The following is a 56,843-nucleotide window of genomic DNA, read 5'->3' on the forward strand; positions in this document are numbered from 1 at the left end:
CACTCCGCGGTCTCTTCCGGATCACGATCAGGCAGCTGGGCAGTCAACCCGCTGAGGATGTGTGAGGTCTCTTCTCCTGCAGCCACGTCCAACCTCTCTTCATTGAATGTCTGGGCGCTTGCTCTGTGGGGGCGCTCAAGGAATTTCGTATTGTGAGAATAAAATTCTGCAATTCGAGATTACGTCTGCTGGTTGGGCAGCGTCAACACGGATTGCGTAACCAAGACAGTCAACTGGGAAAGCTTCGGCCAAGCAACCGAATGTGACCCTGCATACACCGAGAACCTTGACGTTACGTGACCTGAGTCATAGAGTGCTTTCACTATTCAATAACTAGATTCCGAATTGTGGAATCAGTACGAAGTGGAGATCCACGATGCAGACGACTTCATCAGTCGGCGTCACTGGGGCTCCGGGAGACGCAAACGCGGGTGGCCCCAACCATCCGGTCGTGGGAAACACTGACCTCTGCGCTATTGCTTCCGAAGCCGCAGGCCGTACCATCAGTCCCAGCCTTTACAACATCGACCTCGCACCCACTAAGGCCAAGGGCCGGAAGTGGACCAGCTACAGCATCTTTACCCTCTGGGCCAACGACGTCCACAGCCTGGGTAACTATGCCTTCGCCATTGGCCTGTTCTCCCTCGGTCTGGGTGGTTGGCAGATCCTGGTAGCCCTCGGTATCGGCGCCATTCTTCTGTTCGCGCTACTGAACTTCTCTGGATTCATGGGTGAGAAGACCGGTGTTCCTTTCCCTGTCATGAGCCGCATCAGCTTCGGCATCAGGGGAGCTCAGATCGCCAGCCTGATTCGCGGCGCTGTTGCCGTTGCTTGGTTCGGCATCCAGACGTACCTGGCATCCGTGGTCCTCCGCGTCATGCTGGTGGCCATGGCGCCGGGTTTGAAAGACCTGGACAGCAACTCCATCCTTGGCCTTTCAACCCTGGGCTGGTTGTCGTTCGTGGCGCTCTGGATGGTTCAGTTGGTCATCGTCAGCTTCGGCATGGAGATGATCCGCAAGTACGAGGCTTTCGCCGGTCCCATCATTCTGGTGACCATGGCAGCGATCGCCGTGTGGGTCTTCATCGAAGCCGGCGGCGCCATCCAGTGGAGCGGCATCAAGGGCCTCGAGGGTACCGAAATGTGGCTCACCATCTTTGCCGGCGGTGCCCTGTGGGTTTCCATCTACGGAACGTTCGTCCTGAACTTCTGCGACTTCACCCGGTCCTCGGCTTCCAAGACGTCGATCGTCAAGGGCAACTTCTGGGGCATCCCCATCAACATGCTCGTTTTCGGTGCAATCGTGGTGGTCATGGCCGGCGGTCAGTACAAGATCAACGGCACCGTCATTGAGAGCCCCTCGGACATTGTGGAGAGCATCCCCAATACGCTTCTGTTGGTCCTTGCCTGCCTGGCCCTGTTGATCCTGACCATCGCCGTGAACCTGATGGCCAATTTCGTGGCTCCCGTCTACGCGCTGACCAACCTCTTTCCGCGGCACCTGAACTTCCGCAAGGCAGCCTGGGTCAGCGGCACCATCGGCCTGATCATCCTGCCGTGGAACCTTTACAACAACCCGATCGTGATCGTGTACTTCCTGGGTGGCCTTGGTGCCTTGCTCGGGCCCCTGTTCGGTGTGGTCATGGCCGATTACTGGCTGGTCCGCCGCGGCAAGGTCAATGTCCCGGAGCTCTACACGGAGGATCCCAAGGGCGCCTACTTCTACAAGCGCGGCGTGAACCCGAAGGCCATCATCGCGATGCTCCCGGCCGCAGGCCTGGCCATTGCCATCGCTTTTATCCCAGCACTGGCCGCGGCTGCTCCGTTCGCTTGGTTCATCGGAGCCGGCGTCGCAGCGCTGACGTACTTCGCTGTCGCGGACAAGAAGCAGGTCCACCAGGACGTCTCCGGCGAGCCGATCGCCGTCGCCAGCACCCACTGACACTGAGGAAACCCATGCGCATCCTTGTCGCAAACGTCAACACCACCCAGTCCATGACGGACTCCATCGCAGCGCAGGCTCGTGCCGCAGCGGCTTCTGGCACCGAAATCGTCGGCATCACACCTCGCTTCGGCGCCGACTCCTGCGAAGGCAACTTCGAAAGCTACCTCGCCGCGATCGCCGTCATGGATGCAGTGGTGAACTATCCCGAACCGTTCGACGCCGTTATCCAGGCCGGCTACGGCGAGCATGGCCGCGAAGGCCTTCAGGAGCTCCTCGACGTCCCCGTGGTTGATATCACCGAGGCAGCAGCAAGCACCGCGATGTTCCTGGGCCACAAGTATTCAGTGGTCACCACGCTTGACCGCGCCGTACCGCTGATCGAGGACCGGCTCAAGCTCGCCGGTTTGGAGGCGCGTTGTGCCTCGGTCAGGGCCAGCGGCATGGCCGTGCTGGAGCTCGAGGAATACCCGGAGCGTGCTGTTGAAGCCATTGTGAGCCAGGCGGAACAAGCTGTTCACAACGACAAAGCCGAAGTTATTGTTCTCGGTTGCGGCGGCATGGCCGGTCTCGACGAACAAATCCGCCAGCGCACCGGCGTCCCCGTGGTGGACGGAGTGGCTGCGGCGGTGACCATCGCCGAGTCCCTGGTCCGCCTTGGATTGTCTACGTCCAAGGTCAGGACCTATGCCACTCCGCGACCGAAGACTGTCATAGGCTGGCCGATAACAGCCGCCCAGGCGGCACAAGCTGAGGCAGCTCCCGCTCAGGCAGCTGAAGCCGCACGCTGACGCTGCCACAGGCAATTCCCCGAAAGGCAACCACATGACTGACTCCAGCCCTCCCGCAAACCCGAGGGTCGCCGTCGTGACCGGGGCCGGTTCCGGAATTGGGCGGGCCGTCGCCAGGCTCATGCTCGCCGAGGGTTACCGCGTTGCGCTTGCCGGCCGCCGGGAGGCGCAACTCCTGGAAACGGCCGGCGACCATCCGGACGCGCTGGCGGTTCCCTGCGATGTAACAGCGCCCGACGACGTCGCGCGCCTTTTCGCGGAGGTCCGCCAACGCTGGGGTCGGGTTGATGTGCTGTTCAACAATGCCGGTATCTTTGGGCCGGCGGGCGACGTGGGCGACATCAGTGTGGATGAGTGGGAAGCAACGCTTCGCGTGAACGTCACGGGCTCCATGTTGTGCGCCGCGGAGGCTGTGCGAACCATGAAATCCCAAGAGCCGCAAGGTGGCCGCATCATCAACAACGGCTCCATTTCGGCACACTCGCCCAGGCCGAAGTCCGTGGCCTATACAGTCACTAAGCACGCGATGACGGGCCTGACCAAGAGCATCGAGCTCGACGGCAGGGAGTTCGGTATTACGTGCGGGCAGATCGACATCGGCAACACCCGTACCGAAATCATGGACACCATTGGCGTGGGCTCCGGGGCGCTGCAGGCTGACGGCAGCCGCAAAGTGGAGCCTATGTTCCCCGTGGACGATGCAGCCCGTGCCGTGCTGATGATGGCCAACATGCCGGCGTCGGCCAGTGTCGGATCCTTGGTGGTCACCGCTGCCGGCATGCCCTTCGTGGGCCGCGGCTAGCCTCACAGCACCGCCCCAAACCGCGGGCCCGTGCCGCCACCACCCACTTTGATTCCTGAATGCCCGTGACACGCCTGTAGAAGGGTGTGTCACGGGCATTTCTGCGTCAAAGAAGGTGGTGGACGCACCAACATCCAAGCTCCAAACCGAATGTGACTTTCCATAATATGGAAATGTTATTTCCCCTTGCGGAATGGTGTGAGCAGGCTTACATTTGAAAAACCCCCTCAAAATGTGGGGCCGTTCCCAACTGATTGGTTCAGATCAATGAAGATCCCAGACTCCGCGGCGCTGAAGGCGAGTTCGGCCCCGCAGAAGAAAAAGCGGCTGTACCAGTCGCTCTTTTTTCAAATCCTGATCGCCGTCGTCGCAGGTGTACTCATCGGTCATTTTTGGCCGACAATCGGGTCCGCCCTCCGACCACTGGGTGATGGATTCATTCAACTCATCAAGATGATCATCGCCCCGCTGATTTTCCTCGTGATCGTCACAGGCATCTCGGCAGTGGGCGACGTCAAGGCGGTCGGAAGGGTCGGGGTCAAAGCGCTCCTGTACTTCACCGGCGCCACTCTCTTCGCCCTCGTCTTCGGGCTCATCGTCGGAAATATCGTTCAGCCTGGTGCTGGCCTTAATATCGACCCCGCTACACTCTCCCAGGACGCGCTCAACGCCAAGACCGGCAATGCGCCTCCCAAGGACGCTGCAGCCTTCATCCTGGATGTCATTCCCGTCAGCGTGATCGGTGCTTTTGCCAACAACAGCCTGCTTCAGGTGCTGTTCTTCTCCGTGTTCTTCGGCGCAGCCATCGTGGTCATCGGCCGCGAACGCTGCATGCCGGTCATCAGCCTCATGGAAACCGTCCTGGAGCTGATCTTCAAGATCATGTCCTGGATCATGAAAGTGGCTCCCATCGGTGCATTTGGTGCCATGGCCTTCATCATCGGCCAGTACGGACTTGGCACGCTCAGCACTTATGCCCTCTTGATTGCAGCCTGCTACGGAGCGGCGATCATCTTCATCGGCCTGCTGTTCCTGGTGGCTTGGGGGTTCGCCCGGGTTCCCCTGTGGGCGTTCCTGAAGTACACCCGTGAAGAATTCCTGCTGGCACTCGGCACCGCCTCCACTGAAGCAGTCATGCCGCGCATCATGACCAAGCTGACCAACGCCGGCTGCTCCCGTGCCACCACCGGCCTTGTGGTTCCCACGGGTTACTCCTTCAACTTGGACGGCGCCGCGATCTATCTGTCCATTTCACTGCTGTTCCTGGCGCAGGCCTTCGGCCACAACCTTGACCTTGGCCAGCAGTTGGCGGCGTTGGGCGTCCTGCTCCTGACCTCCAAGGGCATGGCCGGCGTGCCGGGTTCGTCCTTCCTGGCACTCTCCGCCACGGCTGCTGCGCTGGGCATCTTCCCGGTAGCCGGCGTCGCACTCCTCCTCGGAGCCGACCGCCTTATGGACTCCATGCGCGTCGTGGTGAACCTGCTGGGCAACTGCGTGGCAACGTTCGTGGTGGCCAAATGGGAAGGCCAATTCGACCGCAACGTCATGCTCCGCGCCTTCAACGGCGAGATCACCAACCACGATTCCGCCATCATGCTCGGCAAGGAAGAAGTCTTCGAGGAGCAGGAACTCGAACGCATCAGTGGCGGCCAGGAGCCTTCGCCCAAGTTCCGTGGCGGTCCCGCCGCGGAGGACATCCCGCAGTTCGAAATGAGCAAACGGGGCCAACCATCCGCCCCGGTCTGCCCGGACTAATACAGCCCACAGCATGAGGCCCCTCAAGAGGATTCTTGAGGGGCCTCAGCTGTGCGAAACCTATTCAAAGAGGCAGCAACTCCGAGAGATCCGCACGCAAACCGGACGCAGTCAGCCTGTGGTCCGATACTGCCTCTGCCCACGAAATCCGGCCCGTCACCAACGAAAGCCAAGTGGCGGCGTCGCACTCGATCACGTTCGGGGGAGTACCGCGCGTGTGGCGGGGCCCCTCAACGCACTGCGTCACACCGAACGGCGGCACACGGACTTCCACCGAGTTGCCGGGCGCGCGGGCGGTGACTTCCTCCAGGGAGTACCGGACCGCCGTCGCAATCAAAGTGCGCGACGGCGGCGGGCCGGCAACGCTGCCTGGCTCACCTGTACTGCCGGAAGGCTCGACGGCGGCCTGCCAGGCTGCCAGCGCGGCGCGGCCTTCCTCGATGTTGACGCGGCGTCGTGCAACGGCCATTTGTTCCTCTCCTCAGAAGTTTTAGTCCAGCAGGGCGGAGACAGCGTGTCCCAGCCGGATCTTGCCCACCTCGTGGCCGCCGCCGAGCACGGGCTCCACCACGCGTTCCAGAACGCTGGAAACTGCCGGGATGTCCACGGCACCGCTCACGGCCAGCAGAGTCAGTCCTACCAAGGACGTGGCGCGAAGGTTGCCGTCCAGCATCTTCACGGCCACGGTTGCGCCGGTGGGAGTCGCCAGGACCATGACGCCCTCGGCCCCGATCTTGGCCAGGACCTCCAGTTCCTCCATCACGATCGTGTTGGACTCACCCTTGCCCTGAACTGCCCAGGGGTAGTCCAGCATGGACGTGGCGATGGTGGCGGCACGTGCGTTGGACGACTTATCGCCCGGGGATTTGGCCAAGCGGGAGTAGGCGCGGGCCAGGCCGGTCAGCGAGATGGCGGCAACGGGTGCTCCGCAGCCGTCAATGCCCAGGTGGGAGATCGTCTCGCCGCTGTATTCCTCGATCACCGAGCGAACGCGCTGCTGGAGCGGGTGGTTTGGTTCGAGGTAGCTGCGCAGGTCCCAGCCGTTTTCGGTGCACGCCCACAGGAATGCTGCGTGCTTCCCGGAGCAATTGAAGGCAAGCTTGGATTGTCCGCGTTCGGAGCGGACCAGCCAGTTGCGGGCCGTTTCATCCTGGGGCCAGGCGGCGGGGCACTGGAGGTTTTCTTCTTTAACACCAGCTGCCTTGAGCATCCCTTCCACAACGTCCATATGATCCAGGGAACCAGTGTGGCTGCCGCAGGCGACAGCAACTTGCGCGCCACGGAGAGGCACGCCGGATTGCATGGAAGCCAGGGCCTGGAAGGGTTTGAGGGTGGAACGGGCGAGGACGGGAGCGTCGATGTCACCAAGACGGGTGACCACCGAGCCATCGCCGGCCAGGACCACGGCCGCGCCGATGTGCCGGGACTCAATAAAGCCACTTCGTTCGATCACTGCCAGTTCCACCGCGGACTCAACGTTGAACGTTTCATGCGAACTCATGGGCATGAATCAAGTCTAGGGCGCGACGGGTCAGTTCCCGGGTCATCCGCGTGCCCGCGCGCGTGATCCGTGCACGCCGGGCCTCACGCCGGGCCTCACGCCAGGCCCGTGTCCACAGGTCCGGTGAATGACACAGCTTAGGCCCCGCGCCCTTCACAAAGTACCCTTGAGGACTGTGAAGGTACTCGTCATTGGCCCAGGCGGCCGCGAACACGCCATTGTCCGCTCTCTGCTTGAAGATCCCAACGTTTCCGAGGTCCACGCGGCCCCTGGCAACGCGGGCATCAGCAAACTCGTTCCCACCCATGCGATTGACGGGAACAACCCGGAAGCCGTGTCCGCCCTCGCCACCAAGCTGGGCGTGGACTTGGTTGTCGTAGGACCCGAGGCGCCTTTGGCTGCCGGTGTGTCCGACGCCGTCCGAGAAGCCGGCATCCCGGTTTTCGGTCCCAGCAAGGAAGCAGCCCAGCTGGAGGCTTCCAAGGCCTTCGCCAAGCAGATCATGGCTGAAGCCAACGTTCCCACGGCTATGGCTCGCGTTGCCACCAACGCTGACGAAGCTGCCGACGCCTTGGACACCTTTGGCGCCCCGTATGTAGTTAAGGACGACGGCCTGGCCGCCGGTAAGGGCGTGGTGGTCACCAAGGACCGCGCAGAGGCCCTGGCACATGCCCAGGCGTGCTTCGACGCCGGTGGAACAGTGGTCATCGAGGAATTTCTCGACGGCCCCGAGGTTTCCCTGTTCGTCCTCTGCGACGGCCGCAACACCGTCCCGTTGTCCCCGGCTCAGGATTTCAAGCGCATCTTCGATAACGACGAAGGTCCCAACACCGGCGGCATGGGCGCGTACACCCCGCTTGAGTGGGCTCCTGAGGGCCTGGTCCAGGAAGTCATCGACCGCGTAGCCCAGCCCACCGTGGACGAGATGGCCCGCCGCGGCACGCCCTTCGTTGGTGTGCTGTACTGCGGCCTCGCCCTGACTTCCCGCGGCATGCGCGTCATCGAGTTCAACGTTCGCTTCGGCGACCCCGAGACGCAGGCTGTCCTCGCTCGCCTCAAGACCCCTCTTGGTGCGCTGCTGCTGGCAGCTGCCAAGGGCGAACTGGACACGGCAGAAGAGCTGCGCTGGTCCAAGGACACGGCAGTCGCCGTCGTCGTTGCTGCCGAAAACTACCCGGACGCACCCCGCACGGGCGATCGCATCCGTGGACTGAAGAAGGTGGACGAACTGGACGGTGTCCACGTAGTCCACGCCGGCACCAAGCTGGATGACGAAGGCAAAGTGGTCTCTGCCGGCGGCCGTGTCCTTGCTGTTGTCGCGCTCGGTTCGGATCTGGTTGAGGCCCGTGAAAAGGCGTACGACGGCGTTGAGCTGGTTCAGCTTGAAGGCTCACAGTTCCGTACGGACATCGGAGGCAAAGCCGCCCGCGGCGAAATCCGCGTTCCGTACACGGCTACAGGAACCATCCCGAAAGTGCAGGCCTGAGCATGACTGAAGGCATCCCTACGGGCGGCTTCGAAACCGAAACGCTGGAACTTCCGGGCTGGACGCACGTCTATTCCGGCAAGGTCCGCGATCTCTACGTCCCGGCTGACGAAGCCATCACGGAAAAGATCGGCCAGGAATGCGTGCTGGTTGTCGCCAGCGACCGCATCAGCGCCTACGATCACGTGCTGAGCAGCGAAATCCCGGACAAGGGCCGCGTCCTGACGCAGCTGAGCCTGTGGTGGTTCGATCAGTTGGATGTTGAGCACCACGTGTTGGCGTCCACGGTTGAGGGCGGCGTTCCTGCCGCCGTCGAGGGCCGTGCCATGATCTGCAAGAAGCTGGACATGTTCCCTGTGGAGTGCATCGCGCGCGGCTACCTCACCGGCTCCGGCCTGGCTGAGTACAGGGAATCCCGCACGGTGTGCGACATTCCGCTGCCCGAGGGCCTGGTTGATGGTTCGCGCTTGGAGAAGGCCCTCTTTACGCCCTCTGCCAAGGCCGAAGTGGGCGAGCACGACGTCAACATCACCTATGACGACGTCGTAGCCATGGTGGGCGACGACATTGCTGCCCGCCTGAGTGAACTGACCCTGAAGATCTACACCCGCGCTGAGGAGATCGCCCGCGAACGCGGCATCATCCTGGCTGATACCAAGGTGGAGTTCGGGATTGACGCAGCCACCGGCATCATCACCCTGGGTGACGAGGTCCTCACCCCGGACTCTTCACGGTTCTGGGATGCGTCCACGTACGCGCCGGGTCAGTCGCAGCCTTCGTATGACAAGCAGTACGTCCGCGACTGGCTGACTTCCGCCGAGTCCGGCTGGGACAAGTCCTCGGACACTCCGCCGCCGGCACTGCCCGCCGACGTCGTGGAGCGCACCCGTGCCCGCTACGTGGAGGCTTACGAGAAGCTCACGGGCCGCACCTTCGCCTAGAAGCACCCAACTGAGTAACAGCACATGCTCCACTGAACGCTCAGTGGAGCATGTGCTGTTACCCGGTTTTTGGGTTAATCAGGCTTCCGAGTGTTCCTTCGCGGCACGACGCTCGGCCAGCCGGATCTCCAGCACTGCGTCCATGGCCTGTTGAACCCGGTCCGACGCTCCTGCCGCACTGAAGTCGTGCTGCGCCTCTTCCAGGAACTGGAGCGCCTCCGCGGCTTCCCCGGCTGCTTTCAAGGACTTGCCCAGCAGCAGCGACACTTCGCCTGCGGTGTGCCGGGCCAACACCTTACGGTCTGCGTAGATTTCGCGGAGCTTCTCGACGGCGGCAGGGATGTCCCCGGTCAGGTACAGCCAGCGGGCGCGGATGAAGGCGACCTCAAGCTGGTCTGTCTTGTTTCCGCCCACAATGGACAGCGCGAGTTCTGCACGCTCAATGGCGGACAACGTTTCCGGTTCCACAATCCCCGAGGACAGTCGAACTGCTGCGGACGCCTTGTTGAAACGGGCCCACAGCTCAATATCGTTGGCGGGGGAGAGGAGTTTGGCTGCACGCTCGTGGTGCTTGATGCCCTCTACATAGTCGTGGCGCATGAAGGCGACGTTGCCGACCACCCACGCGACTTCGCCGGCCAGTTGCGACATGGAGTGTTCGTCCATGTGCTCGATCATCGCCAGGCAGTACTGCCAGGCTTCGTCCAGCTTGCCGCTCTCGGCCAGGGCACCAATCAGCGCGCGGTGCGCACCGATGATGAGCGTGGACCCCTTGGGCAGCTGCTCGCTGAGCTTTACGGCTTGCTTGGCATGCTCGACGGCGGTGGCCAGCTGACCTTGTCCGTGACACACCGCGGCAAGCATCTGCCAGGCGCGCACCCCGAGGCCAGCGGATTCGGTGGCCATGGGGTGTTCCAGTAGGTGCTCAACGATTTGCTGGCATTCCTTCAGCTGGCCTTGCTTCATCACGCACTCGGCTTGCATGTACGTCATGTTCCACCAGGCGCTGTTGTTCTTGGCCTCGAGGGCAATCTGCGCAGCTGTGGCAGCGTGGCTGGCGGCGAGCTGGTAGTCGCGGAGATCCCAGGCCTGTCGGGCGTAGAGACCGGCGAGGACATACTCGGCATCACTAACGGTGACCGGCTGGCTCCACGCTTCCAAGGCCTTCGGTGCAAGTTCGAGCCTGCGGGCCAGCTCCTCGATGACTTCGGCCGTGGGCTCACGACGGCCTGTCTCAAGCAGCGAAATGTAGCTCGGTGAATACAGGTTTTTGCCGAGCTCTGCCTGCGTCAACCCACGTTCGAGCCGTTCGGCACGTAGCTTCTCGCCGAATCCGTTTCCCACGGGTCCCTCCTACAGGTGTCTTTTGACCAAAACCTTGACAGTCTCTGTGGAAAACATTTTACAATGTATGTCAACAGGGACCGTGCAATTTCCGTAACGAATCCGACTCGCATTGGGGTACTACATCATGTTCAAGAAAATCATCGCTTCAGTGGCCGTGGCGGGCGCACTGACGTTCGCGGTTGCGGCTCCCGGGGTTGTCTCCGCTGCTCCTGCAGCAGGTACCAGCACAGTAAGCGCCATTGGTAACTGGCCGGACCCTATGCGGTCCACCACCACAACACCCAAGAAGGACAAGACCGAAACGACAGTCACCACGATGTCCATTGGTAACTGGCCCGACCCTATGTAAAACAATTGTAGTAAAGAAACCCCCGGAGCGTGACGAGCGATGCTTCGGGGGTTTCTTTTTTGCCTTCCCGTGGATGTGGGCGGCAAGGGGTAGTTCCGGGCAAACAAAAATGGCGCCGATTTCTCGACGCCATTCTCGTGTTTGGTCGGGATGACAGGATTTGAACCTGCGACCTCTTCGTCCCGAACGAAGCGCGCTACCAAGCTGCGCTACATCCCGATCCGCTGCGAAAGCAACTGTTCAAGGATAGCTGAATAGGTGCGTGATGCGAAATCGAGGAGCGGGTGTCGCTCCTCACAGCGGCAGGAGGGGAAAGGCTAGACCAATGAGTCGCGCCAGGCCCCATGAAGCTGGGCAAACCGTCCGCCACCGCTGATCAACTCGCCCGGCGTCCCGTCCTCCACAATGCGGCCGTCGTGGACCACCAGAACCCTGTCAGCCGTCTCCACCGTTGAGAGGCGGTGGGCGATGATGATGGCCGTGCGGGCCCCCCTGCCACCAGCCACTCCCTCCAACAAGTTGGACAATCCCTGTTGGACCATACGCTCAGAAGGAATGTCCAAGGAGGATGTTGCCTCATCCAGGATCAGCACGGCCGGCGCGGCCAGGAACGCTCGGGCAAAGCCGATGAGCTGGCGTTGACCGGACGACACCCGACCACCACGCTTGTTGACGTCCGTGTCGTATCCCTCGGGGAGGCTCATGATGAACTCGTGAGCACCCACCGCTGCAGCTGCGGCCTCGATTTCAAGCCGGGAAGCCTCGGGACGACCAAGAGCTATGTTGTCCGCCACGGAGCCACTGAACAGGAACGCTTCCTGGGTCACCATCACCACGGCGCGGCGGAGGTCTGTGGTGGACAGGTCACGAAGATCTACGCCATCCAGCGTGATGGCCCCGGACGTGACGTCGTAGAAGCGTGCCACAAGCTTGGCCAACGTCGACTTTCCCGCACCCGTCTGGCCTACCAGGGCAATCGTCTGGCCGGCAGGGATGTGCAGGTCAAGCTTTGGAACCACAACTTTGCCGTCGCTGTAGCCGAACTCCACACCCTTGAAGTCGATCTCGCCGCGTGAGCTCTTGAGCGGTACCGGGTCTTTTGGCGGACGGACGGTGGGCACTTCTTCGAGGAGCCCGGACACCTTTTCCAAGGCAGCTTGAGCACTTTGGAACGAGTTGTAGAACATTGCCATCTGGTCCACCGGCTGGAAGAAGCGCTTTGTGGACAGGATCAGTGCCAGCAGGACGCCAACAGCCAGGTCACCACCCAGAACCCGGAAACCGCCAAACAGCAGGACCACGGCCACACAAACATTGCCGATCAGCACCAAACCAGGCTGGAAGATGCCGTTCAAGTTGATGGAGCGGACGGTGTTCTTGCGGTAGTCCTCAGCCAGCTCGCCGTATCGGGAGGCATTCTCGCGCTCCTTGCGGAACGCCTTCACGGCACGGATCCCGGTCATCGTTTCCACGAAGTGGACGATCAGCCGGGCAGACACCACGCGCGACTCACGGAACGCGATCTGTGAATGCTTTTGGTACCACCGGGCAAGGAAGAACATGGGCACGCCGGCCGCGAGGACGATCAATCCACTCTGCCAATCCAGGGCAAAAACGGTCACGGCAGTGAACACCATGAACAGCATGCCCGACGCCAAGGAGCTCACCCCGGAGTCCAGGAGTTCGCGCAGGGCTTCGAGGTCTGAGGTCTGCCGGGCGATAATGCGGCCGGAGGTGTATTTCTCATGGAACTCAAGGCTCAACCGCTGCGTGTGCCGGAAGACCCGAAGGCGCAGATCCAACAGCATGGCCTGGCTCAACCGGGCAGTGGAGGTCACGTACAGCGCCGTCATTCCTGCCGTCGCAATCGCAGCCGCCAAGTACAGGGAACCAGCCAGTACCAAGGGCCCGTTGTCGCCCGACTGCAGTGCAGGAAGGGCGTTGTCGATACCGAACGCGATCAACGCCGGTCCCGCAACACGGGTGAGCTGCGAGACCACCACCATCAAGATCGTCAGCCAGAAACGCAGCCGCACGGGGCGGATGAGGGAGGCAAGCAAGGTGAGCGACCGGCGTCGTACGGCCTTGCTGTCTGCTTTGGTGAGGAGTGTGTTTTCCTCGTTGGCGGTTCCAAACGTGGCGGCAGTCACCGGCGGGCCTCCTCAGCTTCTTCGAGCTCGTCCAGTTCGGTGTCCAGGTCCTTCGGGCCGGCGTCCAGGCTGGCGATGACGTAGCGGTAGTGATCATTCTCGGCAAGCAGTTCCGTATGGGTCCCGACGGCGGTGATGGTTCCGTTCTCGAGCAGGGCAACCCGGTCCGCCAAGGCCACGGTGGAGGGACGGTGCGCGACGATCAGGGTGGTGGTCTCGCGCAGGACCTCGCGCAAACGGGCCTCCACGCGCTCTTCAGTGTTCACGTCGAGTGCGGACAGGGGATCGTCAAGGACCAGAACCTTGGGTTTGGCGGCGATGGCTCGGGCCAGGGCGATGCGCTGCCGTTGGCCGCCGGATAGGCTCAGCCCTTCCTCGCCGATCAACGTGTCCACGCCGTCTGGCAACGAGTAGGCGAACTGGGCCTGTGCCACATCCAGGGCCTCGTCCAAGGCGGCGTCGCTGGGATCGGGGGCTCCGAGGAGTACGTTGTCCCGGACCGAACTGGAGAACAGCGTGGTGTCCTCGAACGCCACGGCAACGATCTTTCGTAGATCGTCGATGTCGTAGTCGCGAACGTCCACGCCGTCGATGGTCACGGCGCCCTCGGTGACGTCATAGAGGCGGGGGACCAGCTGGAGCAGGGCGCTCTTGCCGCTGCCCGTGATGCCGACAAGGGCCATTGTTTCCCCGGGGCGTATATCCAGGGTGACGTCGTGCAGGAGGGTGCCGCCGTCGTCGAACCCGAAACCTGCGTGCTCAAAGCGCAGGGCGCCCTTCACGCTTTCCGGAACAGCGGGTTGATCCGGCGAGGTGATGGTGTTCTCCGTATCCATGACCTCGAAGTGGCGATCCAACGCGGTCTTGGCAGTGAGCGCCATGGCCAGGAGCATGCCGGAAAATTCCACCGGAGTGGCTACCACGGCCGCCGTTGCGAAGAACGCCACCAACGCGCCGATGCTGAGTTCCCCACTCGCGGCAAGCATAATGCCCACCACCAGCCCGACGCCCAGCGCCAACTCCGGCAGCAGCGTCACTACCAGCGTGAAGCCAGCCTGCTGCTTCGCCTTGGCGATCTCGGTCTGGCGCAGTTCTTCCGCCTGGCCGTTGAAGTTCTCCAGCGCTTCACGGCTACGCCCGAAGGCCTTCAGGACACGGATGCCGTGGACTGATTCCTCCACAGTTGTGGCGAGGTCGCCGGCTTGGTCCTGACTGAGGCGGGTGACCAAGCTGAAGCGGCGGCGGAAGCGGAACGAATTGATCATGATCGGCACGGCCGCTGCGAGGAAGATCAGTGCCAGCTGCCAGCTCATGGAAAACATGACGCCGACGCCGATGATCACAGTAAGGGTGGTGACCACCAGCATGATGGCGCCAAACGCCATCCAGCGACGCAGGAAACTCAGGTCCGTCATGGCCCGTGAGAGCAGCTGGCCCGAACCCCAGCGATCGTGGAAGGCAACGGTCAGTTGTTGCAGGTGGCCGTACAAGGTCACCCGCATCCGGGTCTCAACCGTGGTGGCCGGGTTGATGACGAACTGCCTGCGCAAGGCCACCAGCCCGGCTTCGGCGATACCTAAAGCAAGAATCACGACGGCGGCAATCCAGACGGCATCCGTGGAACCGCCGGGCTGCAAAGAGTTGTTGACAAGAACCCGCAGCACTTGGGGGATGGTCAGCGCGACGATGCTGGCCAAGAGGGCGCAGATCAAGCCCATGAATAGTCGGGGGAGGATGGGCCGCACATGAGGGTACAGGCGGCCGACGGAGGTGAAGAATGACGTTTGCTTGGACATGCCCGCTTCTCAACAGCTGGATCTTCAGATGGTGCGGAGGTAGTTTCCCGTAGCAACTACCCTATGCCATGGCGTGATTCGTTTCACAGGACCACGCAATGAAGGTGAAATGTTTGACCCAGTTATTGAGGATCGTAATGCTCGCCCGGACTTCAGCTGCGTGACGTGAGCGTCAGCAATACGGCTTCGGGGCGGCAGGCGATACTTGCGGGGCTATCGCTTCCCACGCTGTGATGTCCTATCGCCTAAGTTGTCCTTCTGGGGGGTTATCCACAGGCGGCTTGGATACGACTTAAACCAGCGAGGCGGCTCTGTTACCTTGGCCCAGCAATATCAAATTCTGAAAATCACTACGTTAGGTTGGGGAATGCGTAAGATAACTAAGTTTGCCGCTGCTGGAGTCATCGCAGCTACTGCCATGCTCGTGGCACCTGCGGCCCATGCATCCGAGTACCACCATGGGCGCGACCCTATAGCGACCGGGTGTACATCAGGGGCTTACGCGGTCTCGTCCTGGCCGTTGGTCAACACTCGTTACAACGAGGTGCAAGGCAGCATCCAGTTGATGTATTCGCCAAGTTGCCAAACGAACTGGATCAACCTGTACGGCACGGTGAATGGCAATGACTATCGGGCTGTGGTGCGCATTGGGACCGTACCAGGCGGTGGCATGAACGCAGGTTTCTTCAACGCTGGTTCAGATTATTCGAACATGGTTTATGCACCAGGAAGCACATGCGTAACTGTTGGCTACAGCATTTCTGACATGGCGAGCGGTGTCGTCGAGCTGAATGACTCTCGATACTTCTGCTAAACGCTGGTCCTCACGCCTTCGGCGCTCCGCGAGTCGGACGCCTTGGGCGTGAGTGTCAGCAGCACAGCCTCAGGGCGGCACGCGATGCGGACCGGTGCGAAGCGCGACGTGCCGACGCCGCCGGAGACGTTCACCGGCGTCGTGAAGCTGTCGCTTTCCCAGTCGTGGAGGCCCTTGGCGCGCCAATTGGGGAGATCGCAGTTGGCGACGAGTGCGCCGTAACCAGGGATGCAGATTTGGCCGCCGTGCGTGTGGCCGGCGAGGATCAGGTCCGCTCCGGCTTCGGTGAAGTGGTCCAGCACGCGCTGGTACGGAGCGTGGATGACTGCCACCTTCAGGTGCGGGCGGGCATCCTGGTTGACCGTTCCACGGGGCCAGCCGGCATAGCGTTCGCGGTTCAGGTGGGGATCGTCCACGCCAGAGAAGTCGAACCGCAGGCCGTTCAGCACCACTGACTGGGCGCGGTTGGTGAGGTCGATCCAGCCTCCCATCCCGAACGCTGAGCGGAGCTTCGGCCAGTCCAAGGCAATGGGGTCGGTCCGCATCCGGGAAGGACCACGGAAGTAGCCCACCGGGTTCTTGATCCGCGGGGCGTAGTAATCGTTGGAACCCGGAACGAAGACGCCCGGGAACTCCAGCAGCGGGCGCAGTGCCTGGAGTAGGGGATCGACGGCCTTGGTGTGGCTGAGATTGTCGCCCGTGTTGACCACGAGGTCAGGCTTGAGGTCCGCCAGCGATTGCAGCCACTGCGTCTTCTTGTCCTGGCCCGGTACGAAGTGGATGTCGCTTAGGTGCAGGACGCGGAGCGGGGCTGAACCGGCAGGGAGAATGGGCAAGGTTTCGTGGCGGACCTCGAACTGGTCCTTTTCCCACCACCCGTATGCGGCGGCCGCTGCGCCTGCTGCTGCCCCGACGGCAGCAGTGACGGCGAAACCGCGCCCGATAGTGCGGACGCGGTTTGCCAATGAATCACTAAACGACATGGTCAGTTCTTATTGCCGTTGCCGTTGTTACCGTTCCCGTTGTTGCCGTTCCCAGTGGACGGGGCCGGGTTGGGCGCGGTGGACGGCGTGTTGTTGGACGGGGTGTTGTTCCGCTGCGGGGCCGCAGTACCGAGCAGGTTCGACGGCGGCTGCTGGAACGGGTTGGTGCCGTAGGCAGGTGCAACAGCCAACATGTAATTGGTGAACTGCGGGCCGGCGATCATGTAACCGTCGATGCTCTTATAGAACTTGCCGTTTACGGTGAGGTCCCGTCCGTAGCGTGACTGGTCATCCAGAGGATCACCAAACCATGAAGCAGTCGCGAGGCCAGAGGTGTACCCGACTACCCACGTGGAGCCGTTGGTGTCGTTGGTTCCGGTCTTGGCGGCCACCGGGAAGTTCTTGGAGTTCAGGGCCGGGCGGATCAACGAGCCTGAGCCTTCATCCAGCACCTTGCCCATCGCGTAAGCGACGCCGCGGGCTACTTCAGGCTTTACCGCATCCTTGCAACTGGAAGACTGCGCGGGAAGTTGGGCGCCGGACTGGTCCTTCACCGAGGTGATGGCAATCGGCTCGCAGTACTTGCCGTCGGCCGCGAAGGTGGCAAAGGCTGCAGCCATGGTGAGCGGAGCTGTTTGTGTTGCGCCAATGAGGTTGGACAAACGTGTCATGGGAACCTGGGGGTTCGGATCCGTGACCTTACCAGTTTCATCGCGCGTGGGAAGACCGCCGTGAATGCCGGTGGCGTCTACGATCCCCTGGATGCCACAGAGGTCAACCTGCGCAGCTGAGGCGAACGTCGCCGTGTTAATGGAGTTCATGAGGCCATACAGGACAGTCATGTTCCGGTAGTAGCCCAAGTCGGAGTTCTGAAGGTCGAAGCTTCCTTGGACGTTACCGTCGTAGAACCCGTCGGTCGGCGTGGGACAGGTATTCCTCCAGGGGAAGTTCACCCCGTATTTACGCTGGGCGGCGTTTACGTTTTGGTTCATCGACTTGCCCTCGTTCAGCCACTGGGCGAACGTAAAGGGCTTCATCGTTGAACCGGGCTGGAATCCGCCGATGCCGTTGAGGTCGTTGCCGTTGGCGTCCAGGACATCCACGTTGAAGTTTTGCGTCTGATCGAACTTGCCCTCTTGAGGCAGCCAAACAGTGTTCTGGGCCATGCTCACGATCTGGCCGGTGCCCGGCTGGACGGAGACGATCGACGCGCCCCACTTGTCCGGGTTAGCGCCAGCCGTTGCGTCGACCTGCTGCTGTGCGACGTTCTGGGCGGTGGGATCGAGGGTGGTCTGGATGGTGAGGCCACCACGCTGGATGCGCTTGACGCGCTCTTCCGTGGTGTCACCGTACGCCGGGTTGTTGAAGAGCAGGTGGAGCACGTAGTCACAGAAGTACGGAGCCATGGTGGCATACGCGCAGCCCTGGCGAGCCGGGGTGACCTGCGTGGTGACCGGAGTGGCGACAGCTTCTTCGTACTGTGCCTGAGTGATCTTCCCCTGGTTAACCATGGAGGCGAGCACCAGGTCACGGCGAACCTTGGAGCTGTCAGGGTTGGCGATGGGATCGAAGGCCGACGGGCTGTTCACCAGGCCGGCCAGGAGGGCAGCCTGCGGAAGCGTCAGGTCCTTGGCAGAGGTGCTGAAGAAGAACTTCGAGGCAGCCTCAATGCCGTAGGCGTCACGGTTGAAGAAGACGATGTTGAGGTAACCCTCAAGGATCTGCTCCTTGGAGAACTTCTTCTCCAGGGCGATCGCAAGCTTCATTTCGCGAAGCTTGTCGCCCACGCCCTTACCGCCACCGTTGAGCTTGACGTCTTCTTCGCGGTCGGACGCCACCAGGGACTCATTGATGACGTTGTTCACGTACTGCTGCGTGATGGTGGACGCGCCCTGCTTGTTGCCGCGGGCGGTGCTGACGATGGCTCGCATAATGCCGGTGGTGTCAATGCCGCCGTGCTCATAAAAACGGCTGTCCTCGATAGCGATGACAGCGTCCTTGATGAACGGGCTCATTTGATCCAGCGGAACCTTGGTCCGGTTCTCTGCGTAGATCGAGGCGATCGGCGAACCGTCCTTCGCCAGGATCGTGGTGTTCTGGCTGGGCGGATCCACCTGGAGTTCCGCCGGCAGAGTGTCAAAGAACTGAATTGAACCACTTGCGGCACTGCCCGAAACGGCGGCTGCGGGGACCAAAAGGCCCGCCACCAGGACGCCACAAATCGCGCTCACACCAAGGAAGCCTAGAATCTTACCGAGGGTGGTGGCAGTGTCGAATAGTGGGTTCTTGCGAGTCACCATGTTTTCCACTTTACCGGCAAGGGCTAGGCTTTCTGTCATGACCAAATGGGAGTACGCCACGATTCCGCTCATTATTCACGCTACGAAGCAGATCCTGGACCAGTGGGGCGAGGACGGCTGGGAGCTCGTCCAGGTCGTCGGTGGACCCGATGGCAAAGGCCTTGTTGCATACCTGAAGAGGGAGAAGCAGTAATCATGACCACCCCCGCAGAAACCACGTCTGCCGCGGAATCCGGCGCCCCCACGTCTGCTGTTGAGCAGCGTCTGGCCGAGCTCGGATTGACCCTCCCCGAGGTCGCCGCGCCCGTCGCCGATTACGTACCTGCCATCGTCTCCGGCAACTACGTTTACACCTCCGGACAGCTGCCGTTTATTAACGGCAAACTCGAAGCTACGGGCAAGGTTTCCCTCGGCGAGTTGGGCGCGTCCGACGAACCCACCGTTGATCCGGAAGACGCCAAGCGTTACGCAGCCCTGTGTGCCATCAACGCCCTCGCTGCAGTCAAGAGCGTCATCGGCGACCTCGACCGTGTTACCCGCATCGTCAAGGTAGTGGGTTTCGTATCCTCCGAACCCACTTTCACCGGTCAGCCCGGCGTGATCAACGGTGCGTCCGAACTCCTCGGACAGGTATTCGGCGACGCCGGCAAGCACGCACGCTCCGCCGTCGGCGTCTCTGTCTTGCCGCTCGACTCTCCCGTTGAAGTCGAGCTCATCGCTGAATTCAGCTAAGGAACCGGTTCCCCCAATTGCCGCAGCTTGCCCGCCGTCTGTTTGTACTGCCCCCGGAACTTGAGGGGGCAGCACGAAACTGGCTTGAGCTTGGCGAACGGACCCCCAGGGCCGCCCGCTACGCCTCCTCAGTTGTGCTGTTGCGCGACTCGCCCACCGGTTTGGAAACCTGGCTTGGATACAGGCCAGGTTCCTCGCCGTTGGGCGTTGTCGCGTTCCCGGGCGGCTCCCTGGACACGTCCGACGACGACCCCGTGGGTTGGTTGGGCCCCTCACCCCAGCATTGGGCTGAGCAGATGGGAACGGACGACGTCGGACTCGCCCGCCGTCACGTTGTGGGCGCCATCCGCGAACTCTTCGAAGAAACCGGGGTCCTGCTCGCAGGCCCTGATGCTTCCTCTACGGTCGAGGCGAACTCCACCGTCGACTGGATGCGCGCCCGCGAAGCCGTGGCCGCCCAAGAGAAGTCCTTCACAGAGATGCTCTCCAAACGCGGACTCTCCCTTCGCACCGACCTCCTGAAGCCACTGGTGAACTGGCTCAGCCCGGACTTCGCCCACGCGCGTTTCAACACCCGATACTTCGCCGCCACCGTCCCCGTGAACCAGCAACCCAGCATCCTGGGCAGTAAGGGGGTTTGGGGCCGCTGGGTCACCGCCGCCGAAGCCATTGCCCTGCGGGACACTTCAGCACTCGGTGACGAAGTCGGCCAGGAAAATACCGTCGGCCTCAAGCTTGGTCAGCTCCTGGTGCCAGGCTCCGAGATCATGCTCGAGAAGATGGCCAACGCCAACGGCTGCATCGCCTACCTGAGCTACAAACGCAAGGCCCACGTGTACCAGGCGAAACTGGTGGACGAGGGCGGAATTCTGATGCTCGAGGTCGAAGCCGCCCGCACCGTGGCAGGGGAGCCCCAGCGCGAGCGCTGAGACGCTCTCTCACGTCCCGCGGGCTTGATGCGGTCGCTCTCTCACGTCCCGCGGGCTTGATGCGGTCGCTCTCTCACGTCCCGCGGGCTTGATGCGGTCGCTCTCTCACGTCCTGCGGGTTTGGGGCGGTCGCTCGCTCACGTCCCGCGTGCGTTAGACCGTGTCTGCCAGATACTCGATGGCCAGCTTGTAGCCCAGCACACCCGCTCCTACGATGATCGCGTTGCACACGCCCGACAGGTACGAGTGGTGGCGGAACTCTTCCCGCTGGTGCACGTTGGTGATGTGGACCTCGACGGCGGGCAGCTGCACAGCCGCCAGGGCGTCACGAAGGGCCACCGAGGTGTGCGTGTATGCGCCGGCGTTGATCACAATTCCGACGGCGGTGCCCCGGGCAGCGTGGATGGCGTCCAGGAGGTCGCCCTCATGGTTCGACTGAACGCAGTCAACAGTGAAGCCATGGGCAGCGGCCGCAGTCATGGCCAGTTGCTCCACATCGGCCAGGGTGGACGTGCCGTACTTCTCCGGTTCGCGGGTTCCCAGAAGGTTCAGGTTGGGTCCGTTGATCACAAGGATGGTGCCGCGACCGGTTTCGGTGGCAGGAGTGGCTTCAGTCATGGCTCCCAATCTATAGCGGTCCGGAGGAGTCCGGGAATCGTTACTTACGGGTGCACTGACCTGCCGAGACGGGGTCGCTGAGGCCGGGAGCCTGCGCGGCCACCGGTTCCAGGTCCTGCATGGTGAGGGCGAAGCCGAGGGCGGCATCTGTGGTGGTCTTGGCGAAGATCAGCCCGGCCACCTGCCCCTGCATAGTCAGCAGGGGACCACCTGAGTTACCCGGCTGGACGTCGCCCGCCAGCCTGTAGACCAGCTCCGGCGAAGGATTGTTGCCGTAAATATCGGGAACCAAAATGGTTGAAATGCCTTGTACCGTGGCCGGCTTGGATTGGAACGGACCGCCGTGCGGGTACCCCGCAAAGGCTGCGGGACTGCCCGCCGCCAAGTCGGCGCTCAGGGGAAGCGGATTGGACTGTAGCCCATCAACGGCCAGGACGGCGATATCCCGCTGGGAGTCGAAGTACACTACCCGACCCGGCAACGCGCCGCCGTCGGGAACTTCCACAACCGGCTGCGACACGCCCGCCACAACGTGCGCATTGGTGACGACGCGCCCGGGCGAGACAACGAATCCGGAACCGGTCTGGTTCTGCCCGCATTCGAATGCGGTGCCAGCGATCTTGAGGACGGAATCGGCGGCCTGGTTGAGGGCTGGAGTGTCTGTGGACTCGTTGGGAACGGGCACCGGCGTGACGGGGCCGACGCCCTCAATGAGCTTGGGAATTCCGTCGCCGATCACGGTGGACCGCAGCTGTGCCATGGTGCTCTTGACGGGCGTGGGAGTCACATTGTCGATGTAACGAATGACGCGTGACTCGGCCAATTGCTGCGAAACGAACGGCACGCCGAGAGAACTGATGCTGAACGCGAGCATGGACATCACCAGCGCCGCCACCACCACGCTCACCACGCCACCGATCAGCCGGTCCACGGCATGCAACGGCTTGATCCGCACGGCGTGGCGGACTTTACGCCCGATCATGGTGCCCAGCCCGTGCCCCAAAGCGATAAGCACGACGGCGGCACCCACCGTGGCGGTCAGCCTCCAACCACTGTCGGTCACCCAGCCGCTGACGAGTGGAACTGCCATGAAGGCCGCAATGGCGCCGACGACGAATCCTGCGATTCCACCCAGCGTGACCATAAAGCCGTTGCGCAGGCCATAGATCAGGTAGGACAGCAGCATCAAGATCAATGCCAAATCCAATATCGTCAAGCCAAACACCAGTGCTCCTCATAGCCGGGGTAGCGCCAATTCTAGGTGGCCACCCTGACAACCAACCGTTAGTCCGGTCACGATATGGGCCGCTTCCACCGCCGTTAAGGGCGTCAGGAGGGGTTGGATGCCCCGAAACCCGCGCCATTTCAGCGTTTCACGTGCCAAGTACGTCACAGAAGCTTAAAAATTCTGAAACAATGGCCTGAGCGCCACGACCGAAACTTATATTCAGGAGATTTCATGGACATCGAGGTATTGCGCCGCGCACCCCTCTTCGCCACCCTTGACGACGACGCATTCCGCTTGCTGACGGACGAACTCACCGAGGTGGACCTTTCACGTGGAGCTTCGGTGTTCCGCGAAGGCGACCAGGGTGACCAGCTCTACTTCATCGTTTCCGGCAAGGTAAAGCTCGGCCGCACGTCCCCCGATGGCCGCGAGTCGCTCCTGGCCATCCTCGGCCCGGGTGAGCTCTTCGGCGAAATGGCGTTGTTCGACCCCAGCCCGCGTACCGCAACGGCCACTGCCGTCTCGGAAACCCGCCTGGCTGGCCTCAAGAACGAGAGCCTCAACGCCCTGCTCCGCACGCGCCCCGAGGTTTCCGCGCAGCTGCTGCAGGCTCTGGCCCGCCGTCTCCGCCGGACCAACGACTCTCTGTCCGACCTCGTTTTCTCCGACGTCCCGGGCCGTGTAGCCAAGGCACTCCTCGATCTGGCAGACCGTTTCGGCCGCCCCGCCACTGACGGCGTCCTGGTAGCGCACGAGCTCACCCAGGAAGAGCTTGCCCAGCTGGTAGGCGCTTCCCGCGAAACCGTGAACAAGGCACTTGCCGAGTTCGTTCAGCGCGGCTGGCTCCGCTTGGAAGCCCGCGCCGTGGTGATCCTGGACATGCAGCGCCTCCGCCAGCGCTCACGCTAAACAGCAACAAAGAAGCCGCCTTGGTTGCGAACCAGGGCGGCTTCTTTTGTGTCAACCGTGAGAGAGCGTGCGGCTCAGGTCGGTGGGATGTGAGCGAGCGTGCGGCTCAAACCCGTGGGACGTGAGCGAGCGTTCGTCTCAAGCCGGTGGGATGTGAGTGAGCGTCAGAGGGTCGTGAAGCGCAGCAGGATGGCGTGTTCCGGGTTCAGGACCGGCATGGGAAGGCCCACCTCGCCAAGGAACCGCCCCGAAGCGTCAGCCCCGGACGCCAGCCACGGCGCCGGCTTTGCCTCCGTGAACGTGTGCCCGTAGTCGGCATCCCCGGGTGCCGGGAAGATGGCTTCCACCCGGTATGAACGGGAGGCATCCAACCCCGGGAAGGTTACCCGTCCGGGTTGTTCGTCAAAGCCTGTCCGGGTCTTCACCACGGCGAAAAGAGCAGCCGTGGCACCAACTGGCGTGCCGCCGTCGAGCCCTTCAGTGTCAGCCACCACGCCGTGCACCATCAGCGATTCGTCCGGCACATCGGCCCGCACCATTCGGCCACTGTGGATGAGACCGCGGTGTTCCTTGTAGAGGCCGATGAAGCGCTTGAGTTCTGCGCGCTCTTCTCCGGCGATGGAGCGGACGTCCCACTCCATGCCGAAGTGTCCGAACAACGCCGTGATAGCGCGGAACGAGAGGTCGTGCGTCCGCCCGGTGGTGTGCGACGTGGTGGGTCCAATGTGCCCGCCCACCAGTTCCGGCGGGACCACCATGCCGGTCCATCGTTGGATGGTTTGCCGTTCCAAGGCGTCGTTGCAGTCCGAAGCCCAGATCCGGTCAGTCCGCTCCAGGATCCCAAGGTCCACGCGGGCGCCGCCGGAGGAGCAGCTTTCAATTTCAACCCCGGGATGGGCTGCATGGAGCGCATCGAACAGCCGGTACGCGGCCAGGGTTTGCTCGTGCACCGAAGCCCGGCCCGCATGCCCGTGTTCCAGAAGGTCGCGGTTCTGGTCCCACTTGAGGTAGCTGATGTTGTTCTCGCGCAGCAAGCTGTCCATGCGCTCGTAAATGTACTGCCACGCATCCGGGTTCACGAGGTCGATCACGTGCTGCTGCCGCCACCCAAGGGGCAGTCGGCCGCCGTCCTTATGGGAAACTGCTGAGGGGCCCACAACCCATTCCGGATGAGCTCTGGCGACGTCGGAGTCCAGGTTGACCATTTCCGGCTCAACCCACAGACCAAACTCCATGCCGCGGCTGTTCACGGCATCAATCAACGGCGTCAGTCCGCCAGGCCAAACGGTCTCGTCCACATACCAGTCGCCCAACCCGGCGTGGTCGTCGCGGCGCCCGCGGAACCAGCCGTCGTCGAGCACGAAACGCTCAACCCCGAGGTCCGCAGCTGACTCGGCCAGCTCGATCAAGGTGTCCAGGTTGTGGTCGAAATACACCGCTTCCCAGGTGTTGAGGACTACTGGGCGAGCCTTTCCGGAAGCTGCGCCCACATGGTGCGGCCGCGAACGGAACCATGCGTAGAAGGCCTCGGAGATCCCGTCCAGCCCACGGTCTGAGTAAGCCGCAAACAGGGCAGGGGTTGTGTAGCTTTCGCCCGACTGCAGGACTACTTCGGCTGGTCCCAGCAACTCGGAGCCACCCACCATGGTGCGGCCATCGGCAACATTGTCCGCAAACTGCTCATGGTTGCCGCTCCACGCCAGGTGGGTGGCCCACACTTTGCCGTGTCGGTTGCCGAAGCCGGCGGTTCCGGCCGCAAGCAGGAGCGAGGAGTCATGTCCGGTCCGTCCGTGGCGACCCGTGCGGACCCAGGTTCCCTGCTGGATGGCCCTGCGCTGGGGGTGGCGCTCACGGCACCAGCGGCCGGTCAGGTCCAGGAGTTCGACGGCGTCAGGCGCCACCGGGAGCATCGTCGCCAACTCATCCACCTGGAAAGGCGACGTGCCGTCGTTCGTCACCGAGTGCCGCAGTTCGAGAAGCCCGCCCGGGTGCAAGGTGAGGTTACTGGTCACTGTGATGCCGGCGTCGGGGTCCGTTTGAACAATCACCGCGGAGTTGCCATCTGAAGTCGCGCTCACCAGCCGAAGGCGGACGGAGAAATCGAAACCGGGAACGCCATCAGTGAAACGGTGCCCGCGAAGTCCCGGCCGTCCTTGCCACGACGACGACGCCTGGGGGAGGAGCCCTGCTGGGACGTTGGCATCGATGGACGAGGGCGGAATGGGCTCGCTGAGGATGGACAGGTCCGGCAAGGTATCGCCCAGGTCGGCTCCCCAGTGGATGATCTCAGCCTCTCCACGGTGGGTGGCGATCACCAGGCTGGTACCTGCGGAACGGAGATGGAGCGGGTGCATGTGTTGAGTCACTTTCACATCGGGTCGGCTCTGGGCCTGTACGGGGTGTTGTGAGGCCCGCTCTGCGCGCTATTTCGATACGAAAACGCGCAGAGCGGGCCCCGCAACGGGTGGGTTGTTACTTCGCGAAGAGGGCGTTGACCTGGTCGTTGGCCTCAGTCAGTGAACTGGCGGGGGATTTGCCCGCGATCACTGCGTCCACTGCCGGCTTCATGATTCCCGCAACCTTGGAAGCGTTGTCAGTGATCGGGAGCATGAAGGTGGTCTTGTCCTTCACGTGCTGGGTGAAGGCACTGACGTCCACGTTCTTGGCCTTGAAGGCGTTTGCGGCTTTCTCGGAGGAGGTGGTGATGGCCGGGAACACGACGGCCTTGGAAGCCACGACATCCTGGCAGGCGGCGGAGCCGAGGTATTCGACCCACTTAATGGCGGCGTCCTTCTTCTTGGTGCCGGCCCACACGGAATCGGCCAAGCCATTGAACATGGAGGCGCGCTTGCCTTCGGGGCCCTGAGGTGTGGGGGCGATGCCGACGTCGATGCCCTTGTAGCCGGTGTACTGGCCGATCATCCAGGAACCATTGCTGTTAATGGCGGCCTTGCCTGCGCCGAAGCTGTCGGCAGCGTTGGCGCCAACCGTGGTTTCAAGTTTGGGCATGTAGCCCTTCACTGCGAGCGAGGCCCACCAGTCGATGGTGTCCTGGAGCTTTTTGTCGTCGTAGTTGAAGTGGGTGCCCCAGGGGTTCTTGTCTGTGGTGGTCCAGCCAGTGGTGGCGGACAGGTAGCTCCACTGTGTCTGGCCGGCGTTCTCCGCATCGGAGCCTGGCAGGCCCAATCCGTAGACGGCAACATTGTTCTTGTCGAAGCCTGCCTCGTCGCCGCGTTTGCCGTTCTTGTCCACAGTGAGTCGGGCGATTGCCTTCTCGTAGGTTCCGCCGTCCTCGGGGTTCCAAGTAAGGGAGCCCATTTGTTCAGGGGTGATGCCCGCGTCGGTGGCCATCTTCTGGTTGTAGAACAGTGCGACGGTGTCCCAGTCTTTGGGCAGGCCGTAGCGCTTGCCATCCTGACCCACCCAGAGGTCCGCGAGGCCTTCGTTGTACTGGGAAAGGTCTACCTTGTCCTGCGTGATGCTGTCGTCAAGGGCCACCAACTGCTTGGTCTTGAGGAAGTCGGGGTACTTGGACAGGTGGTCCGTAAAGACGTCCGGTGCGGTGCCGGAGGCCATGCCGTTGGTGAGCTTGGACCAGTAGTCGTCCCAACCAGTCTGGGTGATCTTGACGGTGATGTCCGGGTTGGCCTTGGTGAAGTCAGTGGCGCACTGCTGGTAGGCAGGGAGCTGATTGGCGTCCCAGAGCCAGTAGCTGATCTCGCCCTGGGCAGCGTCTCCTCCGGAACTCCCTCCGGAGCTTCCGCCTGAGCAGGCCGACAGTGCGAGGACAGCAGCTGCTGCGACGGCGACGGTGCCTAATGCCTTCTTGTTCATCATGGTTGGTCCTTTCAGGACGGGATGGGGTGCGTTCCGGCACATGCCGGTTTCCGCGTGCGGGAGGTAGAGAAAGCTATTTGGTGCCGTTGAAGCCGATGGAGTTGACGATCCGTTTGCCGAAGATGGCGAAGAGGATCAGCACGGGCGTGGCGGACACGAGCGTTGCGGCCATGAGCCCGGACCAGTCCGGCGCCCCTTGCGGGGACTGGGATTTGAAGACTCCCAGTCCCACGGTGAGCACCCTGGATTCCTCGGAGGTGCCTACGAGCAGGGGCCAGAAGTATTCGTTCCATTGACCCATGAAGGTCAGCAGGGCCAGGGTCGCGATCGGGGCAGCGGCGTTGGGCATGATGATTTGGAAGAAGATCCGCCAGTGCTTGGCGCCGTCGAGCATTGCAGCCTCTTCAACTTCCCTGGACATGTTCAGGAAGAACTGGCGCATGAAGAAGATCGCGAACGGGGTCATGAACAGGTAAGGCAGCACGAGTCCGAGCATGGAATTCAGCAGGCCCAGGTTCTTGATGAGCAGGAAATTGGGCAGGGCGGTGAAGATCGGCGGAACCAGCATGGTGGCAAGGAACAGGGAGAAGACCGCGTCACGGCCTTTCCACCGCAGCCGGGAGAAAGCGTAGGCGGCCATTGAGCTGAAGAACACCGCGCAGGCTGTAGTGATGCCGGAGAAGAGCAGTGAGTTCCAAAGGTACTGCCAGAAGTTGATCGAAGCGCCCGAGCCGCCTTCTGCGATGGCTTCGGAGGCACTCTGGAGGCCGAAGACACGCTTGAATGCGCCCAGGTTGAAGTCGGCCGGCAGCAGGTTGGCGGAGTTTGCGGCGAGGGAGCCGTTGGAGGACAGGGCTGTGCGCAGCACCCAGTAGAAGGGCAGGATGCTCACGGCGACGGCCAGGGCAAGGAGGGTCAGGGCGATGGCTCGGCGCCAGTTGAAGGGACGGCTGAGCGGGCGACGGCGGCCGCCGTTCTTGGGCGATGCAAGAGTGGTCATGGCGTGTCCTTAATCCAGGTCCGACTGGTTGCCGCGGAGGAATTTCATCTGGATGAAAGCGACGATGGCGAGGATGAGGAAGAGGATGACAGCCAGGGCGGATCCATAGCCGAAATCCTGTTCATTGAAGGCGCGCTGGTAGATGTAGAACTGCAGCACGCGGGTCGCGTTGACAGGCCCACCGGCCGTGGTGACGGCAACGGTGTCAAAGACCTGGAAGGAACCGATCACGGTCACTACGAGGACGAGTACCAGGACCGGTCGCAGCAGCGGTAGGGTGATCCGCCAGAAAGTGCTCACGGCCTTGGAACCGTCGATGCTGGCGGCCTCGTACACGCTGTTCGGGATGGCTTGGAGCCCGGCGAAGATCAGGAGCGCTGTGTAGCCCATGTGCCGCCAAGTGTTGATGAGCGCCTGGGTGGGGATGGCCCATTGCTCGCTGCCGAAGAAGGCCACCCTGGGCAGCCCGGTCCATTCGATGATCTGGTTGATGACGCCGATCTGGTAGTCAAGCATCCAGAACCACAGCAGGGCCGCAATGACGTTCGCCATCAGATAGGGCATCAGGAGCGCACCGCGGATGAGGGTCGACTTTGCCACCCGGTGCATCAGGATTGCAAGGCCCAGGGCCAACGCCGTCTGAAGGACAATGTTGATTACCACGTATTCCGCCGTGACGCCCAAGGCGTTCCAGAACAGCGGATCCTTGGCTATGCGTTCGTAGTTCCGTGCACCAATCCATTCCGGGTCGCCCAGAATGCTGTACTCGGTAAAGCTGAGGTAAATGCCCCGGATGGTCGGGACGAGGTAGAAGAGGATCAATCCGACCATCGCCGGAGCGATGAAGAAGAGTGCGACCTTCAGGTCCCCGATGCCGCGGAACCCGTCGGATGGCTTTCCCCGCTTCCGTGACTTCCGTGGCACCCTGGCGGAGAGCCCTGGATCTGGTTGCTTGGTTAGCGTGGTCATCGTCGACCCTTTCCTGACTGTGATGTGCCTAACAACTGGATGCGAATCTACACGAGTAGATAGACGCTTAGCAAGAGATTGCGCAAACTTTTGGTGATAAATGTTCCAATATGTTGTTTCTGTTGACTCGAGTAGATCGCGGTGCAAGACTCGACGGGAAATCACATGAGGGACGTAGCGGAGGCTGCTTCGGCAGCCCCAGGGAAGGTAAACAATGACGTTTTCGATCGGTGTTGTGGGTGCCGGGCAGTTCGGCAGCCAATTCGCCCACTTGTTCAAGCTCCACCCCGGCGTCAGTGCGGTCTACGCCATCGACGAACTTCCCGAGCGGGCTACTGCTGCGCAGGAACGCTGGGGGCTGGACGGCGTGATGGGCAGCTTCGAGGAGCTGTTGGAGTCCGACGTCGATGCTGTCGCCATCTTCACGCAGCGGTGGACGCACGGGCCGCTCGTCGAGCGTGCCCTGCGGGCCGGAAAGCACGTCTATTCAGCGGTACCCATGGCCATCTCCGAAGAGGAAATCGAACGGATTATCGAAGCCGTGCGTGAGACCGGGTTGGTCTACGCGATGGGCGAGACCAGCTACTACAACCCAGCCACCGTCTTCGCCCGGCAGCAACATGCGGCCGGCAAGTTTGGCCGGATTTTCTACACCGAAGGCGACTACGTCCACGACATGGATCTCGGATTCTATGAGGCATACCAGTACAGCGGCGGAGAGCGGTGGAAGGAAACCGCCAGCTACCCGCCCATGCTCTACCCCACTCACGCAATCGGCGGCGTCCTCGGAGCCGTCCCCGGACATGCGGTCAGCGTCAGCTGCATCGGCGTGAAGGACCAGCGTGGCGATGGCGTCTTCGACAAGGACGTCAGCATGTTCGCCAACGACTTCTCGAACGCCACGGCGCTGTTTGAAATGAACGACGGCGGCGCGATGCGCACCAACGAGATGCGCCGCGTAGGGTACCCGTCGCATATCCGCGAGTCCCGCTTCCGTTTCTTTGGCACCGATGCCAGCTTTGAGCAACTTGCCACCACCACCGTGTGGCAGGACAAGTCCACCGTGGAAGACGTGTCCCAGCAGGTGGAAACCAAGCCAACCATGTCCTTGGATGACCCCTCGCTGGCAGACGTGGCCCCTGAGCTGCGGGACGCCTTCATCTCGGGGCTCGCTCCAGTACATGACCAGTCCAGGCTTCCCCAAGAGTTCCTGGGAGCGCCCAACGGGCATGAAGGAAGCCATCAGTTCCTGGTGGACGACTTTGTCACGGCCGTGAATAACCGCAGCCTTCCTCCGGTAAACGCCTGGGTGGCGGCCCGGTTCACGTTGCCGGGAATCGTAGCCCACGAGTCTGCGCTTCGTGGCGGGGAGCGCCTTCCCATCCGCGACTTCGGTGATGCTCCCGTGGAGTAGCTAGCATTTACCTCATGACAACTTCGGCGGTACAAACCTCGCGCGGCCCGGTTACACGCAAAGACGTGGCCCGGTACGCCGGGGTGAGTACCGCCGTCGTGAGTTATGTGGTGAACGGTGGACCCAAGAACGTTGCCCCGGCGACGGAAGCCAAGGTTCGCGACGCCATCCGCGTTCTCGGTTACCGGCCCAACGCCGCCGCCCGGGCCCTGAAGCTGGGATCCAGCGAGACCATTGGCGTGGTGGTTCCGGATAACACCAACCCGTTTTTCACGCAGCTGGCCCACGCTGTGGAAGACGCCGCAGCGGAACTTGGCTTCGGCATGGTGCTCACCAACTCGGACGGAAGCCTGACGCGCGAACGCAAGAACATCCGCACGTTGGCCGCCCGCCAGGTGGACGGTGTATTTTTGGCCAGCTGTGTGTTCGATCCCGATGTCACCGAACTGGAAGCTTCGGAGATTCCGTCGGTGCTCCTGAACAATGCAGGGTCGCCCCCGGGACTTAGCAGCGTGGGTGTCGATCTCCAAGCAGGAGCGCGTGCTGCCGTGGAACATCTCATTGGTCACGGGCACACGAATATTGGCTTGGCAATCGGAACCAATACCGGCAACCAACTGGATGGGCGCGAGGTGGGCTGGCTGGCCACCTTGCGCGACGCCGGGCTGCCGGACGGGCCCATGCTGCACGGTCCCTTTAGCCGTCCGGGCGGCTACGAGGTAGGCAAACGCTTCCTCGCCATGGCCAATCGCCCTACCGCGATCTTCGCGAGCAACGATATGCAAGCCATCGGCATCCTCCGGGCGCTGCATGAGGCGGGCGTTCGTGTGCCCGAGGACCTTGCGCTGGTGTCCTTCGACGGCTCGCTGGATGCCGAATACTGCTGGCCCGCGCTGACTACTGTTGCCCAGCCCGTCAAAGCGATGGCCGAAGCCGCAGTGCAGGCATTGGTGGGCAAGGGCCGCGGCGATGAACTGCAACACCAGATCCTGCCCACCGAGTTGATCATCCGACAGTCCTGCGGCTGCAAATAGCCCGCCGAGATGGCATTTAATGCCAATGTTTGTGGGAAACACCGTCATTAACTGCCACCTCGCGGGGGATTACGACGGCGGCTGGCCGGGTTACGAGTCCATGCTGGCGTAACGCTCGGGGCGGGCCAGCACCTGGCCGATCTGCGCCGTGCCCGCGGCCACGGCCAGCCGGACCAGCAGGAAGCCAGCCGCGAACACCCCGCCGATGGTCAGGATCACCACAGGCTGGGTCAGCAGCGCAGCACCCGTGAGCGGCAGGACCAGGACGGCAGCTGCGGCAGCTGAAATGCCCGCCACCAGGAACAGCGGCGACATCACGGCTTTGACCCGCGCCGCCACCATGAGCTTCCGTGGCATCCCAACCCGGTCCAGTGCCACCAAGGTGGAAGCCCGGTCCAGCACGGCAGCGGCCTGGTTCACACCCGCGGAACACGCAACCATCAGGAACGAGCCCAGCAGGGTGATCATCACTCCGGTGTTGATGTCCCGGACCAGCAGCGTTGCTTCAGCGTCAGCGCCGGTGCCCATGGTGTCGGCCACAGCCATGCCGACACCCACGAATACCCCCACAAAACTGGTCATCGCGACGCCCCCGACTTGTCGCCACGATTCCTTGGGGCTCTCCAACACGGTCCGCGCGGCCAGCAGTTGCTCGGGTCGTTTGGCGCGCTTGAGCTGGGACGACGCCCTCAATCGCAGGATCCACGGTCCCATGAGGTTCAATGCCAGCAGCGCCAGCCCGAAGCAACCGCCCATCACGGCAATGATCACTATGAACGCACCGAAGCTGCTGAGCATCCCCATCGCCACCACTCCAACAACCACCACCACAGCCGCGATGAGTCCGCGAACCCAGTGCGCGCCGTCGGCCGTTTGCCGGGTCCGGACACCCAGCGGTGTCACCACAACTTTCCGGAGCCCCAATGCGGCGCTCGCCGCGGCAAGGACACAGACGGCCAGAACGCAGCCGAGGATGGACGGCACTGATAGCCACGCGTGGCTTCCGATTGCCTGGCCCCGGAACTGGATCAGCCCCAGGAACGGCGCCATGCAGGCATACAGCCCCGCACCTGCCAACGCTCCCACGGCGGCGAGGACGGTGGACTCAATGACGGTCATCCAGACCACCGTCGCGCTGTTGGCGCCAAGTAACCGCAGGGAAGCCAAGCGGTCATCACGACGACGGGCGGCGAGTCGGGCGGCCGAGGCACCGAGCGTCAACAACGGGATGATGAGCAAGACCATGGCGACGACGGCCAATGCCTGGTAGGTGCCTGCGATGTCGTCGGACCAGGACCAGAAGACCTGTGAACCTCCGGCCACGGTGAGCAGCAGGGCGGTGACCGTCCCAAAGGCCAAGATCGGGAGTCCGGCATCACGGAGACCGGTTTCCCGGAAGCTGCTCCCGTTGCTTCGGGCGAGATATGGCGTGAGGCGCAGGGCCATGGAGAGACTAGACATTAAAGGCACCCTTGAAGTTGGCGGTGGCGGCCTGCGTGGGAGCCGGAACGGGGCTGCCGCTATCTGCCACGATCCTGCCGTCGCGCAACTCCACAACGCGCTGGCAACGGGCAGCAACGTTGGGATCGTGGGTGACCACCAGGAGCGTCCGGCCGTTGGCAGCTACGGAGTGGAGGAGCACGTCCAGGACTTCCTTGGAGGTCGCCGAGTCCAAAGCGCCGGTGGGCTCGTCTGCGAACACAACCCGGGCGCCCGTGACCTGGGCACGGGCGATAGCCACACGCTGCACCTGTCCACCCGAAAGCTCGCCCAATCGGCGTTGTTCCATCCCGGCCAGCCCCAACGCGCCAAGCCATTCGGCGGCCCTCGCCTCTGAAGTGTTGCGATCCGTGCCGTTGAGCATGAGCGCCAGCGCCACGTTTTCCAAGGCAGTGAGCTCCGGAAGCAGCATGCCTTGTTGGAAGACGAAGCCGAACTCCTCGCGCCTCAGGCGGGACAGCGCTGCATCTCCCAACGTGTCCAGCCGCAAAGGTGAGGACGGTGTGTTCAAGGTGATGGCACCGGCGTCGGGCCTCAAAATCCCGGCGAGGCAGTGCAAAAGGGTGGTCTTACCGGAACCTGAGGGTCCAATAATCGCAATGGACTCGCCGGAGTTTGCTGTGAAGTCGACGTGGTCCAAAGCGATGCTGCCGGGGTAGTGCTTGGTGAGCTGCTGGGCGTGGAGGATGGCGTTCATATATCCAGCATCCCTGCGGCCCCTATGCTGGGGCGTCAGCCCCGCGGCTGAACTCTGCGGGCAGGCCTCCACCCGGGGTATGAGACCCAACTGAGTCGCAGATAACGTCGTTTTGAGCTCTCAGAACGACGTTATCTGTCACCTACTTGGGTTAGGCCTCGGCGATCCTAAGTTTTGCAACGTTCTCGGCCAGTACGCGCCGGGCGTCTTCACCCAGCAGTGAGTCCGTGATCAGTTCGTCAGCCTCTTCCAGTTGGGCGATCGAGGCTATGCCCACCACGCCCCATTTACTGTGGTCGGCCAGGACAACGGTGCTCCGGGCAGATGCCATGAAGGCGCGGTTGGTTTCCGCTTCCAGGAGGTTGGGGGTGGTGAAACCGGCGTGGCCATCCATGCCGTGGACACCCAGGAACAGGACGTCCAGGTGGAGCTGCCTAAGCGAGGATGTGGCTATCGGGCCCACCAGGGCGTCGGACGGTGTTCGCTCGCCGCCGATGAGGATCACTGTGGATCCGAAGCGTGCGGGGCCGGATGAGGAGCCGTGGTGGAAGAGGTCGGCGATGCGCACCGAGTTGGTGACCACGGTGATGCGGGGCCCGTTGACGAGTTCCTTCGCCAAGGCCCACGTGGTGGTGCCGGCGCCGAGGCCGATTGCCATGCCTTCCTGGACAAGGGACGCGGCCTCAACGGCGATTGCGTGTTTCTCCGCAGTCAGCTGCGTGGACTTGAGTTCGAAGCCGGGTTCGTGGGTGCTCGCATCACCGGGCAGTTTGGCTCCGCCGTGGATGCGCTCAACGCGGCCGGCTTCCTCAAGGGCTTCGATGTCGCGGCGCACGGTCATGGGGGACACGCCCAGCAATTGCGCGAGGTCCGAGACCCGCACCACGCGTTCCCGCTGGACGGCGTCGATGATGGCGGAGTGGCGTGCTGCCTGAAGCATCAGGGCCTTTCTGGGAACCTCGTCAAACATGGGGCTGAATCTGGCTCCAGTCTAGGGCGGGAGGCTTCCGGAGCCGGGCAGGCCCGGCGCGGCGGCGTCACCGCTGCGTCACGCAAGGCATTTAACGCACGACGGCGCCGCTCGCCTCAAGAGGTGAGCGGCGCCGTCGTGAACTACTTACTTGCGGAGGGACTCCGCGATCTGGGTCATGATGCCGGGGTCTGCCAGGGTGGTGGCGTCGCCGGTGTCGCGGCCTTCTGCGATGTCCTTAAGGAGGCGGCGGACGATCTTTCCGGAGCGCGTCTTGGGCAGTTCCGGAACGATGAGCAGCTGCTTGGGCTTGGCGATCGGGCCGATTTCCTTGCCCACATGGTTGCGCAGTTCCAGGATGGTTTCGTCGCCGTTGTTCACGGCGTCACCGCGGAGGATGACGAACGCGACCACTGCCTGGCCGGTGGTCTCGTCTGCGGCGCCAACCACGGCTGCTTCGGCGACGGACGGGTGGCTGACGAGGGCGGACTCGATCTCCGTGGTGGAGAGGCGGTGGCCGGAGACGTTCATGACGTCGTCCACGCGGCCCAAGAGCCAGACATCGCCGTCTTCATCCTTCTTGGCGCCGTCTCCGGCAAAGTACATTGCCTCGAACCGGGACCAGTAAGTGTCCTTGAAACGCTCAGGGTCGCCCCAAATACCACGGAGCATGGAGGGCCACGGTTCGCGGACCACCAGGTAGCCTCCCTCACCGTTCGCCACGGATTGACCGTTCTCGTCCACGACGTCCACGGCGATACCGGGCAGCGGAACCTGCGCGGAGCCGGGCTTGGTGGCGGTTACGCCGGGCAACGGCGCGATCATCTGCGCACCGGTTTCGGTCTGCCACCAAGTGTCCACGATCGGGGCGGGGTGTTCCTTCTTTTCGCCGTTCTTACCGGCGTTGGCACCGATGACGTCGCGGTACCACATCCACGCTTCAGGGTTGATGGATTCGCCCACGGATCCCAGGACGCGGATGGAGGAGAGGTCGTACTTGTCCGGGATGTCCCGGCCCCACTTCATGAACGTCCGGATGGCAGTCGGCGCGGTGTAGAGGATGGAGACTTTGTACTTCTCCACGATCTCCCACCAGCGGCCCTGGTGGGGGGAGTCCGGGGTGCCTTCGTACATGACCTGCGTGGCGCCGTTGATCAGCGGAGCGTAGGTGACGTATGAGTGGCCGGTGACCCATCCGACGTCGGCGGTGCACCAGTACACGTCCGTTTCCGGGTGGAGGTCGAACACTGCCTTGTGCGTGTACGCGGCCTGCGTAAGGTAGCCGCCGGTGGTGTGCAGGATGCCCTTGGGCTTGCCCGTGGTGCCGGAGGTGTAGAGGATGAACAGCGGGTGTTCGGAGTCATGCCCGACGGCGGTCTGCTCCTTCTCTGCGAGGTCTACCGTCTCGCTCCACCAGAGGTCGCGTCCTTCTACCCAGTTGACGTCCTCGCCGTTGCGCTTGACCACAACCACGTTCTGGACGGTGTGGCCCTCTTTGCTCAGGGCTTCGTCCACTGCGGGCTTCAGGGCACTGGGCTTGCCGCGGCGGTAGGTGCCATCGGCGGTGACAACGAGCTTGGCTTCGGCGTCCTCGATCCGGGAGCGCAGGGCGTCAGCGGAGAAACCGCCAAAGACCACCGAGTGCACCGCCCCGATCCTGGCGCAGGCAAGGAGCGTAATGACGGCCTCGGGGATCATGGGCAAGTACACAGCCACGCGGTCACCCTTGGCAACACCGAGGGACTCGAAGGCGTTGGCAGCCTTCTTCACCTCTTCGGTCAGTTCCGCGTACGTGTAGGTGCGGGTGTCGCCGGGCTCGCCTTCGAAGTAGATGGCAACGCGGTCACCCAGGCCGTTTTCCACGTGACGGTCAAGCGCGTTGTAAGCCGCATTGACTTCGCCGCCGACGAACCACTTGGCAAACGGCGGGTTGGACCAGTCCAGCGCCTCGGTGAAGTCCTTGTCCCAGCTCAACAGCTCGCGGGCCTGCTTGGCCCAGAACGCAGGACGGTCCGCCTCTGCCTCTTTGTAGGCGTCAGCACTTGTGACGGCGTTTGCGGCGAACTCTGCCGACGGCGCGAACTTGCGGTTCTCGTGGAGGAGGTTTTCAAGTGCCTCAACGTGTGCGGCGGGACCGTTCTGAGCCGTTGAAGCTGCAGCGGTGGCCGTGGATCCGGTGGTGTCCTGGGACATGGTGAACCTCATCATTCATCGATCTTTGCTGCGCGGATCCTGCCGTGAGGTCCCCGCCCGGGCCGTCGTCGGCGTCGAGCGCGTCCCTTAAGGGTCCGCAGAGTGCTGTCCGGCATCAACACTATCGCTTAGCGAAGTGCTACGTGTGCGTCGTCACAAATGCGGCCGTGAGCGGCGCGGATTTAGCGACGAATGGCGGCTTCGGCGGTGGGGAACCGTTTACATGACGCACGACGGCGGACCCGGGCCGCCGCTGCCAGCGGGGGATCGGTGGGCTGCAATCCGTAAGGAACCTTGGAGTTTGCTGTGGGCGAAGCTGTATGGCCGTTTTCAGCTAGAACCCTGTCAGTGGGGTGACATAGGCTGAAGAAGTCTTGGGACGCACTTCTGGCGTGTCCGGTTCTCGGCGGAATCCCGCGGAGGTCGCCGGGCCGGACTGTCCAAGACGCCGCCGTACGAAGGAGAAATAGATGAACCAGCTGAGCCCAGGCCCGCACGACTCACAGCCGACGGGACCGGACACCACGGCTGGAACGGCCACCTCTGCAGGTGGCAACGCTGCTGCTAAAAACGACGCTGCCGGCAAGAACGACGCTGCCAAGTATGACGCCGTCGCCGGGCCATTCACCATCCGCGATCTTACTGTTTTCGGCTCCACACTCCTGATATTCGTCGCGTCGCTCCTGCCGATGTTCGGGGACCTTTACAACCTCTGGAACCTCGGAAACCTGTTCTTCCTGCTGCTGGGCATCATCCTGCCGCTGGTGGTGGTGGCGCTCTTCGTGGCACGCAGGCTGCAGCCGGGAACAGTCGTCCGTGTTGGCTCGCTGTCCGTCGATCAGTTCGCGTCCGTGGTTGCCTCGTTCGCGTTCCCCTTGTTCTTCCTCACTATTGCCAACTCGTTCAATGGCAGCGTCCTGCTGGGTTTGGTCGGTTCTGTAGGCCTGCTGGCTGCAACGGTTCTGGCTCCTCACCTTCCGTGGCTTTCCGCTGATTTCAAGGGCCGTGCTGAGACGCCGGCTCACGTTATTGCCCGCGAAGCAGCTGTGCCCAGCCGCAAACCGGCTGCCCCCAAAGCGCCGAAGGCCCCTAAAGCGGCCAAGCCTGCCGCCACAACCGGTTCAACGCCGGGATTCCAGGGATCGACGCCCGGATACGAAGCACCCGTCGCCCATGTTTCAGGTACAGCGGCAGCCGCAGCTTCCACCGGCGCTCCCGGCGCGGGCGCTCCTGGCGCAGGTGCCGCCACAGGCTCCAGCCCCATCGCTCCGCCGGCCAGCTACGGAACTACGCCGTCGCCGGCTACCGATGCGTCCGCCGTTGTGCATTCAGCCGACGATAAGCCGGCGGACGGTACCGGCTCCGGAACATCCGGACCGGCAACCGCTGGCTCCGCATCTCTTCCCGCGCCGTCCGGCGCAGGCGCTTCTCCCGCCGTTCCTTCGCCGGAGCGCACGGAGTCCGGGAAAGAGTCTGGTGCAAAGGACGCCGAGGTAAAGGCCTCCGGTACAGCGTCCGAGCCAGCCACCACCCAGCATGCGGCTCAGCCCGCTACCACTCAGCCAGCGCCTCAGCAGCCTTGGGCTGCAACCATGGCCACGCCCATAGTCTCCGGTGACACACGCAGGGTCAGTGACTCGATTGGCGCCACCGTGGATCCGGCCAGCCGTCCGGAAGAATCAGATTCCCCACAGTACGAGGCCTTCTGGTTCGCCGTCGCCCAGCCCCGGACCGCGTACGACGAACACTCCGGCGCTCCCGCTTTCACCATCGAACCCGGCGGATGGGTCCTGGCGTTGGAGGACCGCGGTCATGAATTCCTGGTCCAGGACACCGACGGCAAGGTTGGGGTTCTCCGGGAGCTCAGCAACATCGAACGCGGCTAAGCAGGACCCCGTGGCCATCGCTGAAGCTGGTTCGCTGCTCGCACTCAAACGCCGGGCACGCAAGATCAACAGGGTTCTCGCTGACAAGTATCCCTACGCGCATGCGGAGTTGGATTTCAGGAACCCCTTTGAGCTGGTGGTGGCCACGGTCCTCTCGGCCCAAACCACTGATGTGCTGGTCAACCAGGTCACCAAGATCCTGTTTGCCCGCTACCCGGATGCCCGCGCCATGGCTGAGGCGGATCCCCTGGAGCTGGAGACCATACTTCAGCCGACGGGCTTCTTCAGGGCCAAAGCGAGGAACGTCCTGGCACTCAGTACACGGCTTGTGGATGAGTACGACGGCGTGGTCCCGGGACGTCTTGAAGATTTGGTGACGCTCCCGGGCGTCGGGCGCAAGACCGCGAACGTGGTTTTGGGTAATGCGTTCGGCGTTCCCGGGATCACGGTGGATACGCACTTTGGCCGGCTGGCCCGCCGGTTCGGGTGGACGGCCTCGGACGATCCTGTGAAGATCGAGTTCGACGTCGCCGACTTGTTTGAACCCCGGGACTGGACCATGCTCTCGCATCGAGTGGTGTTCCACGGTCGCAGGGTCTGCCATTCCAGGAAGCCGGCCTGTGGTGCCTGCCCGGTCGCGAGCCTCTGTCCGAGCTATGGCGAGGGCGAAACGGATCCCGTCAAGGCAGCCAAGCTGCTGAAGTATGAGCTTGCGCCTGGAAACGAAGAGTTGCTGGAAAAGCTCCTGGCCGAGACGCACAGGGCTGCGGAGATCCGCATGGAATCGCAAAGGAGGCCCGGGTGACCGCGCTTGAGGAACTTTCAGCGCTGGTCGCCCGCTTTGAAGACGGCCAGCAACAGCACACGGCCCTCTGGGAGAAGCTTCCCGTCACCCCCGAAACCAACCGGGCCGCGGCAGTCTTGATGCTTTTCGGCGTACTGGACAACATTCCTGCCGAATCGGGGCGGCCTATCGCGCCGGCCGACCTCGATGTCCTCTTGCTGGAACGGGCGCACACCCTTGACGACCATCCGGGCCAAGTGGCGTTCCCGGGCGGCAGTGTGGATCCGGAAGATGAGTCGGTAGTGGCGGCCGCCCTTCGTGAAGCTGTGGAAGAAACGGGCCTGGATGCGGGTGGCGTCCGGGTTCTCGGAGTCATCCCGGAACTTGGCCTCATTCGCAGCAACTTCCGGGTGACGCCGGTGCTGGCGTGGTGGGATGCACCATCGCCCATTCGGGTAGTGGACTACGCCGAGTCTGCGCAGGTCTTCAGAGTGCCCGTGCGTGACCTCCTGGACCCGGTTAACCGCGTCACGGCCACCATCTCCCGGTTCGGCCGCACGTACACCAGCCCTGGTTTCACCGTAAATGGCGTGCTGGTATGGGGCTTCACGGGACTGGTCCTCAGCGGCCTCTTCGACGAACTGGGCTGGACCGTTCCCTGGGACAAGGACAAGCTGCGGGATATCGACCTCTGACGAGTCCTCAGCAGACTGGCCCTGCGCGCTGGTGACTTTTTAGGCAGCCTTGCGGGCCGTCGTCGAACGGTCCACGATCAGTCCGGTCGCGGCGTTTTCCCGCACGGCGTTAATGCCGGCGACCACGCCTTCCAGGTGCGTGAAAGTTGGTGATACGGCCACGACGGTTCCGTCAGCCGCAGTAAGGCGGAACCGGTAACCTTCGTCGTTGTCCTTGAGAATTTCAAACCTGCCAGCCATCGAAATGCTTCCCCCTTTTGATGCTTCCTTGCACACAGATGTGGACCAGCAAAACTATCCACATAGTGAGACTAGCCAGAACCAAGGGCGAACTAAAGTTACTTGGCAGTACCCGTACCCGGCGGGTCATCCCGGCTCATACGGGGAGATATGACTGGATAGTCCAGCGGCTTCGGGCTATGGTCCGGCTACTTCGCTTTGTCGTAGGAATCGACGACGGCGACACTCACCGGAAATTCCACAGGGATCCGCCCGAACATCAGTTCTTTCGCCGCTGTTGCCGCTTCTTCGATGGCCCTGATACAGGCGTCTACTGCGTGGTCGGGTGCGTGAACCATCACTTCGTCGTGCAGGAAGAAGACGAGTTCCCCGATGGGTGAGCCTTCGGCGCGCGAAGCCCTCAACCGCCGTCGTAATTCCGCCAGCCAGCACGCCGCCCATTCAGCAGCCGAGCCCTGGACTACGAAGTTGCGGGTGAAACGGCCCCTGGACCGGGCCAGGTTGTCAGCGCGGCGCTGTTCCTCGGCAGTGGTGGATTGTTGGCTCCGCAACCAACCAGCCGACGGTGGCGGGCTGCTCCTGCCCAGCCGGGTGGTGACTGTCCGGCCTGCTTCGCCCTCACGAGCAGCCTGCTCCACGAACCCGACGGCGCGTGGATAGGTACGCGTGAGCTGCGGCATGAGCCTGCCCGACTCACCCGTAGTAGCGCCGTAGATGGCTCCCAAAAGCGCAATCTTTGCTTTGGCACGGTCACCGCCAAAACCTTGGGCAGCGATGCCGGCATAGAGGTCCTTGTCGCGAGCCGCCTCCGCCATTTTCGTGTCTTGCGCCAGTGCCACGAGGACCCTCGGCTCCAATTGCGAGGCGTCGGCGACGATGAGTTTGTGACCCGGGTCCGCATGGACCGCGGCCCGGATGTTACGCGGGATCTGGAGCGCACCACCACCGCGTGATGCCCAGCGGCCGGACACTACCCCACCCACCACGTACTCCGGGTGGAACCGCCCGTCACGTACCCACGCGTCCAACCAGGACCAGCCGTTGGCGGTGTGCAGGCGGGAAAGTTTCTTGTAGGCGAGCAGGGGCTGGATGGCAGGGTGCTTCGATTCCTGGAGCTCCCATTGACGGGTGCTTTTCACCTCGATTCCGGTCCGGTGCAAGGCACGCATGAGGTCCTGCGGGGAGTCCGGATTCAGGCTGGGGGAGTTAAGGATGCTCCGAAGCTCGGCGCAGAGAGCCTCAAGTGCCGGCGGCCGGTGCCCGAGCGGCGGCCTGGGACCCAGGACATCGGCGAGGATCTGCTGATGCAGCTCTTCGCGCCAAGGGACGCCGGCGTGCTGCATCTCGATGGCGATGATGGCGCACGCCGACTCCGCGGCAAGGAGTAGCTGTAGGCGTTGTTTCTGCTGGTGAGCCTCGGAGACCTGGGAGATGGCGCGCTGCTGGGCAGCGAATTCTTCCCTGACTTCGGCCAGCCCCGCTTTGGAGCTGGACGGTGCAATGTCCTCGAAGAGCGCGCCTTGGTCCACCGGCGGTGGCGGCGGCTGAAGAGCCCGTGGCGGTGTCGAGTCGTCGTCCTGCGTGAGCTTGACCGCATGCCTGGCGTAGTCCGTATGCGCAGTGAATTCAGAGTGGGCCAGAATGGCTCCGCAGAGCGCCAGATCGTGGCAGCGCTCCAGTTCCATGCCATGGGTCAGCAGTTCCGGGTACCAATCCTGGGCGCGATGCCAGACCCAGCGGGGCCGTTGCGCTTCGAATTCACGCACGACGCCGGGCAGCTCGCCACGGGTGACGACGCGCGCGTCAGCAGTGGCCTTTCCGGTGGGGGAGATCCTTTGTATGGCTGCGCCTTCCTGGTGGGCGGCGAGCAGCAGATACATGATTCCATTCTGCCCTGTGCGGAGGGGTGCTGTGGTGGTTCTGGTCCTGGTGCGGGTCCCGGTCCCGGTGCGGGGCGCGACTGTTCCTCCACAGCTGCGGCCGTCCCGGGTTGTGCACATAAGGGCATGCAGACCTTATGCAGTCCCGGCCGCGTCAATCAGTGTGAATGCCATGAGCATGCGAAATCGTCGGCAAGGGCAAACCAGCAAGCACCACGGGCAAAGCAGCCGCACACCGCAGGGGGACGCAGACGGATCCTGGGTGCCCCGCGACGCCGTCGGGATACTGCTTGTTTCCGGCGACCCCTACCTTCAGGAAGAAGCCAAACGGATAATCGCAGCGGCAGGCGGAAGCCTCAGAATGGCCATTGACGTGGCGGAGGCCGTCCGTGGTTGGGATAACGCCGACGTCGTTTTAGTGGGCAGTGATATCCGCGAACTGCCCCCGCGGCGAAGGGCTCCCACGGTTTTGCTCGGCAAAGCCTCTGAAGGTGACGGGCTATGGCGTTTGGCTGCTGCGCTGGGAGCTGAACGGGTAGCCGTCCTTCCCGAGGCCGCCGCCTGGCTGGCTGAACACCTCAGCATGTCCGGATCTCCAGACCCCGGGGGCACGGTCATCGGAGTCATCGGCGGCAGTGGTGGGGCGGGAGCTACAACCACCGCGATTTGGCTGGCCCAGGCTGCGGCAGGGCATGGCGTCAGCACCGTGCTCATCGATGGTGACCGTTGGGGCGGAGGACTTGAACTGGCGGTGACGGCCGACGAGATTCCGGGCCTACGTTGGCCGGATTTCGCCGAAACCCGCGGCAGCCTTGATCCCTCGCAGTTCCGGGACTCCCTGCCCGTCGCAGGCGGGTTCGCCTTCCTGTCATGGCCCGGGACCAGGGAACCGGCCCATATCCCCGCGGCCGGTGCTGTAGCTGCCGTAGTTGATGCCGCACGCCGAAGCTTCGAACTCGTCCTGGTGGATATCGGGCGCAGCGCGGAAGGACTGGGGACGCTCGCGTGGGACTGCGACAGGATCTTGCTGCTGAGCAAGGCCCACCTCAAATGCGCGGTGGCGGCCGCGCGCGTCCTCAACGAGCTCCCACCCGTCGACGTCGGACTTCTGGTCCGCGGAACCGGCGCTACGTCCGTGGACGCTCCGCTGATCTCCGAGTCTTTGGGATTGCCCTTGTTGGGCGTCATTCCCGAGATGCGTGGCGTGGCGTCAGGCACCGAACGTGGACGGTTGCTGGAACTCGGACGGCGAAAACCGATCAGCCGCTTAGCCGGTTCTGTGCTGGAGTTGAACTCTGTGCTGGAGTTGAACGGCGCCATCCAATGAGCCGCTTCGCCGAGGGAACCCGCCGTCGGCAGGGCCGCAGGCTGGACACCGTCCTTCTTGAGACGGTGCGGGAGTCAGTGCTCGCAGGGGATGGACCCGTAACGCCGTCTACGGTCGCAGCAGCTGTGCAGGCCAGCGGCAGGCTACTGGGTACTGCCGGCGCGTTGGAAGCGGCGGAATCCATCAATGCGGAACTGAACGGGCTGGGACCCCTCCAACACCTTGCCCAGGATCCTTCGGTCACTGACATCTTCGTTAACGGTCCCGATTCAGTCTGGTTGGACCGCGGTAAGGGCTTGGAACGTTCAGCGGTTCACTTCGATACTGAACAACAGATCAGGTCGCTGGCCACCCGCTTGGTTTCAGCCGGGGGCAGGAGACTGGACGACGGCTCCCCCTGCGTGGACGTCCGGCTCAAGGGAGGCTACCGGGTGCATGCAGTCCTCGCACCGATATCAACGGCAGGCACCCTGTTGTCCATCCGCATCCGCCGGGAAGAGGTGTTCACCCTGGCCGAGTTGAGGGAACGCGGGATGTTTTCTGAGCACGTCGAGTCGGTTCTGCGTGCCATCATGGCGCACAAATTGAGCTTCCTTATTAGCGGTGCCACAGGCTCAGGAAAGACAACCTTGCTCTCCACCATGCTCGGGTTGAGCCATCCGGCGGAGCGATTGGTGCTCATCGAGGACGCCGCCGAGCTCAACCCCGTCCACCCGCACGTAGTGACGCTGGAATCGCGCCACGGAAACCTTGAGGGAGGAGGGGCCTTGGACTTGGGAGACCTGGTCCGCCAAGCACTACGCATGCGGCCGGACAGGCTGATTGTAGGCGAGTGCCGAGGCGCCGAAGTCCGTGAATTGCTGACCGCACTCAACACCGGTCACACCGGTGGCGGTGGGACTATTCACGCCAACACCGCCGAGGCTGTGCCAGCACGATTGGTGGCCCTCGGCGCCCTGGCTGGCTTGAACGCCGAAGCCGTCCGGTTGCAAGTCTCCAGTGCCTTGGACGTGGTGATTCACGTAGACCGATCCTCGTCGGGGCGGAAAGTGGCATCCATTGGCGTAGTCGTCGATACACGGGCGGGCCAGAAAGTAGTGCCGGCCCTCAGCTGGAGCCGGTCAGGAATGACATACGGCCCAGCATGGCCCGGACTCGCCGCCCGGCTCTCCCTGGCGCCGCTTGAAGTGGACGGCTATCCGCAACACGATGATTTGTTGCCACAAGCCGTGGACGGCCCATGATCGGGGCGATTGTCCTCATGGCCGCACTGGCGGCGTGGCTGCAGTTCAGCGGCCATGGTGCCGGGAGGCGACGAATTCGGACGAGCCTGCGGGAGCCGAGAGGCCGGAGTGGTAGCACCAAGGCTCGCGTGGGGGTGTGGCACGGCCGCTCACGACGAAAGCGGACTGAGCCTTTGTCACTTGTGGTGCTGGTGCAACAGCTCGCAGCCCTCCTGCGCGGCGGGCGGGGAACCACCAGGCTGTGGGAAGAACTATGGATTGTCCATGGTTCACGGCAAATCACGGACGGTTGCCCGGCCGTAGTAGCGCAGAAGGGGAATGCCGGGCTGTCGCACGAGTCGCTACAGGTACTTGCAGCAGCACGGGCAGCGTCAACCGTTGGAAATTCTGCTGCCGAAGCCATCCGTGGAACGGCAGAAAAGGTGTTTCCGCGACGCGGACGTTCCGAACGACGTGTGTGGATGGAACTGGCAGCATGCCTGGACATCGCCGAAACCAGCGGCTGTCCTTTAGCTGACCTCCTCACCCGGTTCGCAGCTCAACTGGAAGCCGAAGAAGACTCCGAAGCAGCACGCCAGACGGCGCTCGCAGGGCCCAAGGCTACCGTTCGCCTTTTGTCGTGGCTCCCGGTGTTCGGGCTTGGCCTGGGGATGGCATTGGGCGTGGATCCGTTGGGGATCTTGCTGAACAACTTCCTGGGGGTTGCCACGTTCGCGGCTGGACTCTTCCTGACGGTGGCAGGCCGGGTTTGGTCCTCACGGCTGGTCGCCTCTGCGGCTGGAGGCCGCTGATGCCCGGCGCTCCGGTGTTGTTGATGATCACAGTCATGGCACTCGCCGCCTTCATCAGCTTCGCGGCACCCACGCGGCTGAGGGCGCGGCTACGTCTTCGTGACTGGGATTCTGAAGCGCCGCAGGAGTCATTGATGGCAGCCCACGTTGACCCGGCTGCGGACGGGCTCCGCGATACTGCAATGATGCTGGAGCTGGTGGCCTCGATGCTCGACGCGGGCGCTGGAATACGGCGGGCACTGGAACTTATCGCAAGGTGTGCGTCACCTCCAATCAGGCAATCACTCCGGCCGGTTGTTGCCGCACTTGCCCTTGGCGCCGACTGGGAGACTGCCTGGCGGTCTCCTACCAGACCTCCGGCTGAAGTAGTCCGGCTCAAGGACGCACTGGCTTTTGCAGCCCTGACCGGTGCGCCGTCTGCTTCCATCCTCTATGCACAGGCCGCGAGGGAACGGCGCGAGCAGTTCCGGGCCGCGGAGAAGCGGGCAGCTGCCTTGGGGGTAAAGCTGGTGGTTCCTTTGGGTCTCTGCTCGTTGCCGGCCTTTATCTGCCTTGGAATCGCCCCCGTCCTGATCGCCATGCTTCCCTCTGGCTGAGATGCAGGGGCAAAGCCTGCTCGATGAGGAACTCCGACCTTTCCTCCACAACCAGCCAGTCAGGAGTGTTTATCCACTTGTACGAATCGACTTCTTCCGGGTTACTCCACGCCACGGAAGAGTCGATTCTGTCGGCAGACCCGCTGGCACTTCTTGAAAGGAACCCACCGTGAAAACTACCCTTCCTGACATTCTCCGTGATTTGCCCCGGGATCGACCGGCGCCTGTTGAAGACCCGGAGGATCCTTCCGGAGAACCGGCGACAACCCAGCAGTATGAGCTCTCCGAGTACGAGCTTGAACATAACGACCTCGAGCGATTCGATCTCGAGGACGAACTCGGGCAGTTCGAACTGGGATTCGACGATCTTGAGGAGTTCGGGGACAGGCAACTTGCTGACGATGGCTTCTGGGCAAGGACAAGGCTGATGGGTTCGGAAGTGGGCATGGCCACCGCCGAGTACGCCATAGCCACCCTCGCTGCTGTTGGGCTCGCGGGCCTCCTTGTAGTCATCCTTCGGAGCGAGGAGGTCCGCGGCTTCCTGCTCAACCTGATCCGTACGGCATTGTCCTTGCCATGACGGATGTGCTGCCTGCCCGCGGGAGAGTGTTCCGGGGAGAGACGGAACGTGGCGCTGTCACTGCGGAGTTTGCCGTCGCCTTGCCGGCCGTTGTGTTGCTCCTGGCATTCCTGCTGGCAGGCGGCGCAGCGGGTATCACCCAACTCCGGCTGGAGGAAGCGGTGAGGGCGGGAGCGCGCGCCTCCGCCCGGGGCGAGACGACCGGGTCGGTGGAAGGGATCGTCAAGCGGCTTGCAGGGGACGGCGTAAGCGCGACGCTGACCGACGACGGCGAGTGGCTGACCGTGACAGCTTCGTCGCCAGTAGGCGGAGCATTAGGACCGCTTGTCCCGTGGACGTTGAAAGCCTCCGCGTCAGCACGGGCAGAAGCGGGCACCCCGTGAAGAGGGTGTTGGTGAATATCCAGCCTGAGCGCGGGGCCGGAACCGTGCTCGCCCTGGGACTTGGGGCGGTGGTCATGGCGATGCTTCTTGGATTGCTTTTCCTCGCACAGGCAGGGGTGATGGCGTCCCGGGCCGCATCGGCAGCCGATCTGGCGGCTCTCGCAGCAGCAGATGCTGCCAGGGGTCTTGCTTCCGGGGAACCTTGTGCCGTCGCAGCAGACGTGGCCGAAAAGCACGATACGCAGCTCACGTCCTGCACGGTAGCCGGCGGGAACGTGGTGGAGGTCGCCACTGAGGTGGCAAACCCCTTCCGGTGGGGCGTTGCCACTGGCCGGGCACGGGCCGGACCCCCTGCGTAGGCGGCACAAACCGGCCGGTTCCTGCAGGACGGGCTTGGTGTCGGCGCTGTTTGGCTTGCGCCCTGGTGGTTGGCTGGCGCCCTTGCCTAGCTGGCGTCCTTCAACAACACGTCCAGGAGTGTGATGGCGGCTGCCTTGTCCAACGGGTTGTTCTTGTTTCCGCATTTAGGTGACTGAACACAGGACGGACAGCCGGCATCACACTCGCAGGCCTTGATTGCCTCCCGGGTGGCCGTCAACCAAATCTTGGCCTTTTCAAAGCCCCGCTCAGCGAATCCGGCGCCGCCGGGGTGGCCGTCGTACACGAAGATCGTTGGCACGCCGGTGTCGGCATGCAGGGCGGTGGAGACGCCGCCGATGTCCCAGCGGTCACTGGATGCCACCAGGGGGAGGAGCCCAATGGCGGCATGTTCAGCCGCATGCAGGGCACCGGGGAACTCCGCTTCCACTAGACCGGCTCCGTGCAGCGAACGGTTGTCCACCACGAACCAGACAGCTTTGGTAAACAGGTCGCGGGCTCCCAGATCGAGGGGTTCTTCACCGAGGATCTCGTTCGAAATCAAGGCCTTGCGCTGAAAGGAGACCACTTGTGTGGTTACTTTGACGTCGCCAAAGTGCACGGTGATGTCACCCCATTGGACCGATCGCGAGGTTTCAAGGACTTCGATCTGGGTTACATCCCGAGCCGTAGTGTAGAAGTCCGGATTGACCCGGCGGACCATCACGCAGTGATCGGTCTCGTTGAGGTCCTCCACCAGGTAGCTGTCACCTTGATGGACATAGATGGCACCCGTGTGGGCCTGATAGTGGGTCTGTGGCGAGTCCATGGTTCCCAGCAGGGACCCGGTCTCGGCGTCGACGATACTGACAGGGCCGCCGCCGTCGGCCCGGAGATTTACCATCCCGGCAGCGCTCTCGGGGTGGGTCCAGAACCAACCCGCGGGACGCTTGCGAAGGTAGCCCTGCACCACCAAGCGATCAAGGAGACCCTCGGCAGTGGGACCGAAGAGATCCAGCTCCGCCGGGCCGATAGGCAACTCGGCCGCCGCAGCGCACAAGTGTGGGCCAAGGACGTAGGGATTGCCGGGATCGAAGACTGTCGCCTCCACAGAGACATCAAAGATCGCTTCCGGGTGGTTCACCAAATAGGTATCCAGGGGATCATCGCTGGCCACAAAAGCCGCAATAGCGTCCTGCCCCGCGCGGCCTGCACGGCCGATCTGCTGAAAGAGCGAGGCCCTGGTGCCCGGCCAGCCGGCCACCAGTACGGCATCAAGTCCCGAGATGTCGATGCCAAGTTCCAGGGCGGACGTGCTGGAGACACCCAGCAACTGGCCGGACCTCAAAGCCTGCTCCAAAGCCCGCCGCTCCTCGGGCAAGTACCCGGACCGGTAGGCCGCCACCCGCCCGGGGAGACTGGGATCCACCTCATCGAGCAGTCTCTTGGTAATGGACGCAATGGACTCAGCGCCGCGACGCGACTTGATGAACGCGATGGTCCTGACGCGTGACGAGACGAGGTTGGCCAGTATATCCGCGGTCTCAGCTACGGCTGTCCTCCGCTGTTTTGCACCGTTCTCGCCTTTGACATCGGTCAGGGCTGGCTCCCAGAAGGCCACAGTAGTGGAACCGTGCGGAGAGCAGTCTTCGGAAACTTCACGGACGGGGGCGCCTATGAGCCGTCCAAAGGACACCCCGGGATCGGAAGCGGTGGCGGAAGCCGCTATGAAGACAGGCTCAGGGAAGGAGGTCCCCGCACCGTAATAAGCGCAGATCCGGCGCAGGCGACGCATCAAATTGGCCACGTGCGAGCCGAACACGCCTCGGTAACTATGCGCTTCATCCACGATGACGTAGCGCAAGCGTCTGAAGAACCGGGCCCACCATGTGTGGTTGGGAAGGATGCCGAAGTGCAGCATGTCAGGGTTGGCAAGGATGAAATTGGCGTGGTCACGGATCCAGCGCCGGGACGAGACATCGGTGTCGCCGTCGTAAGTTTCTGCCCGGACCGTTGGCAGCTTCAGCGAGCGGATCGCTGAGAGCTGGTCTGCTGCCAGGGCCTTGGTGGGGGACAGGTAGAGCGTGACCGCGCCGTCGTCGTGGATCTTTCCGGGATCCGACAGGACTCGCAGCTCCGAACGGTGTATCGCGTCCAACGCGGGCAGCTGATAGGCGAGCGACTTTCCGGAGGCAGTTCCGGTGGCGATGACGACGTGCTGCCCGGAATGGGCGAGATCTGCCGCCTGGATCTGGTGCCGGTACGGTTCGTGGATGCCCAGAGTGCCGTAGGCTGCCACCACATCCGGGTGGACCCAGCCGGGCCAGGGCTCGTTGACAGCTTTCCGGGCAGGGATGGTGTGGACATGGCGCAGCTGCTCAGGGTCCGGCGTCCGGCCCAGCAAGGAGATCAGTGAATTTGGTGCAGCCACCGAATCATTCTGTCACTGTGCGGGGCACGCCGACGGCGGCATCTTCGCGGCGCCGCCGTCGGGCTTGGCTGTTAAGCGGGGAGTTTCTACGCTCCTGACAGGTCCGAGCCTTCGCTACCACTGGACATCATCAGGACGTGGCACACCACGTCCCACCCCAGATGGGAGTAGAGCTTCTGGCCGTCCAAGGATGCCAACAAAAGGCCGTTCTCAACGTCATGCGAGAACGCTTGGGCGGCGAGGGCCTTCATGATGAAGGTGCCCAGACCACGGCGCTGAAAGTCAGGTTCTGTGACGATCTTGTCGAAAACGGCGGTGCCGTTGACCACGTAGACCCGGCCGCTGGCAGCCACCTGTTCGCCGGAGTGGACCACCGCGTGGTGGACGCCGTTGGATTCGGAAGTAGCGAGCTCCAAATCGTCGTCAGGGAGCCACGGATCCTCGGAATCCTGGGTTTCCATATCCACGATCATCATGGTCTGGGATGCGGACGTCACGCTGAGTCCGCGTTGTTCAGCGAGGTATTTATACCGTTGGACGTCGTTGGTGAGTACCGTCAGGATCCGGTTTGGGGATTCTGCGGTCTTGTCCGCAAGGGCGGCGAACTCTTCGTCTGCCGGATCATGGGCAAAATACTCCCAATCACCGGTTTTGTCGGCGCGAAGTGCGGCAGGGAAGCGGCCCTCTTGGCGTAACTCATAGCCGCGGCAGCCGGACCAGCCGGCTACCCAGACTTCCAAGAGGTGCGCAATGTCTTCAACCAAGGCGTCTGGACTCATGTAGAGAGAGTATGCCAGCGCACTATGAAGCAACAGAGCCACGTCAGCCCGGTGATGGTTGCTTATGGAATTGTGACTTCCGGCCGCGGGCACCACACGGAACGAACGGATTTTACTGCACCAAGTACCCTTTAATAGTGGCTTTGAACCGAATTGTGCTCTTCTATGGCTTTACCCCGATCGCCGACCCTGACGCCGTGCGTTTGTGGCAGCGTGCCCTGTGCGAAAAACTGGGCCTCACCGGCAGGATCCTCATATCCAAGGACGGCATCAACGCCACGGTGGGCGGCGAGCTCAACAACATGAAGCAGTACGTGAAAACCACTCGTGAGTACAAGGGTTTTCACGCCATCGACTTCAAATGGTCGGAGGGTAGCGCCGCAGACTTCCCGCGCCTCAGCGTCAAGGTACGCGATGAGATCGTGTCGTTCGGCGCGCCGGGTGAACTGAAGGTGGACGCCAACGGCGTGGTGGGAGGCGGGAAGCACCTCCAACCCGAGGAACTTCACGCGCTGGTGGCTGCCAGGAAGTCCAGTGGCGAAGACGTAGTGTTCTTCGACGGCCGGAACGCGTTCGAAGCGCAGATCGGCAAGTTTAAGGACGCAATTGTTCCGGACGTGGACACCACCCACGACTTCATCAAGGAACTCGACTCGGGCAAGTACGACGACCTTAAGGACAAGCCGGTTGTCACCTATTGCACTGGGGGCATCCGCTGCGAAGTACTCTCCAGCCTGATGGTCAACAGGGGCTTCAAAGAGGTCTACCAGTTGGATGGCGGGATCGTCCGCTACGGCGAGACGTTCAAGGACAAAGGCCTCTGGGAGGGCTCGCTGTACGTCTTCGACAAGCGCATGCACGTCGAGTTCAGCGAGGAAGCCAAGACCATCGGCGAGTGCGTCCGCTGCTCAGCTCCCACCAACAAGTTCGAGAACTGCTCCAACCTCAGTTGCCGTACTTTGACCCTGTACTGCGAGGAATGTGCCTCCAGCCCGGAAACGCTCCGCTGCCCCGGGGGCTGCGAAGCGGCCTGACCGCTGAATCAGAGCCGGCTCACCCGATAAGTGAAGTTGGCATCGGATCTGGTCCCCACCGTGATGGACAGTATGGCGTCCTTTTCCAGTTGGACCACGCTCACGCGTGCATTGGCGCATCCCAGCGTCAGGTTCACCAGTTCAACTTCGCTCACCTTGACGGAGAAAGTCACCCTGCGAGTGCCACGGCAGGCCAGCGTCACCGCGTACGTCCCTCCAGGCAGTTGAACTGTTTGCTCAGACTTGGACTCGCCGGCATTGAGGTAGCCACTGCTTGAGTAGAACGACTGCCCTTGGGACTCAGGCAGGGCCAACTTTGCCCACTCTTCGAGCGCCTCACCGGTGACGGTTTCCTCCAATGCCGGATCGGGCGGAAGAACTACATTGCCGGCTGGGGAAGTAGGGCTGGCATCCGGCCGTCCGCCCTCGTCATAGGTGTATTCGCAGGCCGTCAGGCTGCCGCCCAGCACAACAAGGATGACGACGGCGGCCCTCGCCAGCCGCTGTGGCATCACCGAGCGAGCTGCCTTGCTGCCCATGAACTGACTTTACGCCCGTAAAGCCACTGGCCAAAGGCCTATCGGAGCAGGTGCGCCGCCGGCCCTAGGCGGCCGCAGGAACCACGTGATAGGCGAAGATCAGCGGAGCATCAACACTGCTCGTCGAGATGCTGAGGGGGCCAGTGCCGGGCACCTTGATCTTCACCACATCAAGGCTGCCATTGCATGCCGCCGCCGCGTCCGCGATCTTGGTGCCGCTGGAGGAAACAGCGAAGTACGCCTTCCCGCCCCCATCGCATGCCATGGTGAGCGTGTAGCTCCCGTCCGGAACGTTGGGGGACTCCTTGACCAACGGGTCCCGGTTGAGGATCTTGCCGGAGTCCTCCAACACCACACCGCTCGCCGCAGGCAGGATCTTTTCCCTCCAAGCAGGAACGTCGGCATCTTCGATGTTGGCCGGCGCCTGGCAGCCGCAGACCCCCAGCAAGGCCGCAGCGGTGATGACAACAAGGCCCGCATGGCGCCTTGTGGAAGAGAAGGTGAGCATGAATCCAACGCTACCGGGTTCCAGCGGGGGCCTTTGTCCACATACCGCAGGTTCACGATCCAAAGGCAGGGTGCGTCGCCCCTACACTTGCAAGGTGACTGACACAGCTTCCACCTTTACAGCCGGCAATGTTGACGATGCTCCCCGCAGTGACCGCCCCGAACTGCTTTCGGCGCTCGCCGCAGACCTTCGTGCCCTCAACTACACTGTGGACGGCGTGGCTGAACTCCTGGGAACAACCGCCTCAGAAGCGCTCGGCAGGGACCAGCTCATTCCCGCGCTCCTTGCCAGTGAGAGACTCATGGACTCCAAGGACCCAGCCCTCAGATCACAGGCAGTAATTGTTCGTCTATGGCTGCTGGCCGTTCCGCAGCCCGTCGAGGACATCGATTCCGCCCTCCCCGGTATCCGTGCGAAAGGCCTTGAGGAACTGGGGCTGATCACCGTGGATTCAGGAATGGCTCATGCCAAGGCGGACCTGCGCCCCTACGGCTGGGACGCCACCACGGATGGCAGTGGCGGTGTAGAACTCTGGGTTGCCAGCGACCTTGCTGCCCACCAGCAGCCCGGAGTCCTGAGGCACGACCACGTCCTGGGAATCGGGCGAGCCTCCACAACGCTGGTCCAGACCACATTCAGGAAACACAGCAAACGAGCGCTGGATGTGGGCACCGGCTGCGGTATCCAGACCTTCCACCTGCTCCATCACTGCGAGCACGTCACGGCCACGGACATATCGGAGAGGGCACTCGCGTTCACCCGCTTCAACCTTCTGCTGAACGCCGCCGAACTGGAGCTGGACCCGGACAACCTGGAGCGTCGGGTGAGCCTGCGGCTCGGATCGCTCCTGGAACCGGTAGAGGGGGAGCAGTTCGGCTTGGTGGTATCAAACCCACCGTTCGTCATCACTCCGCGAACGGGCGGCGAATCGCCGTCCGAGCAGTTCACGTACCGCGATGGCGGGCTTCCCGGAGACGATATCGTTGCGTCCTTGGTACAGTCCTTGGCCGACGTCCTCGAGCCCGGCGGAACAGCGCAAATGCTCGGCAACTGGGAGGTTACTTCCGGTACGGACTGGAAGGACCGGCCCAAGGCATGGCTCCAGGACTCCGGTCTGGACGTCTGGTTCATCCAACGGGAGCAGGTGGGCCCCGAGCAGTACGCGGAGACTTGGCTCCAGGACGCATCGCAGAACCGCGAGGGCCAGCAATACCAGGAAGCGTACGCCGCCTATCTGGACGACTTTGCTTCCAGGAACGTCCAAGGTATTGGCTTCGGCATGATTTGGCTGCGCCGCCCGGAGACACCCCTCGAGGTCACCATCAGCCGCTTCGAGGAAATCACATATCCAATAGAGCAGCCGATCGGGCCGCATCTGGGTGCTGCCGTGGAACGGGCTGATTGGGTGGCCTCACATTCGGTCCCGGAGGCGCACTTGGTGGTTGCCGAGGACGTCACCGAGGAACGGCACCAGCGCCCCGGAGCCGTTCATCCCGGAGTCATCCTCCTGAGGCAAGGGGCAGGACTTCGCCGGACCAATCTGCTTAGTACTGAACTGGCCGGGTTCGTTTCCGCCTGCGACGGGCAATTGTCGGTCCGGCAGATCGTCTCGGCCTTGGTATCGCTCCTGGGCGGGGGAGAGGACTTCGACGAAGAGACCTTCCGCGAAGGGCTTTTCCGCGAGGTCACCAACCTGGTTTTGGACGGGTTCCTCCTTCCGGACCCGGCGCAGGTCGACGCATGATCCGGGGTGCGGCGCCGCGCTCATCAAACACCGGGCCTCCAGGAAGTGACCCTGACTACACTGATGAAGTGAGTGCGAACAACGAATCATCCCAAGCGTCAGGCGATATTCCGCGGCGGAAGCGTGCCGAAAAGACGGTTGAGATCACTGATCCCAAGGCTATCCGTGCATTGGCGCACGCCGCCCGGATTGAGGTTATCTCTGAGCTCTACGCCACACAGGTCAGTCACACAGCCACGGAACTCGCTGCCAGGACAGGGCTAACGCCCAGTGCAATGAGCTACCACCTCCGGGCCCTCCAGAAATGGGGGATCGTGGCACCTGCGGAAAACGCCGGTGATGCCCGCGAACGTCGCTGGAAGGCGGCCGGAACGGACTTCACCATCTCGGGAGGCAGTGTTGCCAGCCCTGAGATTGCCGTGGTTGACCTGGAGCTTGATGCCTTCCGACGCCGGGCTTCGGCCTTCGCCAAGGCTCGCGGGGAACGCCGGCAACGGGGGGAAACAGGAGAAGAGCCGGCAGCAGTAGTCCTTTCCAGCAACCTGCTGTACTTGACCAACCCACAGCGCAGGGAACTTTTAGACAGAATCCGCGCTGTTCTGCGGGAGTACGAACTCGAGGATCCCAACCGGATACCGGAAGGTGCTGAACGTGTGGCAACCTTGTGGTCAATGATCCCGGATGACCGGGTAGCACCCGGTCAGTAAGAGCCCCGCCGGGCCTTTGACTGTCCGCACTGGTTCCGCACCAAAACGCAGGATTCTGCAAACTATGGTGAACTAGGCCAATATGGGCACCAGCCCAATTACACATTTTTTCTGTAGGAGCACCGTGCCCAGCAAGGCAAAAACCGGCAAGAAACTCGTGATCGTGGAGTCTCCCGCCAAGAGCAAGACCATCGCCAAGTATCTTGGCGAGGGCTTCATCGTCGAGGCTTCGATCGGCCACATCCGGGACCTCCCGCAGCCGTCGGACCTCCCTGCCGAGCTGAAGAAGACCTCGTTGGGCAAGTTCGCTGTCGACATCGAAAACGACTTCAAGCCGTACTACGTTGTTTCTCCGGACAAGAAGAAGAAGGTCGCCGAGCTCAAGGCCCAGCTGAAAGACGCTGACGCCCTCTACCTCGCAACTGATGGGGACCGCGAAGGCGAAGCCATCGCGTGGCACCTCCTGGAGGTCCTGAAGCCCAAGGTTCCCGTCTACCGCATGACGTTCGGTGAAATCACCAAGGAAGCCATCCACCGCGCCATGGACAACCTCCGGGATGTCGATACCGCTTTGGTGGATGCCCAGGAAACACGTCGTATTCTTGACCGCCTCTACGGCTACGAGATTTCCCCCGTGTTGTGGCGCAAGGTTGCCCGCGGACTGTCCGCTGGCCGTGTCCAGTCCGTGGTGACCCGCATGGTGGTTGACCGGGAACGTGAACGCATGGCCTTCCGGGCCGCGTCCTACTGGGACCTCACGGGCCAGTTCGGTTCAGATTCGGGTTCTTTCAAGGCCAAGCTTGCCGCCGTGGACGGTTCCAAGGTAGCCAGTGGCCGGGACTTCAACGACAACGGGCAGCTCACCTCCTCAAACGTCGTGCACCTCAACGAGGAACTCGCCACGTCCTTGGCCTCCGGTCTGGAGAACGCTGATTTCCGGGTCCGCTCTGTAGACACCAAGCCGTATACCCGCCGCCCTGCAGCACCGTTCACCACCTCCACGCTGCAGCAGGAAGCCGGCCGTAAGCTCCGCTTCTCGTCGAAGAGCACCATGCAGGTTGCCCAGCGCCTGTATGAAAATGGCTACATCACCTATATGCGTACGGACTCATCAGCTTTGAGCGATGAAGCACTCACGGCAGCCCGCCGACAGGCTTCGGAGCTTTATGGACCCGAGTACGTGCCCCAGAGCCCCCGTGTCTACGCCAACAAGGCTGCCAACGCCCAGGAAGCTCACGAGGCCATCCGTCCCGCGGGAGACTCCTTCCGCACTCCCGCGCAGGTTGCCAAGCAGCTGAGCGGTGATGAGTTCCGCCTCTACGAGCTCATCTGGAAGCGCACGGTCGCCTCC

Annotated in this window: 51 protein-coding genes and 1 tRNA gene (1 of these 52 running past the window's edge); 28 read left to right on the forward strand and 24 right to left on the reverse strand. The window is 62.7% G+C overall.

What is annotated here, in order from left to right:
• Window positions 1-376: 376 nt before the first annotated feature.
• From ACZ881_RS07600 to ACZ881_RS07615, 4 genes are all read left to right on the forward strand, one after another.
• Window positions 377-1,942: an NCS1 family nucleobase:cation symporter-1 gene (locus tag ACZ881_RS07600; protein ID WP_476113900.1), complete on the forward strand. Its 1,566-nt coding sequence runs from the start codon at window positions 377-379 to the stop codon at window positions 1,940-1,942.
• A gap of 14 nt (window positions 1,943-1,956) precedes the next feature.
• Window positions 1,957-2,733, forward strand: a complete 777-nt coding sequence (locus ACZ881_RS07605; protein ID WP_476113902.1) for an aspartate/glutamate racemase family protein — start codon at window positions 1,957-1,959, stop codon at window positions 2,731-2,733.
• Window positions 2,734-2,767: 34 nt separating this feature from the next.
• The gene (locus tag ACZ881_RS07610) at window positions 2,768-3,535 is read left to right on the forward strand and encodes an SDR family oxidoreductase (RefSeq protein WP_476113905.1); all 768 of its coding nucleotides are present in this window, start codon (window positions 2,768-2,770) and stop codon (window positions 3,533-3,535) included.
• Between the two features lie 267 nt (window positions 3,536-3,802).
• On the forward strand, window positions 3,803-5,290 hold the full coding sequence (locus ACZ881_RS07615) for a cation:dicarboxylate symporter family transporter (RefSeq protein ID WP_091470374.1): 1,488 nt from the start codon (window positions 3,803-3,805) through the stop codon (window positions 5,288-5,290).
• A gap of 64 nt (window positions 5,291-5,354) precedes the next feature.
• On the opposite strand, the gene ACZ881_RS07620 is transcribed toward ACZ881_RS07615, so the two are convergent.
• Window positions 5,355-5,759, reverse strand: a complete 405-nt coding sequence (locus ACZ881_RS07620; protein ID WP_476113911.1) for a sterol carrier family protein — start codon at window positions 5,757-5,759, stop codon at window positions 5,355-5,357.
• Between the two features lie 21 nt (window positions 5,760-5,780).
• A complete protein-coding gene (locus ACZ881_RS07625) occupies window positions 5,781-6,797 on the reverse strand; it encodes an asparaginase (protein WP_476113913.1) in 1,017 nt (338 codons plus the stop codon).
• Between the two features lie 121 nt (window positions 6,798-6,918).
• On the opposite strand from ACZ881_RS07625, the gene purD reads away from it, so the two are divergent.
• Together purD and ACZ881_RS07635 are read left to right on the forward strand one after the other, a co-directional pair.
• Window positions 6,919-8,277 (forward strand): phosphoribosylamine--glycine ligase, encoded by a 1,359-nt coding sequence (gene purD / locus ACZ881_RS07630; RefSeq protein ID WP_178995291.1) that lies wholly within the window; start codon window positions 6,919-6,921, stop codon window positions 8,275-8,277.
• 2 nt (window positions 8,278-8,279) lie between these two features.
• Window positions 8,280-9,218, forward strand: a complete 939-nt coding sequence (locus ACZ881_RS07635) for a phosphoribosylaminoimidazolesuccinocarboxamide synthase (RefSeq protein WP_476113916.1) — start codon at window positions 8,280-8,282, stop codon at window positions 9,216-9,218.
• A 78-nt stretch (window positions 9,219-9,296) separates the two neighbouring features.
• On the opposite strand, the gene ACZ881_RS07640 is transcribed toward ACZ881_RS07635, so the two are convergent.
• On the reverse strand, window positions 9,297-10,562 hold the full coding sequence (locus tag ACZ881_RS07640) for a helix-turn-helix domain-containing protein (RefSeq protein WP_476113919.1): 1,266 nt from the start codon (window positions 10,560-10,562) through the stop codon (window positions 9,297-9,299).
• A gap of 127 nt (window positions 10,563-10,689) precedes the next feature.
• Between ACZ881_RS07640 and ACZ881_RS07645 the strand changes: the two genes are divergently transcribed.
• Entirely contained in the window at window positions 10,690-10,914 is a 225-nt protein-coding gene (locus ACZ881_RS07645; RefSeq protein ID WP_091470382.1) for a hypothetical protein, read from the forward strand.
• A 142-nt stretch (window positions 10,915-11,056) separates the two neighbouring features.
• Here ACZ881_RS07645 and ACZ881_RS07650 read toward each other — a convergent pair.
• The 3 genes from ACZ881_RS07650 to ACZ881_RS07660 all read right to left on the reverse strand — a co-directional run bounded on the left by ACZ881_RS07650 (window position 11,057) and on the right by ACZ881_RS07660 (window position 14,860).
• Window positions 11,057-11,133: transfer RNA gene (locus ACZ881_RS07650), tRNA-Pro, on the reverse strand.
• 98 nt (window positions 11,134-11,231) lie between these two features.
• Window positions 11,232-13,064 (reverse strand): ABC transporter ATP-binding protein, encoded by a 1,833-nt coding sequence (locus ACZ881_RS07655; RefSeq protein WP_476113921.1) that lies wholly within the window; start codon window positions 13,062-13,064, stop codon window positions 11,232-11,234.
• On the reverse strand, window positions 13,061-14,860 hold the full coding sequence (locus ACZ881_RS07660; RefSeq protein WP_476113923.1) for an ABC transporter ATP-binding protein: 1,800 nt from the start codon (window positions 14,858-14,860) through the stop codon (window positions 13,061-13,063). Before ACZ881_RS07660 ends, ACZ881_RS07655 begins: the two co-directional genes overlap by 4 nt.
• Window positions 14,861-15,227: 367 nt before the next feature.
• Here ACZ881_RS07660 and ACZ881_RS07665 point away from each other — a divergent pair, with 367 nt between their 5' ends.
• Complete coding sequence (locus ACZ881_RS07665) at window positions 15,228-15,674, forward strand: DUF2690 domain-containing protein (protein WP_476113926.1); 447 nt, start codon at window positions 15,228-15,230, stop codon at window positions 15,672-15,674.
• On the opposite strand, the gene ACZ881_RS07670 is transcribed toward ACZ881_RS07665, so the two are convergent.
• Window positions 15,671-16,657, reverse strand: a complete 987-nt coding sequence (locus ACZ881_RS07670; protein WP_476113928.1) for a metallophosphoesterase — start codon at window positions 16,655-16,657, stop codon at window positions 15,671-15,673. The genes ACZ881_RS07665 and ACZ881_RS07670 overlap by 4 nt on opposite strands.
• Window positions 16,658-16,659: 2 nt before the next feature.
• Window positions 16,660-18,996, reverse strand: a complete 2,337-nt coding sequence (locus ACZ881_RS07675; protein ID WP_476113930.1) for a transglycosylase domain-containing protein — start codon at window positions 18,994-18,996, stop codon at window positions 16,660-16,662.
• Between ACZ881_RS07675 and ACZ881_RS07680 the strand changes: the two genes are divergently transcribed.
• Genes ACZ881_RS07680 through ACZ881_RS07690 form a run of 3 tightly spaced genes read left to right on the forward strand, consistent with a single transcriptional unit; the run spans window position 18,995 to window position 20,618 of the window.
• On the forward strand, window positions 18,995-19,150 hold the full coding sequence (locus ACZ881_RS07680; RefSeq protein ID WP_011775990.1) for a DUF4177 domain-containing protein: 156 nt from the start codon (window positions 18,995-18,997) through the stop codon (window positions 19,148-19,150). The genes ACZ881_RS07675 and ACZ881_RS07680 overlap by 2 nt on opposite strands.
• Before the next feature lie 2 nt (window positions 19,151-19,152).
• Window positions 19,153-19,689, forward strand: a complete 537-nt coding sequence (locus ACZ881_RS07685) for a RidA family protein (RefSeq protein WP_091470391.1) — start codon at window positions 19,153-19,155, stop codon at window positions 19,687-19,689.
• Between the two features lie 17 nt (window positions 19,690-19,706).
• Window positions 19,707-20,618 (forward strand): NUDIX hydrolase, encoded by a 912-nt coding sequence (locus ACZ881_RS07690; protein ID WP_476113934.1) that lies wholly within the window; start codon window positions 19,707-19,709, stop codon window positions 20,616-20,618.
• Between the two features lie 153 nt (window positions 20,619-20,771).
• Here ACZ881_RS07690 and aroQ read toward each other — a convergent pair whose 3' ends face one another.
• Window positions 20,772-21,236, reverse strand: a complete 465-nt coding sequence (aroQ, locus tag ACZ881_RS07695; protein ID WP_026005528.1) for a type II 3-dehydroquinate dehydratase — start codon at window positions 21,234-21,236, stop codon at window positions 20,772-20,774.
• Between the two features lie 40 nt (window positions 21,237-21,276).
• Window positions 21,277-22,461 carry a MarP family serine protease gene (locus tag ACZ881_RS07700; protein WP_017199025.1) on the reverse strand — a complete coding sequence of 395 codons (1,185 nt, stop codon included), beginning with the start codon at window positions 22,459-22,461 and terminating at the stop codon, window positions 21,277-21,279.
• Window positions 22,462-22,695: 234 nt separating this feature from the next.
• Between ACZ881_RS07700 and ACZ881_RS07705 the strand changes: the two genes are divergently transcribed.
• The gene (locus ACZ881_RS07705) at window positions 22,696-23,373 is read left to right on the forward strand and encodes a Crp/Fnr family transcriptional regulator (RefSeq protein WP_011775987.1); all 678 of its coding nucleotides are present in this window, start codon (window positions 22,696-22,698) and stop codon (window positions 23,371-23,373) included.
• A gap of 164 nt (window positions 23,374-23,537) precedes the next feature.
• Here the strand turns inward: ACZ881_RS07705 and ACZ881_RS07710 are convergent, their stop codons facing one another.
• From ACZ881_RS07710 to ACZ881_RS07725, 4 genes are all read right to left on the reverse strand, one after another.
• A complete protein-coding gene (locus ACZ881_RS07710; protein WP_476113938.1) occupies window positions 23,538-25,727 on the reverse strand; it encodes an alpha-galactosidase in 2,190 nt (729 codons plus the stop codon).
• A 118-nt stretch (window positions 25,728-25,845) separates the two neighbouring features.
• Window positions 25,846-27,210 carry an ABC transporter substrate-binding protein gene (locus ACZ881_RS07715; RefSeq protein ID WP_476113940.1) on the reverse strand — a complete coding sequence of 455 codons (1,365 nt, stop codon included), beginning with the start codon at window positions 27,208-27,210 and terminating at the stop codon, window positions 25,846-25,848.
• 73 nt (window positions 27,211-27,283) lie between these two features.
• Entirely contained in the window at window positions 27,284-28,210 is a 927-nt protein-coding gene (locus ACZ881_RS07720) for a carbohydrate ABC transporter permease (protein WP_091470403.1), read from the reverse strand.
• A 9-nt stretch (window positions 28,211-28,219) separates the two neighbouring features.
• The gene (locus ACZ881_RS07725; RefSeq protein WP_476113943.1) at window positions 28,220-29,179 is read right to left on the reverse strand and encodes a carbohydrate ABC transporter permease; all 960 of its coding nucleotides are present in this window, start codon (window positions 29,177-29,179) and stop codon (window positions 28,220-28,222) included.
• 214 nt (window positions 29,180-29,393) lie between these two features.
• On the opposite strand from ACZ881_RS07725, the gene ACZ881_RS07730 reads away from it, so the two are divergent.
• Together ACZ881_RS07730 and ACZ881_RS07735 are read left to right on the forward strand one after the other, a co-directional pair.
• Window positions 29,394-30,593, forward strand: coding sequence for a Gfo/Idh/MocA family protein (locus tag ACZ881_RS07730; protein ID WP_091470405.1), 1,200 nt, complete (start codon window positions 29,394-29,396; stop codon window positions 30,591-30,593).
• 14 nt (window positions 30,594-30,607) lie between these two features.
• Window positions 30,608-31,627, forward strand: a complete 1,020-nt coding sequence (locus ACZ881_RS07735; RefSeq protein ID WP_091470407.1) for a LacI family DNA-binding transcriptional regulator — start codon at window positions 30,608-30,610, stop codon at window positions 31,625-31,627.
• Window positions 31,628-31,717: 90 nt separating this feature from the next.
• Here the strand turns inward: ACZ881_RS07735 and ACZ881_RS07740 are convergent, their stop codons facing one another.
• From ACZ881_RS07740 to acs, 4 genes are all read right to left on the reverse strand, one after another.
• Window positions 31,718-33,073, reverse strand: a complete 1,356-nt coding sequence (locus tag ACZ881_RS07740) for an FtsX-like permease family protein (protein WP_476115010.1) — start codon at window positions 33,071-33,073, stop codon at window positions 31,718-31,720.
• Between the two features lie 7 nt (window positions 33,074-33,080).
• Entirely contained in the window at window positions 33,081-33,824 is a 744-nt protein-coding gene (locus tag ACZ881_RS07745; RefSeq protein ID WP_476113946.1) for an ABC transporter ATP-binding protein, read from the reverse strand.
• Window positions 33,825-33,975: 151 nt separating this feature from the next.
• Window positions 33,976-34,764 carry a DeoR/GlpR family DNA-binding transcription regulator gene (locus ACZ881_RS07750; protein WP_476115013.1) on the reverse strand — a complete coding sequence of 263 codons (789 nt, stop codon included), beginning with the start codon at window positions 34,762-34,764 and terminating at the stop codon, window positions 33,976-33,978.
• A gap of 177 nt (window positions 34,765-34,941) precedes the next feature.
• Entirely contained in the window at window positions 34,942-36,987 is a 2,046-nt protein-coding gene (acs, locus tag ACZ881_RS07755; RefSeq protein WP_476115016.1) for an acetate--CoA ligase, read from the reverse strand.
• Window positions 36,988-37,457: 470 nt separating this feature from the next.
• Between acs and ACZ881_RS07760 the strand changes: the two genes are divergently transcribed.
• The 3 genes from ACZ881_RS07760 to ACZ881_RS07770 are packed head-to-tail and all read left to right on the forward strand — an operon-like array spanning window position 37,458 to window position 40,352.
• Window positions 37,458-38,873 (forward strand): hypothetical protein, encoded by a 1,416-nt coding sequence (locus ACZ881_RS07760; protein WP_476113948.1) that lies wholly within the window; start codon window positions 37,458-37,460, stop codon window positions 38,871-38,873.
• Between the two features lie 10 nt (window positions 38,874-38,883).
• Entirely contained in the window at window positions 38,884-39,678 is a 795-nt protein-coding gene (nth, locus tag ACZ881_RS07765) for an endonuclease III (RefSeq protein ID WP_178995226.1), read from the forward strand.
• On the forward strand, window positions 39,675-40,352 hold the full coding sequence (locus tag ACZ881_RS07770; protein ID WP_178995224.1) for an NUDIX hydrolase: 678 nt from the start codon (window positions 39,675-39,677) through the stop codon (window positions 40,350-40,352). Before nth ends, ACZ881_RS07770 begins: the two co-directional genes overlap by 4 nt.
• A 39-nt stretch (window positions 40,353-40,391) precedes the next feature.
• Here ACZ881_RS07770 and ACZ881_RS07775 read toward each other — a convergent pair whose 3' ends face one another.
• Both ACZ881_RS07775 and ACZ881_RS07780 read right to left on the reverse strand, forming a co-directional pair.
• The gene (locus ACZ881_RS07775; RefSeq protein WP_054808913.1) at window positions 40,392-40,592 is read right to left on the reverse strand and encodes a YegP family protein; all 201 of its coding nucleotides are present in this window, start codon (window positions 40,590-40,592) and stop codon (window positions 40,392-40,394) included.
• A gap of 188 nt (window positions 40,593-40,780) precedes the next feature.
• Window positions 40,781-42,472 (reverse strand): bifunctional 3'-5' exonuclease/DNA polymerase, encoded by a 1,692-nt coding sequence (locus tag ACZ881_RS07780; protein ID WP_476113952.1) that lies wholly within the window; start codon window positions 42,470-42,472, stop codon window positions 40,781-40,783.
• 172 nt (window positions 42,473-42,644) lie between these two features.
• Between ACZ881_RS07780 and ssd the strand changes: the two genes are divergently transcribed.
• From ssd to ACZ881_RS07815, 7 genes are all read left to right on the forward strand, one after another.
• A complete protein-coding gene (gene ssd, locus ACZ881_RS07785; protein WP_476113954.1) occupies window positions 42,645-43,799 on the forward strand; it encodes a septum site-determining protein Ssd in 1,155 nt (384 codons plus the stop codon).
• A complete protein-coding gene (locus tag ACZ881_RS07790; protein WP_476113956.1) occupies window positions 43,796-45,043 on the forward strand; it encodes a TadA family conjugal transfer-associated ATPase in 1,248 nt (415 codons plus the stop codon). Before ssd ends, ACZ881_RS07790 begins: the two co-directional genes overlap by 4 nt.
• Window positions 45,040-45,834, forward strand: a complete 795-nt coding sequence (locus ACZ881_RS07795) for a type II secretion system F family protein (protein ID WP_476113959.1) — start codon at window positions 45,040-45,042, stop codon at window positions 45,832-45,834. The genes ACZ881_RS07790 and ACZ881_RS07795 overlap by 4 nt, the downstream gene beginning before the upstream one ends.
• Window positions 45,834-46,430 carry a type II secretion system F family protein gene (locus ACZ881_RS07800; RefSeq protein WP_476113961.1) on the forward strand — a complete coding sequence of 199 codons (597 nt, stop codon included), beginning with the start codon at window positions 45,834-45,836 and terminating at the stop codon, window positions 46,428-46,430. The genes ACZ881_RS07795 and ACZ881_RS07800 overlap by 1 nt, the downstream gene beginning before the upstream one ends.
• A gap of 169 nt (window positions 46,431-46,599) precedes the next feature.
• Window positions 46,600-47,010 (forward strand): DUF4244 domain-containing protein, encoded by a 411-nt coding sequence (locus tag ACZ881_RS07805; RefSeq protein ID WP_476113963.1) that lies wholly within the window; start codon window positions 46,600-46,602, stop codon window positions 47,008-47,010.
• Window positions 47,007-47,393: a TadE family type IV pilus minor pilin gene (locus ACZ881_RS07810; RefSeq protein ID WP_091470423.1), complete on the forward strand. Its 387-nt coding sequence runs from the start codon at window positions 47,007-47,009 to the stop codon at window positions 47,391-47,393. The genes ACZ881_RS07805 and ACZ881_RS07810 overlap by 4 nt, the downstream gene beginning before the upstream one ends.
• 11 nt (window positions 47,394-47,404) lie before the next feature.
• Window positions 47,405-47,752 (forward strand): Rv3654c family TadE-like protein, encoded by a 348-nt coding sequence (locus ACZ881_RS07815; RefSeq protein WP_476113966.1) that lies wholly within the window; start codon window positions 47,405-47,407, stop codon window positions 47,750-47,752.
• Window positions 47,753-47,838: 86 nt separating this feature from the next.
• On the opposite strand, the gene ACZ881_RS07820 is transcribed toward ACZ881_RS07815, so the two are convergent.
• Together ACZ881_RS07820 and ACZ881_RS07825 are read right to left on the reverse strand one after the other, a co-directional pair.
• Entirely contained in the window at window positions 47,839-50,181 is a 2,343-nt protein-coding gene (locus ACZ881_RS07820) for a DEAD/DEAH box helicase (protein ID WP_091470425.1), read from the reverse strand.
• 86 nt (window positions 50,182-50,267) lie between these two features.
• On the reverse strand, window positions 50,268-50,960 hold the full coding sequence (locus ACZ881_RS07825) for a GNAT family N-acetyltransferase (protein WP_476113972.1): 693 nt from the start codon (window positions 50,958-50,960) through the stop codon (window positions 50,268-50,270).
• Between the two features lie 137 nt (window positions 50,961-51,097).
• Between ACZ881_RS07825 and trhO the strand changes: the two genes are divergently transcribed.
• Window positions 51,098-51,994, forward strand: coding sequence for an oxygen-dependent tRNA uridine(34) hydroxylase TrhO (trhO, locus tag ACZ881_RS07830; RefSeq protein WP_476113975.1), 897 nt, complete (start codon window positions 51,098-51,100; stop codon window positions 51,992-51,994).
• Window positions 51,995-52,002: 8 nt separating this feature from the next.
• Here trhO and ACZ881_RS07835 read toward each other — a convergent pair whose 3' ends face one another.
• Both ACZ881_RS07835 and ACZ881_RS07840 read right to left on the reverse strand, forming a co-directional pair.
• Window positions 52,003-52,533, reverse strand: coding sequence for a hypothetical protein (locus tag ACZ881_RS07835; protein WP_178995207.1), 531 nt, complete (start codon window positions 52,531-52,533; stop codon window positions 52,003-52,005).
• A gap of 64 nt (window positions 52,534-52,597) precedes the next feature.
• Window positions 52,598-53,041: a hypothetical protein gene (locus ACZ881_RS07840; protein ID WP_476113978.1), complete on the reverse strand. Its 444-nt coding sequence runs from the start codon at window positions 53,039-53,041 to the stop codon at window positions 52,598-52,600.
• Between the two features lie 94 nt (window positions 53,042-53,135).
• Here ACZ881_RS07840 and ACZ881_RS07845 point away from each other — a divergent pair, with 94 nt between their 5' ends.
• From ACZ881_RS07845 to topA, 3 genes are all read left to right on the forward strand, one after another.
• Window positions 53,136-54,785 (forward strand): DUF7059 domain-containing protein, encoded by a 1,650-nt coding sequence (locus ACZ881_RS07845; RefSeq protein WP_476113980.1) that lies wholly within the window; start codon window positions 53,136-53,138, stop codon window positions 54,783-54,785.
• Window positions 54,782-55,492 (forward strand): helix-turn-helix domain-containing protein, encoded by a 711-nt coding sequence (locus tag ACZ881_RS07850; protein ID WP_091470434.1) that lies wholly within the window; start codon window positions 54,782-54,784, stop codon window positions 55,490-55,492. The genes ACZ881_RS07845 and ACZ881_RS07850 overlap by 4 nt, the downstream gene beginning before the upstream one ends.
• A 124-nt stretch (window positions 55,493-55,616) precedes the next feature.
• Window positions 55,617-56,843 carry the 5' end (the start) of a type I DNA topoisomerase gene (topA, locus tag ACZ881_RS07855; RefSeq protein WP_091470435.1) on the forward strand. The gene runs 1,497 nt beyond the window's last position, so only the first 1,227 of its 2,724 coding nucleotides appear in the window; its start codon is at window positions 55,617-55,619; the stop codon falls past the right edge of the window.

Source organism: Paenarthrobacter sp. TE3676 (genome assembly GCF_056279165.1).

Excerpts from the sequence above, each read along its gene's own strand:
- ACZ881_RS07600 (WP_476113900.1), top strand. The coding sequence starts at position 377 with ATGCAGACGACTTCATCAGTCGGCGTCACTGGGGCTCCGGGAGACGCA.
- ACZ881_RS07605 (WP_476113902.1), top strand. The coding sequence starts at position 1,957 with ATGCGCATCCTTGTCGCAAACGTCAACACCACCCAGTCCATGACGGAC.
- ACZ881_RS07610 (WP_476113905.1), top strand. The coding sequence starts at position 2,768 with ATGACTGACTCCAGCCCTCCCGCAAACCCGAGGGTCGCCGTCGTGACC.
- ACZ881_RS07615 (WP_091470374.1), top strand. The coding sequence starts at position 3,803 with ATGAAGATCCCAGACTCCGCGGCGCTGAAGGCGAGTTCGGCCCCGCAG.
- ACZ881_RS07620 (WP_476113911.1), bottom strand. The coding sequence starts at position 5,759 with ATGGCCGTTGCACGACGCCGCGTCAACATCGAGGAAGGCCGCGCCGCG.
- ACZ881_RS07625 (WP_476113913.1), bottom strand. The coding sequence starts at position 6,797 with ATGCCCATGAGTTCGCATGAAACGTTCAACGTTGAGTCCGCGGTGGAA.
- purD (WP_178995291.1), top strand. The coding sequence starts at position 6,919 with ATGACACAGCTTAGGCCCCGCGCCCTTCACAAAGTACCCTTGAGGACT.
- ACZ881_RS07635 (WP_476113916.1), top strand. The coding sequence starts at position 8,280 with ATGACTGAAGGCATCCCTACGGGCGGCTTCGAAACCGAAACGCTGGAA.
- ACZ881_RS07645 (WP_091470382.1), top strand. The coding sequence starts at position 10,690 with ATGTTCAAGAAAATCATCGCTTCAGTGGCCGTGGCGGGCGCACTGACG.
- ACZ881_RS07660 (WP_476113923.1), bottom strand. The coding sequence starts at position 14,860 with ATGTCCAAGCAAACGTCATTCTTCACCTCCGTCGGCCGCCTGTACCCT.
- ACZ881_RS07665 (WP_476113926.1), top strand. The coding sequence starts at position 15,228 with ATGCGTAAGATAACTAAGTTTGCCGCTGCTGGAGTCATCGCAGCTACT.
- ACZ881_RS07670 (WP_476113928.1), bottom strand. The coding sequence starts at position 16,657 with ATGTCGTTTAGTGATTCATTGGCAAACCGCGTCCGCACTATCGGGCGC.
- ACZ881_RS07680 (WP_011775990.1), top strand. The coding sequence starts at position 18,995 with ATGACCAAATGGGAGTACGCCACGATTCCGCTCATTATTCACGCTACG.
- ACZ881_RS07675 (WP_476113930.1), bottom strand. The coding sequence starts at position 18,996 with ATGACAGAAAGCCTAGCCCTTGCCGGTAAAGTGGAAAACATGGTGACT.
- ACZ881_RS07685 (WP_091470391.1), top strand. The coding sequence starts at position 19,153 with ATGACCACCCCCGCAGAAACCACGTCTGCCGCGGAATCCGGCGCCCCC.
- aroQ (WP_026005528.1), bottom strand. The coding sequence starts at position 21,236 with ATGACTGAAGCCACTCCTGCCACCGAAACCGGTCGCGGCACCATCCTT.
- ACZ881_RS07705 (WP_011775987.1), top strand. The coding sequence starts at position 22,696 with ATGGACATCGAGGTATTGCGCCGCGCACCCCTCTTCGCCACCCTTGAC.
- ACZ881_RS07710 (WP_476113938.1), bottom strand. The coding sequence starts at position 25,727 with ATGCACCCGCTCCATCTCCGTTCCGCAGGTACCAGCCTGGTGATCGCC.
- ACZ881_RS07715 (WP_476113940.1), bottom strand. The coding sequence starts at position 27,210 with ATGATGAACAAGAAGGCATTAGGCACCGTCGCCGTCGCAGCAGCTGCT.
- ACZ881_RS07720 (WP_091470403.1), bottom strand. The coding sequence starts at position 28,210 with ATGACCACTCTTGCATCGCCCAAGAACGGCGGCCGCCGTCGCCCGCTC.
- ACZ881_RS07725 (WP_476113943.1), bottom strand. The coding sequence starts at position 29,179 with ATGACCACGCTAACCAAGCAACCAGATCCAGGGCTCTCCGCCAGGGTG.
- ACZ881_RS07730 (WP_091470405.1), top strand. The coding sequence starts at position 29,394 with ATGACGTTTTCGATCGGTGTTGTGGGTGCCGGGCAGTTCGGCAGCCAA.
- ACZ881_RS07735 (WP_091470407.1), top strand. The coding sequence starts at position 30,608 with ATGACAACTTCGGCGGTACAAACCTCGCGCGGCCCGGTTACACGCAAA.
- ACZ881_RS07740 (WP_476115010.1), bottom strand. The coding sequence starts at position 33,073 with ATGGCCCTGCGCCTCACGCCATATCTCGCCCGAAGCAACGGGAGCAGC.
- ACZ881_RS07745 (WP_476113946.1), bottom strand. The coding sequence starts at position 33,824 with ATGAACGCCATCCTCCACGCCCAGCAGCTCACCAAGCACTACCCCGGC.
- ACZ881_RS07750 (WP_476115013.1), bottom strand. The coding sequence starts at position 34,764 with ATGCTTCAGGCAGCACGCCACTCCGCCATCATCGACGCCGTCCAGCGG.
- acs (WP_476115016.1), bottom strand. The coding sequence starts at position 36,987 with ATGTCCCAGGACACCACCGGATCCACGGCCACCGCTGCAGCTTCAACG.
- ACZ881_RS07760 (WP_476113948.1), top strand. The coding sequence starts at position 37,458 with ATGAACCAGCTGAGCCCAGGCCCGCACGACTCACAGCCGACGGGACCG.
- ACZ881_RS07775 (WP_054808913.1), bottom strand. The coding sequence starts at position 40,592 with ATGGCTGGCAGGTTTGAAATTCTCAAGGACAACGACGAAGGTTACCGG.
- ACZ881_RS07780 (WP_476113952.1), bottom strand. The coding sequence starts at position 42,472 with ATGTATCTGCTGCTCGCCGCCCACCAGGAAGGCGCAGCCATACAAAGG.
- ssd (WP_476113954.1), top strand. The coding sequence starts at position 42,645 with ATGAGCATGCGAAATCGTCGGCAAGGGCAAACCAGCAAGCACCACGGG.
- ACZ881_RS07790 (WP_476113956.1), top strand. The coding sequence starts at position 43,796 with ATGAGCCGCTTCGCCGAGGGAACCCGCCGTCGGCAGGGCCGCAGGCTG.
- ACZ881_RS07795 (WP_476113959.1), top strand. The coding sequence starts at position 45,040 with ATGATCGGGGCGATTGTCCTCATGGCCGCACTGGCGGCGTGGCTGCAG.
- ACZ881_RS07800 (WP_476113961.1), top strand. The coding sequence starts at position 45,834 with ATGCCCGGCGCTCCGGTGTTGTTGATGATCACAGTCATGGCACTCGCC.
- ACZ881_RS07810 (WP_091470423.1), top strand. The coding sequence starts at position 47,007 with ATGACGGATGTGCTGCCTGCCCGCGGGAGAGTGTTCCGGGGAGAGACG.
- ACZ881_RS07825 (WP_476113972.1), bottom strand. The coding sequence starts at position 50,960 with ATGAGTCCAGACGCCTTGGTTGAAGACATTGCGCACCTCTTGGAAGTC.
- ACZ881_RS07835 (WP_178995207.1), bottom strand. The coding sequence starts at position 52,533 with ATGGGCAGCAAGGCAGCTCGCTCGGTGATGCCACAGCGGCTGGCGAGG.
- ACZ881_RS07840 (WP_476113978.1), bottom strand. The coding sequence starts at position 53,041 with ATGCTCACCTTCTCTTCCACAAGGCGCCATGCGGGCCTTGTTGTCATC.
- ACZ881_RS07850 (WP_091470434.1), top strand. The coding sequence starts at position 54,782 with ATGATCCGGGGTGCGGCGCCGCGCTCATCAAACACCGGGCCTCCAGGA.